This is a genomic window from Phycisphaerae bacterium (genome assembly GCA_035275405.1).
In the GTDB taxonomy this organism is placed as follows: Bacteria; Planctomycetota; Phycisphaerae; order UBA1845; family UTPLA1; genus DATEMU01.
On record DATEMU010000001.1, the window covers coordinates 230685 to 288355 of the forward strand.

A 57671-nucleotide genomic window follows, 5' to 3' on the forward strand; every position below is an offset into this window, starting at 1 on the left:
GTTACCAATCGCACAAGGGCAGCGCCGGCACGTTTGATTAAGGTCGGCGGTTAATACCATCGGTACGGTCACCGAGCGGCGCTGATCGGCGCCTGTGATGTGGCGCGCAGATCCAAAAGCGCCATCTCGACATGGTTGCGCGCCAGCAGTCGTCCGCCAACGAGCGCGAAATTGTTCCACGTCCGATCGTTAAACACCCGCATCGATCCCTTCTCGCGGTGTTCCGCAGGCGTCGCCTCGACCAGCGCAAGTCGGCCGTCGTCGCTCATCACGATCAAATGGCCCTGCGCGAGAACGACGGATCCGTACCCATATTTGCCGCCTTTCCAGGGCCGCTCGCCGGTCTCTAGTTCCACGCAGCACAGCACGCCTTCGTCGAGCCCGTAGGCGAATCCGCCACTCACGACCGACGAGTTGAACTTGTTTTTCATCCTTGTATTGGACCAGATTTCGCGCGCCTGAAGCTTGCCGTTTGCCGCCTCGATCTTGATCACCGCGCTCCCTTTGCCGTAGCCCGACGAGAGGAAAATGCGATCCCCCCCGACCTCCAGCGGTTGGGAGCAGTTGATCCCCATGCTCGTGTCCCACGGATGGCTCCAGAGAATTTCGCCCGACGCCGGGTCGAGCCCATTCAATGCCGCCGCCGCGAGATTGAGCACCTGACGCCGCCCGGCGAGGGTGACCACCGCGAGCGAGCTGTATGCCTGTAGGCCGGCCCTCGCGTTCCAGACCGGATCGCCGGTCGCTGCGTCATAAGCCAGGACCGACGGATCGGCTTTTCCGGAGTTCGTCACCAGCACTTTTCCGTCGATCACCAGCGGCGAACACGCCAGTCCCCAGGACAGATTCTCTTGCTTGAACTCCTGAAGAATGTTCCGCTTCCACACGACTCGTCCGTCCGCGGCTTCAAGGCAGTACAAATGGCCCTCCGCCCCCAGCGAATACACGCGCTCGCCCGCCAGTGTCGGCGTGGCGCGCGGGCCGTCTCCCCCAAGCGTCTCTTCAAACGACGCTTCATACTCCTGCACCCAAAGTTCCCGCCCGGTCGCCAGTTCATAACACGTGACAGCCTCCTTATCGCGGCGTTGTTCTATCGTGTAGGCCCGTCCGCCTCCCACGACAAAACTCGCATAGCCACCGCCGATCGGCTGCCGCCAGAGTTCGCGCGGGGGGCAGGCCTTCCAGTCCAATTGCAGGTCGAAGGCGTCGTAAACCCCGTCGCGCCGCGGCCCGCGAAAATCGGGCCACGAGAGTTTGGCCTCCTCGGGAGCGATTTGCAGGACGTAGGGTGCGCTACCTCTTTGCGCGCGGCGATGTTTCTCCAACGCGCTGGGACGTGTGAGCCTTCCGAAGTCCAGAGAAAAATCCCGCAGGCTGCGCATCCCGCCCTCAAAATCCCAAAGCGGTTTAAGGGCCAGCAGTGCGACAAGGCCGAAAGCGGGCGCCATGACGACGACTCCGGCAGCCTTTCGCCACCGTGCAGCTCGTGGGTGTCGAATCAGCAGAACGACGCCTAGTGGATAGAGCAGCAGCAGCAAAAGGAATATTACCCAACGCTGCTCGTGCCATGCGGCGCTGGGCGGTGTGGCGCCGTCGAAGTGGTGGTGCGGCTTTTCTTGAGGTTGATTCGCGTTCGTCATGAATTTCTACTGCGTATCAATCACCAGCCCGTCGTACGAAAGAGCCATCCCCTTGGGCAGTTCCCGATTTGTCTCTTCGTGTGGCAGTTCATGGGCGATGTGCGTGAAATACGTCTGTCGCGCAAGGATCCGCCGGGCGTGATCCACAGCCTGTTCGAGATTGAAATGCGTCGGGTGCGGTCGCTTGCGAAGCGCGTCCAGAATGAGCACGTCCAGCCCCGAAAGCAGCCCCCACGATTCCTGCGGAATCTCACTCACGTCCGTGCAATAAGCGAAACTACCCACGCGAAAACCAAGGACCGGCATTCGTCCGTGCAAAAGCGGAATCGGCGTGATCGTCTGACCGCCGATGTCCAGCGGCCCGTCGATCTCGCGTAGCTCCAACCGCGGCTTCGCCGACGGATACTCCGCATCGTCCTCGAATACATAGGCAAACATCGTCCGCAGCCGCTCAAGCGTTGCGGGTTGACCGTAACAGGGAATCGCCGCCTCCTGAAGCCAATTGAACCGCCGCAAATCATCCAATCCTGCCAGGTGATCGATGTGATGATGCGTGTAGAGCACGGCATCCACCCGCCGCACGTTGTTCGCCAGGCATTGCAGCCGCAATTCGGGCGACGTATCGACCAGCAATGTCGTCGCATCGTATTGAATTAGGATGCTGGGCCGCGTCCGCCGGTCGCGCGGGTCGGCCGACGTGCAAACCGCACAGTCGCAGGCGATCATCGGGACCCCGTGCGAGGTGCCCGAACCGAGAACCGTGATGGTGAAAGCGCCCGCCATTACCGGACGGGATTATATGGGGATTTATCGATGCGGATAACGCGAATTGTCCGAGGCGGCGAGGTCTTCTATTCCCGGAAAATCGCTTCCGTAGATGCCACCTGTTCGGGCAGCTTCGCCGCCGCCTCGTCGACCGCCGCCTGATTCAGATGCAGCGCCGACAGCATTTCGCTATCGAATTCGTCCTGCGCACCCGTCGCCGAGAATCCGATCCCTGCCCGGCAGGCGAGGGTGTCTGCTACGTGCACCAGCGTCGCCAGCTCGCGATTGACCGGGGCCAGGTCCATCGGCTTGTGGTGGTAGCCGATGGCCGTGCACAGGTTCATGGGGAAGCGCCATTTCGTCCCCAGCGCCATCCCAAACGCCTGATGGTCCGCCCCGATGATCTCCTGCTCCAGTTCGCAGAAGTTCTTGCCTTCCTTCGCATTGCGCTGGATGACTTCTTCCAGCTTCTTGCCGAAGACTTGTCGCTCGACCAAGAGACCCAGATCGTGAATCAGCCCCGCCAGGAAGCTTTCTTCCATGGGCGGCCGGCCCTGCGCGGCACTCAGCAGACGGGAACCCACACCCACGGCGATGCTGTGGCGCCACACTTCCTGCCCGCTGAAGCCGTCGATCGCCCCGCCGGCGTTGAACAAGTGGGACATCGAGGCCGCGATGGAAATATTCTTCACCGCCGACAGGCCCAGAAGCACAATCGCGCGATCGATGCTCGATATCTGCCCCGGCAATCCATAAAAAGCGGAGTTGACCACCTTCAGAAGCCGCGTCGACAGCGCCGGATCGTTGCGGATCACTTCGTGCAGGTCCCGCGCCGTCGATTTCGGGTTCTCAACGATCTGGATGATCTTGATCGTCACTTCGGGGAGCGTCGCGATCTCGCCTAGGTCGGCGATCGCCGTGGCGATCAGCTTGTCCGCCTCGCTCTTGCCCTTGGTCAGTGTCGTCATCATGTTCGTGCTCCCTGTGCGCGGCCGATGGCCGCGGGCTGTTTGTCGTGTTCAGGGAATATCGGTATCAGGGGTGAGGCGATTCAGATGTTGCGCCCGCCCAGGCCGGATTCGGCTAATGAAGCATCGCCCAGGACAGTCGCGTGTCAGCGGGAATATCGGTCTTGGCCACGCGGCCGAGAAGCGTGGTCCATTGAGCCGGCTCGATGCCGCCGGCCGGCCGGCGAATGGCGAGCACGTCGGAGGTCAATCGCTTGCCGGCGGGAATATGGGTCGCGGCCACGACGCTGCCTCGCGCGAGTTCGCGGACCTGCCGCTCCGCGCTACAGCAGCGTATGTTGCCATCGCCGAGTGACTGATACGCCTGGCGGGCTGCCGCGACATACCTGGAGAAGGGTTCGGGCTCCAGGGAGAAGAAGTGGTCGGGCCCGGCCGCACGGCGATCGAGCGTGAGGTGCTTTTCAAGCACCGCCGCGCCCACTGCGACGGCGACGGCGCCGATGTCCGGGCTGGCAGTGTGATCGCTGAAGCCGACGGGGACGGCGAAGCGGTCCGCGAGCGTCCGGATGCAGCGCAGCCGCGCGTCGGCCGGTGGCGTCGGGTAAGACGATACGCAGTGCAGGAGGACCAGCCGATCCGTCGCACCGCGTTGGAAGAGCGTCTCGACGGCGGCATCCACTTCCGCCAGCTCGCTCGCGCCGGTCGAGAGGATCATCGGCCGGCCGGTATCGGCCGCCGCCGCGAGCAGGGGCACATTGACCAGATCCGGCGAGGCGATCTTGATCGCGGGCACGCCCAGATCGCAGAGCATTCGCAACTCGTCAAGGCCGAACGGCGTCGCCAGGAATGCCACTCCCGCCGCATCCGCGTGTTTCTTGAGGGCCGCGAAATCATCGCGGCGAAGTTCAAGCCGGCGGAGCAACTCACGTTGGCTGCCAGATTGCGCCCGCGCTTGCTGATAGTCGCACAGCGGGGCATCGGCGGCGACCAGCCGGTCCGCGCAGAATGCCTGGAACTTAACAGCGTCGGCCCCAGCCTCGCGCGCCGCGTCGATGAGGCGGTGCGCGGCATCGACGCTTCCATTATGGTTGACACCCGCCTCGGCGATAATGAAAACGCCGTGCTCTTCGCCGACAAGCCGCCCTCCTATCCTCACTGTTGGCCGTTTCTCCATGTCCGAATCATCGACCTCCAAGGGGATGGTGCTTGATTGCCCCATCGGCGAGAATATGGCCCGGCATTCGGCCATGATTTACCTCGACTACAACGCCACCACGCCGATCGACCCCGCCGTCGCCGAGGCGATGCGGCCCTTCATCGAGTCGCAGTTCGGCAACCCCTCCAGCAGTCATCCGCTTGGCCGCGCGGCAAAATCCGCCGTCGAAAGCGCCCGCGCGTCCCTCGCCGCGCTCATGGGCGCGAAGCCGCACGAAATCATCTTCACCAGCGGCGGCACCGAGGCCAGCAACCTCGCGATTAAGGGCCTTGCCCGCCGACGGGGAGAGCGCGGCGGTCACTTCGTCACAACCGTCGTCGAGCACCCTGCGACGCTCGAACCGATGCGCGCCCTCGAGCGCAACGGCTTCACGCGCACCGAAGTCTCTGCTGACCCGACGGGCCTCGTCGATCCCGACGCCATCCGCCGCGCGATCCGTCCCGACACGATCCTCATCAGCGTCATGCACGCCCAGAACGAAGTCGGCACCATCGAGCCCATCGCCGAAATCGGCCAAATCGCCCGCAAACGCGGTGTCCTTTTTCACGTCGACGCCGCCCAGTCGATGGGCAAGCTGCCGGTCACTGTCGATGAAATGTCCGCCGACCTGCTCTCCATCGCCGGTCACAAGATGTACGGCCCCAAGGGCGTCGGCGCGCTTTACGTCCACGCGGGCGTCGAGCTGGAGCCGCTGATCCACGGGGCCGCGCAGGAGTCCGGCCGTCGCGGCGGCACGGAAAACGTCATCCTCATCGCCGGTCTCGGCAAGGCCGCGGAGTTGGCCCGCGAGCACCTTTCTCCCTCTCCCTCCCAGGGAGAGGGTCGGGGTGAGGGTTCGACAACGAGCAAGCACGACAGCGCAACGAGCTCGATCGACCGTATACGCCTCCTCCGAGACCACTTCTGGCAGCGCCTTTCGGAGGCCTTCGGCGACCGCATCTTGCTCAACGGCCATCCGACGCTCCGCCTGCCCAACACGCTGTCCGTCAGTTTCCCCGGCCACGTCGGCGGCGATATCCTCGCAAAAATGCCCGACGTCTGCGCCTCGACCGGCGCCGCTTGCCACGCGGGCGACGCCAAGCCCTCGCGGGTTCTCATGGCGATGGGCTATTCGCGCGAGCGGGCGGTTGGCACCATCCGATTTTCGCTGGGGCATCCGACGGGGCGGGAGGAGATTGACGCGGTCGTCAAGCAACTCGCTCAGGCAGCAGGCTAATAGTCTGTCGCCCGGGACTGCTGATTTGACCCGGGCCTTACGTAATTGACCCCGAGCTGATCGAATAAAAACGCGAACATATCAACGGTCTGCTCGATTCGCGCGTTGAGGGGCGTTCCCATGCCGTGCCCGGTGTTGCCGCTTGTGCGCAAATAGACGGGCGACGGGCCGCCCTGACCGGGGGAGACGCTCGCCTGCGCCGCCTGCATCCGCGCAGTCATCTTCCGGCTCTGCATCGGGTCTACTCGTGGGTCGTTCGCGCCCGTCATGAACAGGATTGCCGGATACTTGGTCCCATCCTTGACGCGATGATAGGGCGAGTACGCGTACAGCGCATCGAATTGGGCTTTGTCCTTGACCGTCCCGAATTCGGTGACGTTGAACGCCCCATTCGGCGAGAGTTCCACACGGAGCATGTCGTAGATTCCGACCGCCGAGACGACCGCCTTGCACAGGTCGGGCTGCTGCGTAAACGTCGCGCCCATCAGAAGCCCGCCGTTGGAGCCGCCGAAGATGGCGAGCTTGTCGCTTGTCGTGTAGCCCTTGTCGATCATGTGCCGGCACGCGGCCTGGAAGTCGTCAAAGACGTTTTGCTTTTTGGTCAGATTGCCCTCAAGGTGCCAGCGCTCGCCGTACTCCCCGCCACCGCGGATGTTGGTGACGACATAGATTCCGCCCTGCTCGCAGAAGAGCACGATCCGCCGCGAAAAGCCGGGCGTCTCGTTGACGCCGTAGCCGCCGTAGCCCCAGACCATCGTCGGTGCGGGCTTCTTGGAGTCGAGGACGTCCTTTCGCGCGATGATATTCAGCGGGACCTTAGTCCCGTCCTTGCTCGTGGCGAACTCACGCCGCACGGCCAGTTCCGGCATATACGGGGGAGCCGCCTGCTTCAGCGCCGTCGGCTCGGCCTTGGTCGCACTTCCACCGGCATTGAGTGTGTACCAAGCCGGTGGAGAGACAAAGCTGTCATTCAGGTAGACGACCGCGTCGCCCTCCAGCGGCTCCACGCGTTCTGTCGTCGAGATCGGCAGGGCATCGACCTTTCCATGGAGTTTGGCCTGACCGGCGGCGATCTCGAAGACGCGCAGCTCGTTCGGCCCGCCGATCTGATAGAGCACCAGCAGCCGGGACTTGGTCAGATAGATGCCGCCCCGGTCGGGAAAATAGGTCTCGATTGACGCGTCGCGCTGCTCTGGGACGACTTCCTTTGCGTCGACGAGTGCGGGCCGTTTGTCCTTGCTCAAGGCGAGGCGCAGCACCTTGCCCATCGACGCGTCCTTGCGGCTGACGAGATAGACTGCGTCATCGTGGCCGAACTTCGCTTCGACGATCCGGTCATCCCATTTGCTGATGCGGACCCATTCACCCGACGGCATGCGGATATCCTGTATGAACTCGCCGCCGTCGCCGTTCTGCACGTTGGTCAAAGCCCAGCGACCATCGGGGCTCACCTCAGCGGCAATCTCGGCAATCTTGGGATAGTCCTTGCCGGTCTGGAAGGTGTCGCCCTCGGTCGATGTACCGAGCTTGTGAAAGTAGAGCTGGGTATAGAAGTCCATGTCGGCGGCGGAGCGTTCGCCCTTGCGCGGGTAGCGCGTGTAATAGAAACCGCTGGAATCGGCCGCCCAGGCCAGCGCGCCGCCCGCCGTTCCGCCGTTGACGCGGGGAACCATATCGTTCGCCCGCTCCTTGCCCGTGGCGACCTCGAAGATGCGGGCGTCACCGGATTCGCTTCCGCCCGATGAGAGCGAAACGGCCAGTAGCTTGCCATCGGGCGACGGGACGAACCAGTCAAACGACGTACCGCCCTCCTTATCGAGCGTGTTGGGATCGACGATGACACGCTCGCCCTCCGTGCTCGTGAGCGACGATAGCGCGACGATCTGCGGCTGCTGCATGGCGGGCACGCTCTTGGCCGCGAAGTACGTCCCCGAGGCGAATCGAATCGCCAGGTACCGCGGCCCGACCGCGTTCTCCAGCTCCGTCACGCGCTCGCGGAGCGCGGGCACGCAGGCGATCTTGTCCAGGTAATCCCGGGCGTAGGTGCTTTGTTCGTCCGACCACTTCTTGACCGCCGGGTCCTCCCAGTTTTCCAGCCAGCGGTACTCGTCCACGACCTTTACGCCGTGATACGCGTCGGTCACGGGCTTCTTGGCGGCGTCCGGCGGCGCGGCGACGGCCAATGCGGGGACGAGTGCGGCGACAACGGTGAGAATCGGGCGGGACATAGGCGGCTCCTCAAAAGGCGTGAGATTAGACGAACCTAAGCTCGACTATCTTCGCGCGCCAGCCGCTTGACTGCAACTACTTGCCCACCTTCCCGCTCACGGGCTTCGCCTTCGCGCCGGCGAGGTTCGCCAGGCTCATCTCCGGCCACGGGGCCGGACCAGCGCCCGGTCGTAGTGAGCCGAAGGCGGCGGCGAGCACGCGGAGCGGGGCCATCGCCTTCTTGAAGAACGAGATCCGTGGGACGAGGCCGTTGTGGCGAAAGAGGAGAGCAGTCACGTCGTCGTCTTCGAGGTTGCCGGGCCGTATGGCGGCGATCGCCGCCAGCAGCCGCTTGATAAACTCGCCCGGTTCGCTCACGTCGATTCCGCGGACGATCTCTAGCAGCCCCGGCGTGCCCAGCCACTCGCCCTTCTTATCCTTGGCCTCGATCAGAGCGTCCGTGTAGCACAGGACCATGTCCCCCTCGCGGAGTCGCAGGGCGAATTGCTCGTATTGCGTCATGTCGAGTATGCCCAGCGGCATGTTCGACGGATCGCCGGAGGACGGGCTGCGCGCTTGCTCCAAAACCTGCCACGTGCCCGTCCGCGCCTCGTAGAAAAGCGGTGGCGGGTGACCGGCGTTGCAAAGCGCGAGGCTGTGTGTCGGGCCGAAGAACGTCGCGGCGACCGCGGTCGCGAAGCGCTGCTCCTGGGCCAGGGCGATGAACTCGTCGTTGAGCGCCCGGACAAACCGCGTCTGGTCGATGTAATTCACGTAGCGGCGCATCAGCGACCGTAGCTTGCCCGCCGTCTCGCTGACCGCCGCCCCGTGGCCACTGACATCGGCGACGAGCAGCCGAGTGATGCGCCCGGTCGCACAGGAGGAGACATAGTGCACGTCGCCTCCGCCGGTCGCGTCGCCGTGCGGGCGGCTGTACACCCAGGCGTCGAGACCGGGCATGATGACGCCGCTGTCGGCGGGCTGGTTTCCGCCCCAGACTTCCATGCACTGCATTGTCTGGGTGTGTGGGTCGGGCATTGGAAAGGTCCGTAGAAAGCGGTCTTCGGGATTGTACGGCAAGAAAAACATCGTCGCCTCGAGAGGTTGGATGCCGAGAGGCTGACGCGGTTACCAACTCCAGGCGGCCTAATCCGTTTTGCGACAGACGACTTCGGTTTTCTCAATTCTGACGCCCCGAACCGGCACGATATCCCGGGAGGGTCTCGGAGATAGAAGGCTGTCGCTTGATGGATGGAAAGCCCGACGGTCAGCGCCGTCGGCGCCCCCGAATCAAGAGGGCGGGAAGGGTGAATAAGGCGAGGACGGACGGCTCGGGGACCGCGATGTATTGGACGTTGTCGATGCCGATGTAGTCGGAGCGTATCCCGCCGGCGCCGGCGTTTTCGACGAAGTACCGAAAGGCGAACCGACCCAGGGTCGGATTCACCAGCCCGGTGATGGTGTACACGTACTGGGTCCACGATGTCGGATAGGAGCCGGGGCCGCTGAGCAGGTACGTTGGATTAATGTCCAGCGCCAAATCGTAAGAACCGACGTCGGTCGCCGAACTGCCGACCGAGGTGCCGTTGCCCGCGAGGCTCACACGAAGTTGCAGCCGATCCGCATAGCTCGGAAAGGTCACGGTACGAGTCCAGAAAGAAATCGTGTCGCCGTTGTTAAACACCCGCGCCGGAGCGAACATCCAGTTGCTGATCGTGTCCATCGCCCCGGGATTATCACCGGTGTTCGCGAAATTCGCGGCGATGTACGACGCGGGGGTGCCGGATTGTGATCCGAAGAATGGCGGGTCTTGAGCCACGCCCTGAAACCAGCCGGTCTGACCGGGCGCGTTGCTCAGATTGGTTGACGCGTTGAGCACCCATCCCGCGCCGGTGAGCGAGGGGCAGTTGCTGAGCGTGCCGGAGCATACGCTTTCATAGTTTTGCGAGAAGCTCTGCGCGCGTACGGTCGTTGCGTATAAACCAATCACGAGCGCGGCAGCCCACCGACCAGCGCAGGGGATCAGCCCGTGCCTTTCGCCAAGCCTAAAGGGGGCCTTGCTCAATCCGATACCCTCTCCTCGCGCGGCGCGCATTTTTTGTGCACGCCGACCACGGCGAACCGTGTTCGGATGCCGTCAAACGTCGTGAATAATTGAACAGGCAGGGCGCTTTTTCCCCCAACTGTTCGTCCTGCAATATGTTATCGCCCGCCGCCGAGGGAAGTCAATCCCCGCCTCGTCCGAAAGGCCGTGGTCACGGGTCCCGATTGACCCCGAGCGGCAGGGTGCGATAAGCTCGGCGGAAAATGAGAGCCAGTTGAACGAATTACGGAGTGCTCCACCATGATCGTGGATTGTCACACACATATCTGGGAGTCGCCGCACCAGTTGGGGCTTGAAGGGGGTCAATCGCCAGGCCGGGGGCAGCGCGGCGTGCGTACCCCTTTGGCGGGGGGGTGGCCTGATGCCTCGATGCAAAGCCACTATCTGGCGAGCGAGCCGGTGGATAAGAGCTTTGTTTTGGGATTCAAAAGCCGTTACCTGGGCGCTGAGATCCCCGCGGAGTTGATCTCGAATTACGTCCAGCAACATCCGGAAAAACTGGTGGGCGTCGCCGCGATCGACCCCACCAACCTGCCGGAGGCACTCGCGGACCTCAAGCTCGCCCATGATGAGCTGGGAATGAAGGCGATCACGGTCTCGCCGGCGGCGCAGGATTTCCACCCTGCCGACAGCCGGGCGATGCAGGTCTTCGCGGAGGCTGCGCGGCTCAGGATGCCGGTACTCATCGACCAGGGCGTCCATTTCAGTGTCCACAGCAAAATGGAGTTCGGCCGGCCGGTCCTGCTGGACGAAGTGGCGCGCGAGTTGCCGGGGCTGAAGCTGGTGATTGCCCACATGGGGTATCCCTGGGTTGAGGAATGCGTGGTGATGCTCGGCAAGCATCCTAACCTCTTTGCCGACATCAGCGCCCTGATGCACCAGCCGTGGCAGGCGTACAACGCGCTCCTGTCGGCGTATCAATACGGCGTGATCGACAAGCTGCTCTTCGGCAGCGATTTTCCCTACACCCAGGCCACGACCGCAATCGAGTCGCTTTACCGCATCAACCAACTCGTAACCGGCACCAATCTGCCGACGGTTCCGCGGCCGCATCTGGCCTCGATCGTGGAGCGCGATACGCTGGCACTGCTGGGCCTGGGACCGCCCACGGCCGCAACGGATCCCGCGGCTGGCGGGACGCTGGTCGACGCTCATGACGCGTAAATTTTTCGCCGCGATTCCGGAGAGGATCCGAGGGGCGCGAGCGGCGCTCGTTTCGCTGCTGATCGTCGGGGGCTGTCAATCGCCGGTGACGCAGTTTGAAGTGGTTTCCTTCCGCTCGACCGCGCCGGAAGTCTACCGCGAACAATTCGACGCGGGATACTACTGCGTCAACGCCGATCACAATTGGATGTTTGTATTTGAGATTGAGCCGGTGCAGGTTCCGGTGACGCCGGAGGTCGTCGGCGAATCGGCGGCGACTCAACCCAGTGACGCGTCCGCACCCGACCAGGAACTGTGGATGTCGCAGGTCCTGCAAGTCGAAGTCTTCTGGAAGGCGCAGCCGGGCACAAGCTTCGCGGAGCGCAGCCAGACCAACGCAAACATTGTCTATTGTTTGACGACCGGCGCGGGAAGCATCACCTACGAAGGGGCGGGTTTCGTCTGGTTTGCACCCTCGATGGACAAAAAGTCTATGCGCGGGAACATTGAATCCGCGACGCTCTATCCCGCGCGGACCGTCAAGGAACCGCCGGACCTGTTTGGTCCGTGCCGGCTGACCGGGGAATTCACGGCCGTCGAGGATCGCAAGCGCGTGGTCGAAAAAATGCGCGAGGTTCGCCGCAGGGTGGGGCCGCCGGTCACAAGCAACTAGCGAAACGATTGAGACTAAACTTCGACGATTCGGCGCGGGGTGAGGAACACGAGCCAGCGTTTCTTCGCGTCCGATTGCCACACCGCCTTGACCGCGGCGGCGTAGATGCCGAGCTGACCGCGATACTCCTCCACGCGCGCGGGCACCTGGGCGGCGTCGATCCCGTCGGTCTTGTAATCGAGAATCTCCCAGCCCTCGCCGCTGTCGAAGAGACCGTCGAGGATTCCGCGGACAAGCAGGACGTCGTCCGTATCGACCCTTCTTGCGCCGGGCTCGTAACGTGAGGGGTCCACGCCGATGACAAAAGGCCATTCGCGGAGGACCCGGGTCTTCTCCTGTCGCAGGCGTTGCCCGAGCGGCGTCTGAAAGAACCAGGCGATGGCGTCCAGATCAATCTGCGCAGCCTGCGCGGCGGTATTCAGGCCGGCATCACTCAGAGCGCTGAGTTGGCCCGCCAGGTCCGCCGCGTCACAGGGGCGACGGAAATCGACGCGCTGGAGGAATTCGTGCGTCCATGTCCCGCGCGCTGTCGGGTCAACCTGTGTCGCCGGATGCAAACTCGAAGGCGGGCGGAAGCGATCGCCGGAGTAAGCTGCGGCGTGCGCCGGCGCCCAGGTCGCAGTCGGCTCGTCGGGATCGACCATGGCGTCCCAGCGTCGTTTCAGGGTTGTCGCCGCCGCAACGGCCGGAACCCGCGTCAAGGCCATCGCGGGATAAGGCGTCACTAAGCGGCGTTCGATGGTCCGCACCAGTTCCGAGAAGTCAGAATCCGGCGCGGGCGTCGGGAGGTCTCCTAGCGCGGCACACTTCTCCAGCAGTTCTGTATGCCGCGTGGGCGGCGGTACCTCCAGCTTCCAGTCTTTCATGCACTGGAAATCGTATGTACATACCGCGAAGAGCGGGGCGCCGGAGACGAGATCGGCCGGCGTGAGTTGCACCATGGGCGCCGGTTGACAGGCCAGTGCAGCGAGTGTCCAGTCCATCACGCTGCCCGCCCCCAGGCGGTCGGAAAGCGGTAGCGGGCCTCTATGAGCGGCCAATCGGTCGCGAAGTTCTTGCAGACGGTCGAGCGCGTGCGAGCCGACGAGGATAATCCGCTGCTTCGCCCGGGTCAGCGCGACGTAAAAAATGCGCAGTTCCTCGGCGAGGGATTCGGTGCGAATTGCCCGGGCAACGAGTTGGTGCGGAAGCGTCGGATAGGTGATGCGGCGCTCGAGATCCACGGCCTTCAAGGCCAGTCCAAGTTTGCGGTCGAAGAGAATGCTGCCGCGCGCGTCCTGGAGATTGAAGTCCTTGCCCAGTTCGCCAAGAATGACGATGGGAAACTCCAGCCCCTTACTGCGATGGATGGACATGATGCGAACCACGTCCCCCCCCGGCGCGGCGGGGGTGCCCGGTTCGAGGTCTTCACCCGCGCCCTCCAGGCCGTCAATGAACCGGAGGAAGCGATAGAGACCCTGCCGCCGGAATCCGCCGAATTGCCGGGCATATTCATGAAGCTGCAGGAGGTTCGCGCGGCGCCGGCGGCCGTCGGCCAGGCCTTCGGCATACGCGAGGTAACCGCTTTCTTCGTAAATCTGCCAGAGCACATCCGCAAGCGGACGGCGGCGCGCGCACTGCCGCCAACGGTCGATGCGCTCGAAGATGTTCGCCAGTCGCGGGCGTAACGAAGTGTCGCTGCCGCTTCGCGCGTATTCGGCGACGGCGACGTGGAAACGAGCATCGGCGTCCGGCCCGCGCGCCGCAATCCGAATGGCGACCAGCTCGTCGTCGGTCAAGGGTTGTCCGAAGAGCGGGGAGCGAAGCACGGCTGCCAGGGGGATATCCTGCTGTGCGTTGTCGAGGAGGGTTAGCAGGGAGAGGAGGTCTCGCACCTCGCGGGTTTCAAAGAACCCGCCCGCCGTGTCCGTGTAAACGGGAATGCCCGCGCGGGAGAGCGTCCGGGCGAAGGCACCGACGCGGGCCTTCATGGAGCGGAGAAGAATAACAATGTCGCGGTACGCCGCGCCTTCGGCGACAAGTGCCTTGATCCGTTGGGCGACGACGTAGGCCTCGCGCTCAATGCGCAACCAGTCCGCCGCACCACCGTCGGTCGGTTCATTGTCCTCGTCTTCCTCTTCGACGGCGCCGGGTTTATCTTCAAGCAGGTGCAGTTCAACGGGCGTCGTTTCGTCGACGGGCTTGCCGGGGGGGCAGGGACCGGGGCGAAGCCGGGCCGCATCGTCGTAGTCGATGCCTCCCAGATCCGCGGCCATGAGCCGTTCCATGAGCGCGTTGATGGCATCGAGCAGTCGCGGTCGGCTGCGGAAATTCTCGACGAGGTCGATGGCGGCCCCCCGATCACCGCCAGGGGCGAATTGTCCTCGGCGATTCAGAAACAGCATCGGCTCGGCTAATCGGAAGCGATAAATACTCTGCTTGACATCGCCGACGGTAAAGAGATTCGCCGGTCGATCGGCCTCGGCTTCACGGCTGACGAGGCGAAGGACGTCGGCCTGGACAGGGCTGATATCCTGAAATTCGTCGACCAGCACGTGCTGAAAACGATCGCGCAGTTGGGCTGCGACGTGGTTGGACTCATCGGCCAGCAAATTCCTTGCCCGGCGTTCGAGATCGCCGAAGTCCATGACGCCCAGACCGGCCTTGGCCTTCTGATAGGCGTCGCGCACCGCACGGACCAGCGTCACCAGAATCTCAGCTTGTGGGCGGATTCTCGCCAGCCCGTCCGCCCAATCAGCGACGGTGAACGGGCCGAGGCAATCGCAGAGTCGCTTGCGAAAGAGGTCGTCGCGGATAGTGTACAAGGTTTCAATCGCACCGAGCGCGGCCCGATCCAGTTTATCGCTCCGGCGGGGGATCTTCGGGAACTTGTATTTGCCAATCCCTTCGTGGCAAACTGCGTCGAGCGTTCTGTCGTCGGTTGATCGGCGCAATTGAGAGCGCCATCCGTCCAGAGCGGCGGCGAATTCGGCCAGGCTTTTGCGACAATCCTGCACAGGCCCCGTCGCACTAGTCATCGCCGCCAAATGACTTTCGACCAGCCGCGATAGCTCGTAAAGCTCCCGGTCAATGACGTCGGCGAGGCGCTTACTCCAGACGTCCGACAATCCGCGGCCGCCCTCCGCCAGCGCATCAAGCGATTGTTGCAGCCACGCCTCGGGATCGACAATCGAATTGAGGAATTCATCGATTTGTAGGACGCATTCGATCAGTGCCTGCTCGCTCGTCGGGCCATACGCGCAGACGAAGTCCACAAACGCCTCGCCTTCCGCGTCTTCGCGCCGGCCGTACTCGTCGAAAACCTCCTGGGCGGTCTCTTTGCGCAGGAGACGGCCGTCGGCGGGGTCGAGCAGCGGCATCAGCGGATCGAGATCGGCATGAGCGAAGTATTTGCCCAGAATCTGGCGGCAGAAGGAGTGCAAGGTGGAGATGGCCGCACCGTCGAGCAGGGCGAGTTGCCGTTGCAGCCAGGGATTCGCCGGCGTCCGGGCCAGGCGCGACCGCAGGGCGACGGCAATTCGGCTGCGCATCTCGGACGCCGCCGCGTCGGTAAACGTCACAACCAGCACGCGATCGATGCCGCAACCCAGTCGCGCGTCGGCCCCCAGCGCCGCGCAGCGCTCGGCCAATACCGCCGTCTTGCCGCTTCCCGCCCCGGCGGAAACCAGCACGCTGCGATCGATCGTCGAGATCGCGCGGCGTTGAGTATCTGTCCAGAGAATCTCACTCATCGCCCCGGCCCTCCTGCGCGATCCGTTCCAAAACTTCCGCGCGGCTCATTTCGTCGAGGGCGTGGGCGCGGCGGGCGGCGTATTCGAACCGGCAGACGGACGTGAAATGGCACCGCGTGCAGGCGATCGTCTTGCCGTGCTGAGATGGACGGACGGCGATGGTGCCCGCGATCCAGTCCTCCGCCAGTTGCGTCATTTTCCGCCGAACGTGATCGAGAAGTCCGCCAAACGTTTTGTCGCCCACGGCATCGGAATGCTCCACATTCCCCAGCTTGCGATCCTTTGTCCGAAACACGTTGAAAATCCTGCTTTGACCGCAGTCCAAGTTAGGATCGAGGTGGTCGATCCAATCGAAGTCCACGACGCCGCGCGGCCGAAAACCCTTATGCGGATCGAAACCGTCCTTCTCGACTTCGCGAGGGTGCTTGACGCTCTTGAGGCCGGCGAGCAGCGGGAGGAAAAATGCGCCGCCGGGAATGATCCTGCCCTTCCCCAGCGCGCCGCCGTGATCGCGCAGGACGAGCAGGTAGGCGAGCAATTGCAGCGCCAGACCGTGGTAGACCTCGTCGAGGCTCAGCCGTTTCCCAACGGAGCGTTTGTAATCAAACACGACAGCGAGGTGATCGGACCCGGCGGGCAGGAGGTCGACGCGGTCGATGACGCCGCGCAGACGCACGACGCCGTGGGTCGTCGTCAGTTCCAGCGACGGCAGCGCACCCGGGGCGTCCGTCCCGAAGGACCGCTCGGCGAGTTTGGGGCGCAGCGGCGTTCGGGCGATGGAAGATCGCTGGCCGGCCACGGCGGCGGAGAGGTCGCGTCGACCGCGGCGAATCGTCATCCGGCCCTGGGCCTCCTCCAGGCGAAGCTCCTCGGCGTACTCTGGCACGATCTTTTTGCAGAGCCGGAGCAAACTGCCGGCAATGTCCTCCGGCAGAACGTCGGCAAGCGACTTGCCGTTATCCATGAGTTCAACCACGAAATGCTCAAGGACGCGATGATAAATGCGGCCAAGATCCATCGGCGTCAGTTCGTGCGCCGCGCGCGGCTCCAAATTAAGCCCCCGCGCGGCAAAGTGCTGGAATGGACATTGCGCGAACTGCTCCAGTCCGCTGACGCTGGTGCGATAGGGCTTGCTCCATAGCGCGTTGGCCATGGCGGGACTGAGCCGTGCTTCCGGAGGCGTTCGCAGGGCCGTCATCGCTGCGGCCAGCGGCCCGCGCATCGCGCCATGCCTGCGCGCCCACTTGTACAGGGCGAGCCACTGCCCGGCGGCCTCCGCCGCGAGCTTCTCCTCGCAAAATTGCCGTAATCCCGCAGCCAGTCCCCCGGCCAGTCCGCCGACAGTGGAGATCGAACGCGGATCGATCGCCCCATCGTCGGCCTCGCTCTCTTCCAACTTTTCAACCGAAACATCCGGCAGCGCTGCCCGGATCGCGGGCCAGTAGGGCGACGGCGGCAGCGGGGATCCCTTCTCATCCGCCCGCGGAAAGCTCACCCATAGGAACTCACTGGGCCGCGTCACCGCGACATAGGCGAGCATTCGCTCATCGAGAAGCTGCCGCGCGCGGGTCTGCCCGAGCGCCACGCCGGCCTCTGCGAGCTTGGCCCGATCGTCATCGCCGAAGATGGAATCCTCACCGACGCGGTGCGGAAACTGCCCCTCGGCCATACCCAATACGAAAGCGGCGCGGACCGGCGGATGGCGGCTGCGCTCGATCGAGCCGACGAGCACTTGATCGAGTGTCGCGGGAACGAGGCCAACCGTGAACTCAGACAGACCGGTTTCGATGATTTCCTGAAATTGCCGGCCGCTCATCGGCTCGTCGCCGAGGGCGGCGATGGTCTCATCGAACAGCTTCACAAGATCCGCCCACACCTGCTCGTGTTCCTCGGCCTCATCCAGTTCGCCGCGGGTCGCAGCGGCCTCGCACCAGCGGGCCAGGGTCATGCGTACATCGAGCCGCTCCAGCAGGGCGTAGAGTTGGGCGATCCAGTCGCGGCAGGGGGCATTCGGCGTTTTCGAACCCTCCCCCCGGCCCTCTCCCTGGGAGGGAGAGGGAGTGCTCGGCCACCAGTCGCCGATTCGGTCCATAAGGGCCCGGCGCGAATGATTGACCTCCGCCAGGGCGCGGACCGCCGCGGGCGTCGCCGAGCGCCGGCGATCACCGGGCTGGGCGGGATACGTCCAGTTTTCTTCCCAGGAGGCGGGCGTACAAAGCCCGTGGGCCAGTTGATAGTTTTCCAGTGCGTCGGCTTCAGCGTCCGGCAAACCGCACAGACCAGTCTTGAGCAACATGGCCATGGCCGCATCGAAGGGGCCGTCGGCCCGCATAGTGACCGTCGCGCGGACGAGTTGCACGAGCGGGTGATGGTAGGTCTGGCGACGCCGATCGATGAAAAACGGGATGTGGTGCGCCGCCAACTCGGCGGAGATCAAATCGTGGTAGGGCGTCAGATCGCGGACGATGATGGCGATGTCGCGGAATCGCAACGGGCGATCACCTCGCTGTACGAGATCGACGATCGCCCGCACGGCGGCGGCGACTTCCGCGCGGCGGTCGGGGGCCTCGAGGAGCCGGGCAGAATTCGGAATTCGGAATTCGGAGTGCGGAATCAGGGAAGAGCGCCCGGGCATTGGCGCGAAGAGATGACGTTCCAGGCAGGCCAGGCTGGGCGCGTTCGCGAATCGCGGGCAGTTCTTCTCGGAAAGGAGGATCGGTTCTTCGATCGTCACTCCGGCATCTCGAATGGCCCGCGCGAGGTGAAACCACGTTCGCTCGGTGCGGGCAAAGAGCGAAACGTCGTCGGGCTCGACTTCGAATTCGCCTGCGCGCCGGTGATCGGGATCCAGGAGCAGGGCCAGGTCGATATGCGCGACCCGCTGCGCCAGGGCGACGATCATTCGCATCTGCTGTTCCGTCAATCCCGCGAATCCGTCGATCCAGACCCGCGCCCCCCGCAGCCACTCAATCGCGTCGAGCCGCGCCCGCGCCAGATCGAGCACGCTCTCCGGATCGACGCGATCGTCGCCGAGATAGTCGAGATACGCCCGCAGAAGCAGGGCCATGTCGTGCAGCCGGGGGGCCGACGGATCGCCCGCCGTCTCAGCCGCTTGCGCCGCCCCGTCGAGTTGATCGACGGTCACGGCTTCCTGAAGCAACTCGACGATCCCGCTCGAGACAGCGGCAATGAATCCCGGCCGCTCGGCGACCTTGCCGAATTCGCGGAGGCGTCGACGATGCCGCTGGATCAGCCGTCGCAGCGCCATTTGCCGGCCCATCGGGGTAAGCGGCGTCGGAATCGGTCCACCGATCCTGGCCTCGCTTAGGATTCGATGGGCCAGCCGCCGAAAGCTCAACACCTCGCAGCGACCCAGCGCCCCCGACGGCGACCGCGCCAGAAGTCCGCGCTCCATTTGCAAGGCGGCCTGTTCGGGGACCAGCAGTATCAGCTGGGGGCCGTCCGTGAGACTGCGGGCCAATTCCTCGCCGATGCCCGCGAGGCATCGATGCGTCTTCCCGCTACCTGCCCGACCGGCAATCAGGCGAACCGCCATGAAGAAAACCTACCTGTGCTTGGATACCCGACGCCGTCACAACGGATGCTAGCGCAGCAGGATTGTGAGCGACGATATAGAATGAGCGTCGCCGCACTGACGGTCAAGAAAGTAACCTGGCACGAACGAGTCGGAGGCCCTTGCCCCCATGTCTGTCGCCCTGCTTGCCGCCGTGCCCGAATGGATCACCTATTTCTATCAATTCACGTCGTACTTCATCCTGTTCCTCGCTGCGGTGATCTCCACCGCAACCGCCACGCCGATTTACATCCTCCTCGCCACGCGGCTGGGCTGGGTCGACCAACCCGGCGGCCGAAAGCGTCACGAACGCGCGACTGCGACCATGGGCGGTGTCGTGATCTTCCTTGTCGTGACGGGCGGAACGCTGGTCGCCCTGAACCTGGAAAACCTCGTCGGCGAGCGGCTGCGTGAAAAGGCCGCTTACGTTTACGGCCTGCTGGCCTGCACGGGCTGCATGGTCCTCTTGGGAATGGTGGACGACCGGCATCAGATTCGGCCGAAGATCAAGCTCCTCGTGCAGACCGTCGTGGCCATCGCGGCCGTTTCGCTGGGCTTTCGCGTCCAGGCGATCACGCTGCCGGGGTTTGATTCGGTGGAATTGCCGGTCGCCGTCGGCGTACTGGCTTCCCTTCTCTGGATCGTCGGGATCACGAACGCGATCAACTTGACGGACGGCCTGGACGGACTGGCGGCCGGGATTTGTTTCCTCGCCTCGGCGGTCAACGCCATCGTCGCGATCTGGCTGGGCAATCACTACATGACGGTCATGATGGTGCTCCTGGCCGGCTCGCTGCTGGGGTTTCTGCGCTGGAACTTCCACCCGGCCCGCGTGTTCCTCGGCGATACGGGCTCTCTGTCGTTGGGAATGTTTCTCGCCCTGGCCTCGCTGCAATCCGCGCAGAAGGCGCACACAGTCGTGCTGATCCTCGTGCCGCTGTTCGCCTTGGGATATCCGATCTTCGACACACTGCTCGCCGTTGGTCGCCGGATGGTGCGGGGCCAGCCGCTCTTCGCCTCGGACCGCGACCACATCCACCATCGCCTCGTCGATCGTGGCCGCAGCCCGTCGGCGGCGGCGATCCAGATCTACGCGGCGAGCGTGATCGTTTGCGTGTTGTGCCTGGCGGCCATGACGGCGCACCATTTCGTACTGGGGCTCATCATCCTTGGTGTCATCCTCATGGCCCTGTTTTCGGCACGAGTCCTCGGCTACTTGGAATGGGGCGGATGGGCAGCCCGGTGGTCGGGTCGCCAGGAGACGAAGGTCCTCCATGCGGCGGCGAACCTGGCGCGGCTAAAGATCGCGCAGGCGTCCAACCCCCAGGAGCTGGTCCGGGCGCTGGCCATCATCGCGCCCGAAATCGGCTGCCGGGAGATCGCCGTCACAGTGGAGGGGGCGGAGACGTCGTGGATAGAACCAGGAATGCTAGACGACAAGGGCCAGGGATTCGAAGTCTCGCTATCCAAAGGGCGAAAGGTCCGGTTCACGTTATCGTCGGATGGTGAACTCGATGTTGAGCGGCGGTCCTTGGTTGAGGAACTGGCCGGATTGGTAGGCCAACGTCTATCCACTCAATGAGTGAAGCCTTAATAATAATTGTCGCTTTTGCCGCAGCGTATTGTGTGGAGGCATGGATTTGGTGGGTACGCCGGCTTGGGCACGCGTCGCGCGCAGGCAGAAATTCCATGCCTTATCTGGCGGAGCAATTCGTCTTAGACATCGGAATAAACTGGCACTACAGAGAGGGCAGGCGGGTCGCGTTTTTTGGCTGCCTCATTGCCATCTCGATTCTCCTATTGCGACACTTTCTCAGCGTCCCCGGCTGGATTTGTTCAATCATCATCTTGACCACGTGGGTCTGGCTTAGATTGCTCCTTGAAAGACTACGAATCAGGCGATTCGCATGGACAAAGAAAGTGGAAGCGATGAATTACGAAATGTGTCTCAAGTGCGGATATCCCCTAATAGGACTGCCTTCAGTACACTCTTGCCCGGAGTGTGGACGATCATACGATTTGTACGACGTCAAACTCGAATGGAGTCGTAGAATAAAAGAGGCGGAGAAGGAGAGACTAACCCTGTAGACTGTTTTCATTCCGGTATCCCCAACACCGGCCGCTTCATCCTCCGATCGATGAAGGTGACAAACGTATTCATGATCAGGATCGCCCAGTAGCACTCCCCCTCCACGACGCCGTAGAGGCGCATAAAGATTGTGATCACGCCGACGCCCGCCCCGAAAACAAGCTGCCCCAGAGCCCGCATCGGCGTCGACGTCATATCCCCCGCCAGCAGAAACGCACCGAGCATCAGTTGCCCGGCCGTCAGGTGGTAGAGCACGTAAGCCATGCCCACGGCGCGGCCCTGTTCGACGGCGAAGATTGGCAGCCAGTAGTATCCCTCGCCCTCCGTCCCGATCTTGACCGGCAGAATCGCCGCCGCGATGCCCGCCGCCGCCAGCACCGCGACCGGCACGTGCCAGCGCAGATAGCCGCGGTAAATCAGGTACAGGCCCGCGACGATGAGTGCCAGTGTGCACGTCTCGCCGATCGCGCCGGGAACGGTTCCCAGGACTGTGTCGTGCCAGGGAGGCAATGCATCTCGGAGCAACGGCTCAAAGATCATCTCGTCGTCGGGTTTGATCTTCCCGTCGGCAAAGCGGCGCAAGGCTGAGACCGGCGGCTCCAGGAGCAGCGCGTCGCCGGGGGCGGTCTTCGGCTCCAACGTCCAGCCCTGATACTCCGACATCTCAATCCGCCGGGCCGAACCCAAGTCGCCGGTGAAAAGATGGCCGCGCGTCAGTAGGGGGATGGCGACATTCTGACCGGTCATGGCCAGGCTGTTGACGAAGAGCATCTGCACGGCGACGCGGCCGACGAGCGCGGGGTGCCAGAGGTAATGACCGAGTCCCCCGAAAAGGACCTTGCCCACAACGATGGCGATCATCGAGCCCATCGCGGCGATGTACCATGCGGCGGTCGCGGGAAGCGTGAGGGCCAAAAGCAGGCCGATCAACCCGGCATGGGTCAGTCCGCCGACGACCGGCCGGCCGCGAGCGAAGGCAATGGCGAAGTCGGTGACAATGGCGGCGCTGACGGCGGAGGCGATGACAACCAGTGCGGCGGGACCGAAGAGCGCGACTCCCCAGACCGCTGCGACCGTGGCTGCAAAGGTCCAGGCGCGGAGGATATCATGGTGGGAATGACCGCTGATTCGATGCGGCGGCGCGTCGGGCGACAAGATCGCGGGCAACGTCATGATGGCTGCGCTCATGTCGTGGGCTTATCTCTTCGTGGACGCGAAGCGGCGCTGGGTACGCTCAATGGTCTGCGAGAGCGGCAGCCCGGCCGGGCAGACGTAGCTGCACAGCCCGCACCCAATGCAGGCCGAAAGCTCCGCGAACGCGTCCGCCGCGCAGCTCGGTTGTGATTCTAATTGCACGAGCGCCGGTGGATCGAGACCGATCGGGCAATCCTCGACGCACCAGCCACAGTGGATGCACGGGATCGGGCTTCGCCAGTCGGCGCCGGAGAAAAACAGGAGCGCGGTCATGTCGGCCGACACGACGGAGTCCCCTCGCGAAAATGCCGTGCCGGTCAGTGGGCCGCCGCTGATGACGCGAGCCATCTCGCCTGAATCGCCGAGCCGTTCGGCGAGGTGCGCGATGGGCGTGCCGATGGGAACTCGGTAGGTTCCGGGTCGCGTAATGGCATCGCCGGCGATCGTCAATAACGTGTGCGTCATGGGGCGGTTGTCAAAGATCGCGTCGGCCGCCGAGCGAACGAGCGCCAACGGGAGAACGACGGCGCCGACATCCAATCCGGTTCCGCCGGGCGGCACTTCCCGATCGAGCAGTGTTTTGATCAAGATTGTCGGGTGGCACTGGGGGTAACAGCTCGCCAAGGGCACGACTTCGACAAACCGGCCCATCGCCTCCGACTCGATGCGCCGCGTAACGCGCCGGTGCCGATACGGAATGGCCAGGATCACCCGGCGAACGCCCAGGGCGTCGGCAATCTCGCACGTCGCGTCCACGATGCGCCCGGGCTGTTCGACGATCGTCCGCAAGTCGGCCGTCAGATAGGGTTCCGTCTCCATCCCATTGACGATCAGATCGGTCACCCCGGCCGCCGTGGCCTGCCGGATGACGACGTGGGCCGGCCCGCGCGGCTGCGGACCAACGACACCGTGTTCGGCGAGCTGCGCAATAAACGACTCATCGCCCCAATCCCAGGCATGGTGATACGCCTCGTCCTGACCGTCGGGTTCCAGGATCGCACATGGCAGGTAGCCGTCATGGGCGGTCCAAACACGGTCGAGCCGGGTGATCGTGCCGGAGGTCGGGGCGTGAACAGGCACCGAGTCGGTCGAAGTCGGCTGCGACAAGCGCTGACCGCGAAGCACGCGCTCGCCGGGCTTTACCAGTGAAGAAGTAGCGAGGTCCTGGCGGACCTGGAGCGGGATGTGCATGGGAACCGAGACCGCCAGCGTCTCGCTCAGGCGGCGCGCGGTGATCGCCTTATGGTCCGGCAGAAAGAGGCCGCCGTCGAATCCACGGCGCGGCCCCAGCAAATTGAGCAACAACGACATCGGTGTGTAACTCAGGACTGTCGGTTAACGAGGCACGAAGCTAACCGTGATGTGCAGGATGGTCCAGTAGAGGAAGGATTCCGGGGCCAGGAGCCAGGCCAGTGAGGAAGTGCGATCCAGCCCAATGGTCCAGACCAGGCCAATAGCCATTAACACGACCACCATGCCGATATGCAGCGTCTTGAACCCGCGGACGCTGGTTCGCATCCATGTCCACCAACCTTGTGAGGGCGCTTTTGGGGGGTGCTTCGCGAATTGGTACGCCGCGAAGATGTACCAGGCGACGACGTGAAAAAGGATGAGCGAGTACGCCCGCGCCGTGAGTATGAGAGAGAGGCCTAGGACGGCGGCGACGCCGAACATGACCTTGAAGAGGACGGCGTGATTGCGAAACAGAGTCTGCACGTCGGGATACTTGAGCCGGGCGGCGAAATGCCGGAGTACGATGGCAAATCCCACCGCGGAAAGCACGAACGGTGTCACACTCAAGGCGATTCTGAGCGGCAGGGACATGGAACCGTCCAACCAGGAGGCGTTCAGCGTCGCCCAGTTCGCCAGGGCCGAAGTCGGCTCCGTCAATTTCTTGTAATAGAGCCCGAAAGGGATCGGCGCCCATACGAAGGCCCCCATGGTGAAGACGATCAGCCCGGTCATCCAGCGCACGAGCCCCTTAAACGCCGTCTTGTCGGCGATGGGCGCGGCCTCGCCGAGGACGGTGTAGAACATTGCCTCGTCGCGAAGTTCGTGGACGAGGAAATAGAGATAGACGCCGCTGTAGAGGAGTAGATTGGCCTTTCCGCCGCCTTTCCAATAGAGGGTGCACAACGCCGCCCCGGCGATGAGCAGCCCTGCGGCCCACAGCCGTTGCCGCAGGTTCTGGTTCTTCGGCGAGGAGATCATGAAGAGAAACCCGATGACGATGTGCGGGATGGTGATGTAGCGCATCGCCGCCTCGGACGCCTCGCGAATGAAGCGGATATCGGCGGGGTGGCGGTGCAGGATGCTCCGCTCGAAGTAGTAGCCGCACCAGAAGATGAACACGATCGCCGCGGTATAGAGACCGGCGCGGAGGAAATTCCGCTCGGTCACGCCGAGTCGGGCGCGTTCCGGTCGGGCGGCGTAGTCGAGTGCAATCGGTGGAGAACTCGTCCCGTTGGCCATGTGCCGGTTGACTCCCAATCCAGCGAGGGTGCAGCAGCCCGTCCGTAGGCTGCCGACGAGTGACTTATACGATAGCCGAAGTATGCGAAGAGGCAACCCGTATCGCCGCGCTATTCCTCTTCCGCCGCTTCCACGAGTTCGGCTGCTTTTCGCCCGCCGATAAAGCCCAGCTTGGACGGCGATCCGAGAAACTCGATGATCCGCTTACCCGTCCGCGTTCGCGCCTTCTCGGTAAACGCCTCAACCGCCTTGCGAAAGGGCAACTCGGAGCGAAACAGGGTACGGTAGGCCTCGCGGACTTCGTTGATTTCGTCGGGCTTGAACTCACCGGACCGGCGAAGACCGATCGCGTTGTACCCGACGCACTGCGACTCGTGCAGCGTCTTCATGTAAGGCGGCACATCCTTGGTCACGCGGGCCCCGCCGCCGACCATCACATATTCCCCGATTCGCGCGAATTGGTGGACCAGGACGTAGCCGCTGACGATGGCGTTGTCGCCAATGATGACGTGTCCGGACAGCCCGGTGCAATTATACACCTTCACGCCGTTGCCCAACTCGCAATTGTGGCCGATGTGCGCGTAGCCGAGAATAAAGCAGTTCTCCCCGACGATCGTCGACGACTCCGGCTGCGTCCCCCGATGGATGGAGGCGAACTCGCGGATGATCGTGCCCGCGCCGATGCGGCAGTACGTCCGCTCGCCGCTGAAGTGAAAATCCTGCGGCAGGTGCCCGACGACCGCACCGGGATGGATCTCGCAGCGCTCGCCGATCTCCGTCCAGCCGGACAGGTAGGCGTTCGGATAAATCTTGACGCCTGCACCGATCTTGACCGGCCCCTCGACGACGACGTGCGGGCCGATGTCAGCGGAAGGATCGATCTGCGCCTGTTTATCGATGATGGCGGTGGGGTGGATGGGCATCTGGTCGGCGTACTCCTGAGTCCAACTCGGAAATCAATAGCAACCGGATTCTAACTCAAGCCGGCCCCTATGACGAGTGCGGAAAGCGGTTGTACCGGCTATAATCGGGCCATTGCCGCACGGAGTTATCGAGAGTGACCGCACCCAACGTCTCCTTTGTTTCCCTCGGATGCCCGAAAAACCTCGTCGACTCCGAGAAGATGCTCGGCCTCCTTGCTGAGGCGGGGTGCGGGATCGTCGGCGATGGCGGGGCGGCAGACGTCGTCGTCGTCAACACCTGCGGCTTTCTTTCGGCGTCGCGCGACGAGGCCATCGAAGTGCTCAAGGAGGCCGCCGCACAGAAGAAAAGCGGCGAGGTCAAGCGGCTCGTTGTCGCGGGCTGTCTCGTGCAGCGCGACGGTCAGGGGCTGGTCGACGCCGTGCCCGAGATCGACGCGCTAGTGGGCGTCAATAATCGCAACGACATCGTTCGGGCCGTATTGGGCGAAAAATCAAAAAGTCGCAAAGTCAAATCGAAGATCCACCGTGGCGGAAAATCAAAACAAGAAAATAAGAGCACATCGGAAAACGGCCGCACCGTGTTCCTCGGCGAGTATCACTCGGCGTCATGGATCGACGCGAACAAGTCTGATCGAGCGCGCCTGCGGTTGACGCCGACGCACTACGCCTACCTGCGCATGAGCGAGGGCTGCAACCAGAAGTGCACGTTCTGCACCATTCCCTCCATCCGTGGACCGATGCACTGCAAATCCGTCGACGAGATCATGGCCGAGGCCCGCGAGCTGATCGACGACGGCGCCGTCGAACTCAACCTCATCGGACAGGACACGACCAGCTACGGCATGGACATCGGCTACGAGCCGGGGCTATCGGGACTGCTGCGCGAGATGAAAACGCTCGATGGCATCGAGTGGATTCGCCTGATGTACGCCTACCCTTCGGATTTCGCGGATGAAATGATCGACGCGATCGCCGATTGCGACAAAGTCGCCAAGTACATCGACATCCCGCTGCAACACATCAACGATCGCGTGCTCAAGGCGATGTTCCGCCGCGTTACGCGAAAAGAAACGGAGGTCCTGCTCGAGAAACTCCGCAAGCGAATTCCGGGCGTGGCGATCCGTACGACCTTCATCGCGGGTTTCCCCGGCGAGACCGACGCGGAGCACCGCGAGCTGTGCGAGTTCGTCCGCGACTTCGGTTTCGACGCGATGGGTGTATTTCCCTACTCCAGCGAACCGGGCACACCCGCGCATCGGATGAAGGGTGCTTTGCCGCAGGAAACCGTCGAGCACCGCGTCATGGAACTGATGCAGATCCAACAGGAAGTCGCGTTCGCCAGAGCCGCCTCCGCCAAAGGCCGATCGTTGCGCGTAATGATTGACGATTTCGGAAAGGACGGCGTCTATCCCGCCCGCCACCAGGGCCAGGCCCCCGATGTCGACAGCGTCACCTACGTCGAGGGCGGCGAACACGATCCCGGCGAGTTCGTCAACGTCCGCGTGACGGGTCACGGCGGCTACGATCTGCGAGCCAGGGCTGTCACAATGGGCCTGCCCATCCTTCGCTAAATACAAAACAACTCAGTCCGCCAGCACCATCCCCGCGTCAATGAGGAAGTGGATCAGAATCAATACTTCCAATCGGCGCTGTTTCATGAGTATGAATGGCACGCCGAATGCTAGGCCCGCGAAGGCGTAAACCACGCACATTTGGACGCTCCGCGGCGTACCGTGAATGAAGAGAAACGATACGACGGTAATGGGAAGCGCCCGCCACGGCGAGCCCACGATGCGAGTCAGCCGCGTAATGGCGAAGCCGCGAAACAGCACCTCCTCCGTCACGCCGGCCGTGAAGGCGACAAAGATGACAAATAGCCGCTCGGGCGTCGAAAGCGGAATCATGAATTGCGGTTTGGAGCGCCCGATCCGCGGCAGACCGTCAGGATAATGAAGGCCGGGCGCAACGAACGCCGCGGCGATAAGTGCGGCGAGGATCGTTGCGAAGACCCACCACCAGCGCCGATACCAGCGCCAGTCCACACCGATCGACGACCACGGCTCGCGGTTTTTCTTGAGCGCCAACCAGACGAAGCCGAGCGGCACCCAATGAAAGGCCAGCACGAGCAGCCAAAAATACCACCAATGCGCCCGGCTGCCTCGGAAGATTTCGTGGATCAGAGGACCCACATACCCCGCACAGTACGCTGCCGGGTAAGCAACCAACGCGAAAAACAACGCGAACCACGTCCAACTATCCAGTTTTCGCCTCCGCGCCGGTAGTCCGTTATCACCTTGAATCGCGATAACCATGTGTTTCTTCGTTTGCAGCGAGTCGTTCACAATTACAAAAAACAGTCAATTCTCGGACATTTGCACGCGACGCATCTGCGCTCAGCTTCGATGCGCGCCAGCGCTGCCCATGATAATGACCGTTTGACCTCACTGACAATTGACATTGGCCGTCATATTTGAGTAAGATGGGAGCATTCTCAAGGGGTCGTATCGGGGCCCGGGGCATTCTCAGTTCTGGTTACGAGTGCCAATGCAACGGTGGTGGAGTTAAGCCCGCACCGTTCCAAGAATCGATTTTCGGAGGGTGAATTCAATGAAGCCGTTTTCCGTCTGCAAGAAATTTCTCTGCCTTTCACTGGTTCTGGCAATCGCCGCGTGCGACCCGGTCGCCGTGCCCACGCTACCCATCGCGACTCCGTCGCCGACACCGACTGCCGAAGTGGGACCGCGGCCGCGCCTCCCCAAGAGCGTCACCGGCTTTCTGCCGAAGTCCTCCTCGGCGCACGCTCTCACGGTGCCCTGTTCATCGAGCAACGGGCCGGCCATGGTCACAGACAAGCCTGATTACGCTCCGGGCGAAATCGCAACGCTGGCAGGTTGCGGCTTCTGGGCGGACGAGCCGATCGACATCAGCGTTTCCATCGACGATCCCATTACCGGCGCGCATATCGGCGACTACGACTGGAACGTCGAATTCACCGACGCCAATGGGGCCTTTAGTACGCAATACCTGATTCCACAAGAAGCCGCCTGGATGATCCTCACCGCCACGGCGATGGGTTACGAATCTGGCCTCATTGCCACCGTTACCTTTACTGATCATCCCGGCAGTAATTTCAGCCTCGCCGGGCCACCGGCGCCGTCAATGACCAAGACCGACGGGACGGGGATCGTCTCGATCTCCGTGAATGTCGCGCAGACCGGTGGCGCCGCCATCGCGCTCAACGGCGTGAAGGCCCGCGGAACGACGGCCGATGGTGTGGACGAGGGAACGCCCTTCGACGGCGTACTGTCCAAAGCGGGCGGAGGCTACGGCACCTGGACAGGGTCTTTCACTGGTATCGCCGGACGAACCTATCGATTGAGTGACGTTGAATTAACCCTGGGCGATGGACACCTGCCGACACCCGGCATTTCCCCCAATATTCTCTTGGACATCCCCGCCTGCAATACGGCGACCGTCGCAACGTGCCCCGTCGATGTCGACGAAGGGGACACCACCGTCTCGGTTTCAGCGTCCCTGACTCGAACCGCGACGTTTGCGTACACCACACCGGCCGGCGCTGTGAATGATGGCGCGGTCACCTTTACCGTCACCCGAGACAGCGACGCGATGGTCATGGGAACCCTCTCCGGCGTGGCCGTCTCCAGTGGAACGACCGGAGCTCAACTGGTGACCGTGGCGGCTCTAACCTCCGGCGCCTATACACTGAGCGCGGTCTACACGGGCAACACGACGGCCTCCCCCGGCGGAATCCGTCACGCCAACAGCTCTAATTCCTGCGGCTTCAATGTCGCGTCCAGTTGTACAGCGCCCACCGGTGTGACCATTACTGCTCCTGCCGACGGCGCCGAAATCGAGGCCACCAACCACCCCGACTGTGACGAGGCCGACGTGACGGTCACGGCTGAGGCGATCGGTGGCACTGCTCCGGTCACCCTCACCTACAAACTCGACGCCGGCGCGTTTCAGGCCTCGTCCACTTTCCTCGCCGTCGGGCTCGGAGCGCACACGATTACCGTGAAGGCCACGAACGCCTGCGGCAGCGCGGAAAGCTCCATCAACTTTACCATCGTGCCCGAAGAGGAGCCGATCACGTTCGTCGACATCACCAGTCCGGCGGATGGCGCGGAATTCGTCTCCTGCGACCCGGTGGACATCGCGGTCTCCGCGGATCACGACGGCACGGACGTCACGTTAACTTGGTACGTAGACAATGTCGAAGTCGTGCCGGTCGCCGGGCAGATCAGCGTCGCGCCGGCCAACCCGCCCACTGGGGCGCGGACCCTTAAGGTCGTGGCCAGCAATAACTGCACGCCGGTGTCGCCGCAGGATGAAATCACCATCTACGTCCGGGGGATCCCGGTCAGCGACGTTACGATCAGTGACCCGACTGCCGACCAGGTGTTCACCGCCGCGAATTGCACGGATGCCGAAGTGATCGTGAGTGCTTCGGTCAATGCCGACGCCTGCGAGCCTGTTACGTTCACTTACAGCCTGGATGGCGGCACTGCCCAGGCGTCGAACACTTTCACCGCCGCCCTCGGCTCACACAGCGTCATCGCTACGGCGAGTAATGAGTGGAACACGACCCCGGTGGATAGTGACGCCGTGAGTTTCTCGGTAAAGGCCGAAACCGAAGTCACCATCGACCCTCTGCCCGCCGACTATGGCGCAGGGTCGTGCGAGCGAACCGTTACCGGCACGCTGAAGGATTCCTGCGGCACGGCGCTGGTAGGCGAAACCGTCACCCTGCTCGCCTCTATCAATGGCGGGTCGTTTGATTCTGTGGGTTCCGATACGACCGATGGCAGTGGCGCGTGGAGCGTCACCTGGGGCGGAAGCGAGAACCTCATGCCCGGCAGCACGGTGCAGTATCGCGCGACTTACGCCGGCAATGATTCCTACTTCCCGGATGACTCGCCCGATAGCGACTTGGTTCTCGTTCACTATGTCTGGGGCGGCGTCGGCCCACCGCTCAGCGAGACGACCGTACGAAAGGTCAAGCGCGGCAGCACTGTGCCGGTGAAGTTCAGGATCTACGACTGCGATGGCGCCGAAATCTGCACGAACATCGGCCTCGCCAACGGTGGCAAGCACACCGTCGCCCTCTACTACAACGCCAACGCGGTCCCGTACGGCGACGATACCTGGGAGGATGCCGGCAGCAGCAGCCCGAGCGGCACCGACTTCCGCTATAGCGGAACGTGCGGCGACGGCCAGTGGATCTTCAACCTGAACACCGGCACCGCGCTGCTCAACTGCACCTACAAGATCGTCATCAACCTGGACGACGGGAGTTCCCACAACGTGTTTATTTCCATCGTCCGTTGACATGGAGGTCGGCGCCGGCTCAGCGGGCAGTGTAAAGTGTCAGCGCCAATCGGCGGACGCCGATCAGAAAAGCGCCGTGGGGTCGCAGCGCGTCTCAAGTACGTGGCCCGCGGACCCGCCGTCGGCGCTGGCAGTATTCCCATTGCCTACCACGGTTCCCCCAACCCCGCCGACCCGCCGCACGCACCCCCTCCCGACTCGGCCTGCCTGGGCGACGCCGTGATGACACCAACGTCCGGCGCTCCGCCGACTCCGCCATCTACGGAATTCGCGCCGGTCAAGTTTACGGTCGGCGCGAGGAAGTGAATAATGCCGCCTCCGCCGCATCGACCGATCTTTTAAGTGCCTGGGCGGCCATCGCCGCCGTTCGCTTCTATCGTCCCCGCCTGGGTGATCGATCCCGGAGTCGCAAGTATCACAATGCCGCCGGCGCACGGGTCCCGCTCGAAACCGAACGGTTCGATCGCGATACCCACTAAACTTTACCGCGACGACCGGTGTCGTGGTCGAAAGGCCCAGCCTGTGCCTCTGCCCGATCCGGCGCAGCGGTCAATTCATCGAAATCTCCGAAATAGGCTGAAAAACATCGTTTGATCGGGTTGTTTATCGATATACCGATCAGTAAAATCGAAGGCGCGGCCGGCGTTTAGTGTGGGGGTTCGTTATTGTGTTTTCCTGAGAGGCGTAATGAAAATGCGAATTTCATGGAACGGCAGACTTTGTCCAACACGATTGGTCGTTGCTCTTATCGCGTTCGCCGCGACGCCGCTCGCGGCGCAGCCGTTCCCCTCGAACAACGTCAGCTTGCAAAGCTGGCTTCCGCTCTCCAGCTTTTCGCCGCTGCCCGAAAACGGGAATGACTGTTGGGGCTACGTCTCCGGGTCCGGCCGCGAATATGCCCTCATGGGGCTCGCGAACCAACTCGCGGTAGTCGAGATTACCAATCCCGCCTCCCCTACGATCGTCGGCAGTATCTCGCACTCCAATAGTCTGTGGGCGGACGTGAAGGTCTACGGCAACTACTGCTACGTCTCCAACGAGACCGGCGGCGGCATCGACGTCGTCGATCTTTCCAACGTGGATGCGGGAACCGTTACGCTCGTGCAGCGCTTCACGGGCGGAGGCGTGTCCAGCGCGCATAATGTCGCCCTGAATGTCGAAAGCGGTTACCTGTACCTTTGTGGGGCCAATATCAACGGCGGCGCGTTGGTAGCGGTCAGTCTCGCCGATCCGGCCAACCCCGTGATCGCGGGATCATGGACGGCCTCAGCCGCCTACACGCACGATTCTCAGATCGTCACGTACACCAGCGGTCCTTATGCCGGTCGCGAGATTGCGTTTTGTAGTGATGGCGGGACCGGTTTTGACATCGTGGACGTGACCAACAAGTCCGCTATGTTTCTGGTCGCGCGACGCACCTATCCCAGCCTCAGCTATTGCCACCAGGGGTGGTTGAGCGAAGACCGAAATCATTTCTATATCAACGACGAGACGGATGGAATTAACCGTACGACAATCTTTGATGTTTCCGATATCGACAACCCGGTGATCGTGGGAGAATACAGCGCGGGCGTCGGTGCCACGGACCACAACCAATATGTTCTTGGGAACTTCATGTACGAGGCCGACTATCACGCCGGCTTAAGGATCTTCTGTCTGGACAATCCGCTCGCGCCTCTGCAGGTGGGTTACTTCGATACGTATCCCGAGGACAATAACTCCGGGTACGAGGGCGCGTGGAGCGTGTTCCCCTACTTCCCAAGCGGCAATGTGATCATCAGCGACATCAATCGCGGGCTCTTTGTGGTCGATCCATCGCAGGCCCTCACGGCCGGCAGCGTCGCGTTTTCCTACCCCGACGGACCTCCCGCGCTGCTTTGCCCGGATGGTGGCACGCGAGTTCGTGTCAATATCGCCGCGTCGTGTGGCGCGACGTTAAACGCCGCCAGCCCACAGCTTCATTATGACGCCGGTAGCGGTTACACCTCGGTGGCGCTGGAATTGGTCGCGCCCGGCGAGTATGACGCCGTTTTTCCGGCGATCCCGTGCCAGACGCAGGTTTCCTATTACGTAAGGGCGGACAGCAATCTCCCATCATCCTTTACCGACCCGGCCGGTGCCCCGGCTTCCACCTACTCCGCCGTCGTCGCCACCGACAAGGTCATTTCCCTGACGGAAACGTTCGAGCTTGCCGGGGCCTGGACCGTTGGTGATCCCAGCTCGCCCGATACCGCCACGATCGGAATCTGGAGCCGCAACGTTCCGCAGCCGACAGCGGCCCAACCGGGGGACGATCATACGCCGGGTGCCGCAACGATGTGCTGGATAACGGACTACCGGGCTGGAACGGGCGTCGGGACATACGACGTGGACAACGGCAAGACGACCCTGCGTTCGCCAACGCTGGATTTAAGCACCATCTCCGACCCGTGGATCGGCTATTGGCGCTGGTACTCAAATACCGCCGGCTCGGCGCCGAACCAGGACGTCTTTACCGTCGATATCTCCTCGAACGACGGTTCGAGTTGGACGAATGTCGAGACCGTCGGTCCCGCGGGCCCCCAGACTTCCGGCGGCTGGTTTTATCACGAGTTCCGCGTGGCCGATATCGTCACGCCCAACAATCAAATCCGCCTGCGTTTCGTCGCGGCCGATGTCGCCCCGGGGTCCATCGTCGAGGCAGCGCTCGATGATTTCGAGATCTTTACCTACAAGTGCTGTCTCAAGGGCGATGCGAATGAAGACGGCATGGTCGATTCTTTCGATATCCAGGCCTACACCAACGCCTTTCTGGCCCAGCCGGTCTTTTGCACGACGATGTTCTGCAACCTGGATATGGACAGCGACCACGTGCTGGAGACGGGGGATGACGTAGAGGGCTTTGTGGCCTGCCTCCTCAACGGCGCGTGCCCGTAGGGTAATTCGCGAATCCACGATGAGTCTGATAAGCGCTGGTTCCAGACCGACGGTCGGAAGCAGACCTCATGCCCGCGTGCCGGGCGGCCGAAAGGAGGAGGGGCTTCTCCCCGGAGGAACGGCCGTGATCACCTTCGTCTCCCACCCCGATCAGCGACGCGAACTGCGGTGCAACTCCGACGACGTCATTCGCTGGAAGCGCCCCGGGCGCATCGAGGACCACAAGGGCTGGACGCTCGACGCCTCGCCTTCGGGGATCGGCTTTCTGACGTTGGCCGAAGCCGCCCCGCAAATCGGCGACCGCCTTCATCTACGCAAGCTGCATGGAGAGACCTGGACCACTCTCGAGCGTACCGTTCGCGTTGCCCGCGCTGATCCGACAACGAACGACGAGTTCGTCGTGGTGGGTTGTGCGATCGAGAGCCGTTAACCCCGCAAAAGCCAGTACCGCGCTTGTTAAGAGATGTGATGCATATATCCTTAGCGGCTAACTCCCGCTGGAGGATGTACCATGGCCGGTCCGCCCGTTCCAAGTCCCATCGAGCCGCTTCCCTATGCCGGACCCCCAGCGATGCAGCCGGGCGCCGGCAAGGCGACCGCGTCGCTTATCCTCGGCATCATCAGCGTGGTGTTCTGGTTGTGCCCGCCCGTCGGTCTTGTCCTCTCGGTGACAGGATTGGTGCTCGGCATCATGGCGCAGCGTGAGTACCGCCGCCGCTCGGCGAAGGCGGGCATCATCCTGTGCGTGATCGGACTGCTGTGCACGCTTGTGAACGGCGGATATGGCGCGTACATGGGAGCGACCGGGAAACATGCGTTGGTAAATCGCCTGCTGCCACAAACGACTCAGCCCGTCAGTACCAGTGTGGCGCCGTAGATCGGCTCAACCGCCTTGTCGTATGAGTTCCAGCGCCCGGATCACAATCCCCGCCGGCGGGAGTTTCTCGACATCGGGCCTGGCCCGTTCCTTCAACTCCACCACCCCCTCCGCCAGCGCCTTCCGCCCGACCGTGATCCGCAATGGGATTCCGATCAAATCGGCGTCCTTGAACTTAAAGCCCGCCCGTTCATCCCGGTCATCAAAAAGCACGTCGATGCCCGCGGCCGTCAGTTCGTTGTAGATCCGCTCAGCGGTATCCATCACCTCTTTTTCACGCGGGTCGAGCGCGACGATCAGCACGGAGAACGGTGCAATCGACGCCGGCCAAACAATCCCGGAATCGTCGCGATGCGCCTCGATCGCCGCCGCCATGATGCGATTCAGTCCGATACCGTAGCAGCCCATGATGAAGCTCTTGGGCTTGCCGTCGTTGTCGAGAAACGTAGCCTTGAGCGAGTCGCTGTATTTTGTGCCCAGCTTGAAGACGTGCCCGACCTCGATCGCCTTCTTGAGCCGAATCGGCGACGCGCTCCCCGTTGGCGACAGATCGCCATCCACGACGGTCCGCACGTCCGCGACGGTCACATTCTCGCCCGTGAGCGGGAAATCGCGTCCGGGGTTCACATTGATCGCGTGGTAGTCCGTTTTGTTCGCCCCCGTCGCGCCATTGCGCATGACGGCGACCGCCTGATCGATAATGACGCGGCACGCCCCCTTGAGCGAATGCGGTCCGGCGAAGCCGACATCCGCTCCGGTCAGTTGTCGAATCGTCCCCGGATCGGCTAGTTCGAGTCGCCCGCTGGCGATCCGGTTAAGTTTGTTCTCATTAACTTCATGATCCCCCCGCACTAGCACCACAACCGGCAACGAGGCTGGAGATTCGCGGTGTGGGCTTGCTCCTACCTTTGTGCCTTCGTGCCTTTGTGCCTCCGTGCCTACGTAAACCAACGTCTTAATCATCTGACTCGGCTTCGTCTTCAGAAAAGCGCACACCTCGTCAATCGTCCGCTGGCTCGGCGTGTGGACCTCGCTCATCGGCAGCATCTCGGCCGTATCCTGCGACAAGGGCGCCGCCACGGCCCGCTCGGTGTTCGCCGCATAGTCGCCGTTCTCCGACAGCGCGACCATGTCCTCCCCCGCATCGGTCAGCACCATGAACTCGTGCGAGGCGTCGCCGCCGATCGGCCCGCTCTCCGCCTCGACGGCGATGTACGGCAGACCGCAGCGGCTGAAGATGCGGCAATACGCGTCGTACATCTTCTGATAGCCCTCATCGAGGCTCGCCTTGTCGCGGTGGAAGCTGTACGCGTCCTTCATGAGGAACTCGCGCGTCCGCAGGACGCCGCTCTTGGGCCGCGCCTCCCCGCGGAACTTCACCTGAATCTGGTACAGGTTGATGGGCAGCATCTTGTAGCTGGACAAAAACGCCCGCGCGATCTCCGTGACCGGCTCCTCGTGCGTGGGGCCCAGCACCGTCTGCGCCCGCCAGTCCCCCTCGTCGCCGTCCTTCACCGGTCGGAGCTTGAGTAGCACCTCGCCCATCGCCGCGGTCCGACCGGTCTGCTGCCACAGCTCGATGGGGTGCAGGACGGGCATGTGCAGCTCGATGGCCCCGGCGGCGTTCATCTCCTCACGGACAATGTCCTCAATCTTGCGGAGCGCGCGATAGCCCAGCGGCAGGTAGCTGTAGATGCCCGCCGCAAGTTGGCGAATCAGCCCGGCCCGGAGCATGAGCTGATGCGATGGGACGACGGCGTCCTTGGGGACTTCCTTGGTGGTGGGGATCAGGTAACGGGACCAGCGCATGCGGGGCACCTCAAAATGTCGGACTAACTTACGAACCCAGCATTAGTGCATGAACCGGCCGATTCCGCAAGCGTAGGATGATCGAGCGATGGATCGCCAAGTGATCATGTGCCAAAGGCGGGTCTTGCGTGCGCTGACGATTTCGGGCGGCGCGGCGGCGGGCGTCCTCTTCAGCCTGGCCGCGACCAGCTACCGATTCAACTGGTCCCTCGGGGGCGACAAGGCCGATGGCTCCATGCCCACGCCATCCTGGGGCTGCGCCGCCGAACGCGGCTATTTCTACGTCAATCGCACCTCAGAAAAACTTATCTTTGACGTCGGGGATGAGGGAACCTTCATCCTATCAGTTCCACCCGATGTCGAGCGGTCGTTTCAACGCCTCTTCGGATTGAGCGCCAGCAAGGAGATTTGGGTCACGGGAAACATCTACGATCCGGACGCCCGGCACGAATACCATCATCAAACGGTTTGGGTATCCCTGTGGCTTCTGGGCGGGATGTGCGCGGTCCTGCCCCTGGTGCAATGGTCGAGGGGAATGTTCATTCGGCGAGCAGATAGACTGCGGGATCGCTGCGCGGTCTGCCGTTATTGCCTCCACGGCAATCAAAGCGGCATCTGTCCCGAGTGCGGCGCGTCGATTCCCGACGCGCAGCGTGCGCTTCTCGGCATCAACCCCTAATCCAGGACGAAGATATTTTTCCGCCGGCACATCTCCTTCAACACCTTCGGCCAGACTGTCACACTGACCTCTCCCAAATGCGCCTTGCGGAGCAGCAGCATGGTCGTCCGCGATTGCCCGATCCTGCCGCCGATGCTCAGCGGAATCTCGTCCTTGAGGATCGCCTGGTGGTAGGGCAGCTTCAGGAAATCGAGCTGTCGCGTGATCTCCAACTGCATCTTGAGAGTCTCTTTCGTGACGCGAATGCCCATCGACGTCAGCTCGTGCCGCCGCCGCGTGACCGGGTTCCACACCAGGATGTCGCCGTTCAGCCCGTGCATTGGTTGGCCCGAGACCGAGGCCGTCTCCGTGACCCAATCGTCGTAATCCGCCGCCCGCAGCTCGTGCGGATAGCCGTCGGTTAGCGTCCAGCCGATCCCGATGATGAAGACCGCCGGGTGCTTTTGCAGGATCGCCGTCTCGCGGGCCTTCCGCGGCAGGTCGGGATACATGTCGAGGATCTCCTCGGCGTGCAGAAAGACAAGCTCGTCGGGGAGATTCGGGTACCGGTTCGTCCGCAGGGCGGGGAATTGCCCCTGGATGAACCCCTCGGCCCCTTTGATGACCTTCCAAATCCTGCGGACCGTATCCTTCAGGAAATTCAGGTTCCTCTGCTCCGGTGTAATCACCTTTTCCCAATCCCACTGATCCACATAGACGCTGTGATCGTGGTCGAGGAAGTAGTCCTTGCGGACCGCCCGCATGTCCGTGACCAGCCCCTCGCCGACCTTCATGTCGAATTGCTTGAGGGCCATCCGCTTCCACTTCGTCGCCGCCTGGACGACCTGCGCATCGACGGGGTGCTTGTTGTGGTCGTTGGTGATGTGGAATTGAATCGGAGTCCGCGAACCGTCCCGATCGAGGAAATCGTTCACGCCGCTCTCCACGTCGACAATTAGCGGCACCTCGACGCGGATGAGATTCAGTTCCTTGCACAAGTGATCCTCGATGTAGCGCTTCAATGCCGTGAGCGCGAGTTGCGTCTCCTTGTTCGAAAGGAGCGATCGATAATCCGCCGGCAGGATCTTTTCGACCTCTTCGTACGTTCCAATGCCCGGTCCGGCGAGATCCGCTTTTTTGTCTGCCATGATGTGTCCTCCAAGGAGTGAAAGGGCGGCTGCACAGGACAATACCGAAGCCGAAACCGTCGGCCCCGGTCTGTTGTTGATGGAGGACCTAGCAAGAGGTGTGCCAGAAACATTCGAGGAGTCGGCGACCCCCCGCCAGACGAAAAAATCAGGCCCACGGACACGCATCCGCGGGCCTGAGTGGTAACGCCGGAAGGGCGAGCCCGATCTTCCGGCTTCCATACCTGTGGAAAAAGGGCGGCTAACCTCGAATTACTTGACCCGCGTATAAACGGTCTCGACCACGCGGAATTCCTGACCCCCGCACGAGTCGTACGCCTCAAAGACGTGCCGATCGTCGCCCTCGATGCGGATCACGAACCGCGTCGGCCGCTTGCCCATCGCGTCATCCATCTCGCAATGAAACGTCAAGGTCTTGCCGTCCGTGCCCATGTCGCCGGTCATCAGGTAGACGCCCGTGCCCATGTCGCCCAGCGCGACGCTGACGTATCTTTTTTTGTATACATCGTAGCCGATGATGGTCATCGTCCTCGTCCGCTGGCCCATGCAGGAGCCCTCGATGTCCGCGACGACAAACCGGCCGTCGAAGGCCAGCTTATTTTCGCTCCGCCCCTTCGATTCGGTCGGCGGGGCCGTCGGGTCCATCCACTGCTTGGTAGCCGTCGTCCAATGGCCCACCAGCTTCTCCAGCCCCTTGTGCTCTGGGCCGGGCATGGCGCAGCGCATCCACTCCTGCATCATCTTCTGTATTGCCGCGGGGTCAGGTTTCATCGTATCTCCTTTTGGCGGCCCCCGTCTCGGGGGCCAATGGATTCTATTTCGCCAGCGCGCGATCGAGTACGGGCATGAGGTCGCGCTCCAAGTTTTCGCACACCTCGCCGGGAAGTCCATACGTCGAGAACCACGTCCAGACCTCCTCCGTCCCCTCCGGCCCGCACGCCTCGATTCCTAACCGGAAAAACGCGTTGTTCAGATTCGTTACCGTGCCGGAGAATGCCCGCGGCGGCGTGTTCACAGCGACGATACCCTCGATGTGGTGATCTGTGCCCACGATCTCCAGTCGATAGCGATCGCCTTCCTTCAGGCCTTCGATGCTTCCGCGAAATACCTTTCCCGCGGGTCCGATGAGCCGACTCGCCGTTTGAGCGACCGACAGGCTTGTTGGCTTCTTCGACCAAACGACGCGCCGGTCTCGGCCGCGATGGTTCTCGAGATAATGCCGCAGGCCACGCAGCTCAAAGGCCCAACCGCCGGAGACCCCGTCGTATTCCTTGTCCCATTTGGCGTCCTTACCGAAGCCGGAATGCACAACGCGCAGGATCGTCCTCCCGCTACGGCCTTCAAGGTGGTAATCGACGGCGATCCTCTGGCGCTCGACATCCGGCGCGCCCGCATCCCAGGTCGGCCAGCCGGTCCGCAGGTGCTTGTTCGGCTCCCAGACCTGGATCGGCGATTCCCCTTCAAACGGCGGGCCCCACGAGGTCCAGATGCTGCCGCCCACGCCCGGCTTGACCTTGGCATTCAGCGGGAACCAGCGCGTCAGTTCCAGTGAATCCGTCAACGCCTTCCACACGGCCTCGGGAGGGGCGTTGATTCCCAGTTGCATCTCAAACGATCGGGTATCGGGTTTCGTTTCCATAGGGTTTGCTCCTTGGATTTCTTGCAGGATTGGGTTGTCGGCTCGCGCGTCAACGGGAGGGTCGGCGACGGCGTACTGCGGCGGTTCGTAAAACAAAGCGCTGAAGGCTACCGCTATTTTCATTACGATTCGGTACATAAACATACGTCTCTCTCCGGCTCGCCTCTGATTGCCTCTATGTCTCCGCGAAAAGCGTGTGGAGCAACCCGTCGAAGCGGGTTTGCAATTCCGCAACTCGTTCCTGCGGCACGGCATAGGTCCCCATGAAAAAGTTCACGTCGCGGCGATTGAAGAGCGTCAATTCTTCAATGTGCAGCCGCATCCACGCGTCGTTCAGGTTCGTAACCGTCGCGGAAAAGCCCTTGGGCGGCTTCCAGGCATGTACCACGCCTTCGAGCCGATCGCCTGCCGCCGTCGTGAACGCGTATCGCGCATCGGCCTGCGACGGGGCCGGGTGTTCGACTTGCAGCAACCCGGCGGGGCTCATCAACTTGCCCCACGCTTCCTCGATCGAAACGTGCGGAATCGCCACGCGGCAATAAATGCAGCGCCGCGGCGTGCCCCGATGGCGCTCCAGGTAGAGCTTGAGACCAGCGAGCTGAAAATCCCAGCCGCTCACCGTCCCGTCGTATTGCGAATCCCACGAAGCGTCCGCTGCAAAGCCGGAGTGAACCAGCCGCAGTACCGTTTCGCCGCCGCGCGATTCGAGCGTGTATTCGACGGCGACTTGATAGGGGATCTTGAACGGCGGCTCCGGCTCACCCGGCTTGGCGGGCGGCGTCGGTTCGACATAGATCAGCTTCAGCCGCTTGTTCGGCTCCCACGCCGCGATGGGCGTCTCGTGTTGCCAGTCGGTCTTCCACGCCATCCACATCGAGCCGCCTTCACCCGGTTTGACCCGGGCTTCGAGCGGGAACCAACGCGTCAACTCCTCCGCGTCCGTCAGTGCCTTCCACACGGCCTCAACGGGCGCGAGGACGCGAATCTCCTTTTCAATTGATCGCGGGCCTTTATCGTTGCTCATGGGGATCTCTTGTGTGGCACCGGCTAATAGCCGGTGCAAAACTGGCACTTATGCTTCTCGTTTTGACTTTTTGATAGTTTGACTTTTCGGCGTTTCTTCCTCGCCCTTCGTAATCGCCGGGTACCCCCCGACGAAAAACCGATACAGCCGCCCACCCGGCGCGGTCTCGTGGTGATACTTCGCCGTCAACCGCGCCACCTCTTGCGTAAGCTCCTCCGCGAAGCCATTACGATCTTCGGCACTGGCAAAGCGAATATCCGCCTGCAAATTGAACGTCGGCAACGGCTGTTTCGCCTTGTCCGCGCGATGTTGAAGGATAGCCAGTTCGCGAATGGTCCGCGCTGCGACCGCGACCATGTACCCAGATGAAAAGCGATCCGGGATGCGGCTGGGGTCCGATGCCAGAGACCCCAGTACCTCCGGGCTGATCAGATAGCTCCGTGCGGTCGCCTGCACGATCCGCTCCAGGCAGTTGCCCTTGCGCTGTTGCTTCACAAACCGGACAAGACCGTTTTTTTCGAGTTCACGAAGATGGTAGTTGATCTTCTGTCGCGGCAGCCCCATCTCCCGCGCCAGCCCCGTCGCCGAATTCGGCTCGGCCAGCCGGCCCACGAGCCGGAGCCGAATGGGATGCAGCAATACGGCCCCTTGGTCGGGCTGTTGCAGGACTTGAATGGCGGCGGAACTGGACATCTTCGTTTACCGACATTATTATATGTCTTGACAATATTAGTTGTCAAGCGATTTTCGGCTATTTTCTTGAAGAATCTCTCGTGGGGGAAACTCAATGCTCCGATCCACCGACGGCGCAAAGGCTTAGGGAAAACCCCACCGCTGTGGCCGTTGCCGCTGACGAATTGAACGGGTCTATCGCGGCGCTGGGGGCGCGAGGATCGACAAATACGCTTCCCACGGTCCGGTCTCGGCTTTGTATTGGTACGCCAATACCTTGCAGATTTGGGAGATGTGGTTGAGGTCGTGCACCGTCCAGGTCGCCAAAAGCTGCGCAAGCGTGACCGGCCCCAGCGCCGGATGCGTCCCGCGCTTGGCCAGGTTTTCCGGCGTCAGCGTCAGCGCCCGCAGTGCGGCAATGTTCTCCTCCCGCAGTTTGCCGAACAAATCAACCAAATCCGGGAGCTTTTTCTCGCGGCACATCACGGAATGACCGTCGCGATCAAACGGCTGAAACGGCGGCGATTCCCCGCGATCCAGGATATGCCGCGCCCGCGGCACCCAGTCCGTCCGCTCGCCGTGGATCAAGTGTCCGACCACCTCATGCGGCGACCACGTCCCCGGCCCGTAATTCGCGTACCACCACGCCTCCGGCAACTCGACCAGCAACGCACGGATGATACGCGGCATCCGGGCAAGAATCGCCATGGATTCGTCAACAGAGAATTTCATGCGTAGCCTCTTTGCTCTGAGGATGGAGCGATGGAACAGTTCGCGGTAAACGGCTTGGAGATATTACTCCCAGGAAGGGCGGGGGGGTTCGATCAAACAGCGGGCGACGCGACTCGAACGCGCAACATCTAGCTTGGAAGGCTAGTGCTCTACCATTGAGCTACACCCGCGCGATCCGGCATTTTAGCACGGTGATCATCGACCTTGCAACCGATGCGTCACGACGGGGGCGATCCCCCGGGCTGGTGAGGTTCGCAAGAACCGGTAGAATCCGGTCGCAATGAAAATCCTCGTCATCGGTAGCGGCGGGCGCGAGCACGCGATTTGTTGGAAACTCGCGGCATCACCGCGCCGGCCCCGACTGTACTGCGCCCCCGGCAACGCCGGCACGGCCCACCTCGCCGAAAACGTCAACATCCCCGCCGACAACATCGAGAAGCTCCTCGCCTTCGCCAGGAAGGAACGCATCGACCTGACCGTCGTCGGGCCGGAAGACCCGCTCTGCGGCGGAATCGTCGATCAATTCGAGTCCGCCGGCCTGAGGATCTTTGGTCCATTCGCCGCCGCCGCCCGCCTCGAGGGCGACAAGGCCTTCGCCAAGCAGCTCATGCGCGAGGCCGGCGTGCCGACCGCCGAGTGCCGCGTCTTCGGTCCCACCAATCAGGAAATCGCCCAGGCCAAGCAGGCCGGTCGCGACAAGGACGAGGCCGCATCGCCCGGCTTTCAAAGCGGCTACGACATGGCCCGCCACTACGTCTCCACCCGCGATGAGGGCATCGTCATCAAGGCCAGCGGTCTCGCCAAAGGCAAGGGCGTCTTCGTCCACCACGACCCGGCGGACGGGCTACTGACGCTCGAAGAACTTATGGTCCAGCGCAAACTCGGCGACGCCGGCCGCCGGGTCGTCATCGAGGAACTATTGCTCGGCCGCGAGGTCAGTGTCCTCGCCTTGATCGACGGCCAGACGATTTACACCCTGGAGACCGCCTCCGACCATAAGCGGCTCGGCGAGAATGAGACCGGGCCGAATACGGGCGGCATGGGGGCCTACAGCCCGTCGGACGTTTTGACCGAGGCCGACCTGGCGACGATCGAGCGCGAAGTGTACGTGCCGATCGTCGATGCCCTGCGGCGGGACGAAGTCGTTTATCGCGGCGTGCTCTACGCGGGCATCATGATGACGGCGGGGGGGCCGAAGGTCCTCGAGTTCAACTGCCGCTTCGGCGATCCGGAAACTCAGCCGATATTGATGCGCATGGAAAGCGATTTGCTCGACGCCCTGGAGGCGACGGTCAACGGCACGCTGGACCAGATCGAGCTTCGTTGGAGTTCTGACTCGGCCGTTTGTGTTGTCATGGCCTCGGCCGGTTACCCGGAGCAATACGCCAAAGGCGAATCGATCAGCGGCTTGACAGAGGCCGCGGCGCTGGACGGCGTACAGGTCTTTCACGCCGGCACGGCCGTTTCCAAAGGGGAGGTGGTGACGGCGGGGGGGCGCGTGCTCGGCGTAACGGCGCACGGTGAAAGCATCGCGCAGGCGCGGCGGCGGGCCTACGAAGCGACGCAGCAAATCTCGTTCAAGGGCGCGTACTTTCGCGGCGACATCGCCATGCGCGTGTCGGGAAGATAGAGCGGGCTGCCCAGCTTGGTCGGGTGGCACGGTCTGATCGCTTCGATCAGGCCGTGGCGATAACGCAGGGATGCGGTATGACCCACGAATTCTCCGGGAAGCGCATCGTCGTCATGGGCCTCGGCCGTTTCGGCGGCGGTATCGGCGTCACGCGCTGGCTCTGCAAGCAAGGCGCGAACGTCCACGTGACCGACTTGGCAACCCGTGACGATCTTGCCGCGAGTCTCGATGCGCTCATAGGACTTCCATTCACGCACCGCCTGGGCAGCCACGACGAATGCGACCTCGACGGCTGCAATCTCCTTGTTGTCAGTCCCGCTGTGGACAAGGTGAAATCCGATTTCTTCAAGGCCGCCATTCGCCGGGGCATCCCATGGACCAGCGAGATGAATCTCTTCCTGCAGCGCTGCCGCGGCCAAATCGTCGGCATCACCGGTACCGTCGGCAAGAGCACGACGACGGCGATGATTGGCGCGATTCTGGAATCCGCGCACCGATCCACCGGCTGGGGGCACGGCCGCGTCTGGCTCGGCGGCAACATTGGCAAGTCGCTTCTGGATGAACTGCCGTCCATCGGTAAACGCGATATTGTCGTACTGGAACTATCGAGTTTTCAACTGGAAGACGCGGCACAAATCCGTCGCAGCCCGCAAATCGCCGTGGTGACGAACCTCCGCGACAACCATCTCGATCGCCACGGAACCATGCCGGCCTACGCCGACGCCAAAGCGAACATCTACCGCTTTCAGTCGGCCGATGACTGGGTCGTCATGCCAAAAGGGGAGGGAATCGAACATCTACCGGCCGACTGGACGGATCGGCGGCAACTCGTTCGTTACGGGATCGACGCAACATCGCGCCGCATTCGAATCGAAGGCCGCGCTGAAACCGGCTTGCCAACCAGTGATACCGCCGTTCAACTCGCCGTGCCCGGTCTGCATAACCTGCAGAACGCCGCCGCCGCCCTGGCCGTTGCTCGCATCCTCGGCGTCACTGACCCTGCGTCCTGCGTCGCGCTCGCCCACTTTGCCGGTCTGGTCCATCGCCTCGAATTCGTCCGAGAGTATCAGGGCGTCAAATATTACAACGACTCCAAGGCGACCACGCCGGACGCCGCGATGACCTCGCTCCGCGCTTTCGACGGCGGCGTCGTGATGATGGTCGGCGGCTCCGACAAGGGCAGTCCTTTCGAAGAATTGGGACGCCTGATTGCCCAGCGAGCCAAAGCCGCCGTCTGCATCGGTCAAACGGCGCCCCAAATCGCGGCCGCCATCGTCTCGGCCAAGTGCGACACGCCTGGCCCAGAAATCCGCACGGCGACGACGTTTTCGGAAGCGATTGATTCTGCCCGCGAATTGGCGGAAAAAGGAGACGTGGTCCTCCTGTCGCCTGCATGCGCAAGTTACGACTGGTTCAAGAATTACGAAGAGCGAGGTGACCATTTCAAGAAAACCGTGCTGGGCTGGCCCTAAGGCACGCAAATTGCATGGCTATCTCCAATAGAGGTACACGCCATGTCCACCACCATACTGGATACTCCCCCTGTCCCCGGCCGCGCCGCGAGCCTTCCCACGCCCGCCTGGCAAGCCCGCTACCCCGAGAAAATTGCGACGGCCCGAAAGGCCGTCGCCCGCGTCCGCCACGGTCATCGCGTCTTCATCGGCTCGGGCGCCGGCGAGCCGCAATCGCTCGTCGAGGCGCTCTCCGCCCGCGAGGATCTTTCCGACACCGAGATCGTGCACATCATGACGCTCGGCGTGGCGACCTATGCCGAGCCGCGTTTGGGCGACCGCTTTCGACACAACGCCTTTTTCATCGGCCCCAATGTCCGCGAGGCCGTCGCCCAGGGCCGCGCGGATTACACGCCCATCTTCCTGTCCGAGATCGCGGCCCTCTTCAAGACCGGCCGCGTGGTCATCGATGTCGCGCTGATCGAAGTGAGCCCACCGGACGAACACGGCTATTGCAGCTTCGGCGTCTCGACGGACGTCGTCAAACCCGCCGCCGAATGCGCCGAGTTCGTGATCGCTGAAGTGAACGAACAGATGCCCCGAGCGCTGGGCGACTGTTTCATTCACGTCCGCGACATCGACCTGATCGTACCAAGTGACCGGCCGATCCTGGAGGCGGTGCAGGGCGAGCCGGACGAACTGTCTCAGCGGATCGCCCGGCACATCGCCAATCTCGTCGAGGACGGAGCGACGCTGCAATTGGGCATTGGCACCATCCCCGACGCGGTCCTTCACTACCTCACGGACTTCAAGAACCTCGGCATCCACACCGAGATGTTCAGCGACGGAATCATCCCCCTCGTGGAGCAGGGGATCATCACGAATTCCGAAAAAACGCTGCACCGCGGAAAGATCATCGCCAGCTTCGTCATGGGCTCGCGCCGGTTGTACGACTTCATCGACAACAACCCCCTGATCGAATTCCGTCCGACCCATTACGTGAACGACCCGTTCATCATTGCTCAGAATGCGAAGATGATCTCGATCAACTCGGCGATCGAGGTGGATGTGACCGGTCAGGTCTGCGCGGACTCGCTGGGGCCCATGTTCTACAGCGGCATCGGCGGACAGGTTGACTTTACGCGCGGCGCGGCGCGTTCCAAGGGCGGCAAGCCGATCATCGCCCTGCCCTCGACGGCCGAGAATGGGACGATTTCGCGCATCGTACCGTACTTGAAACAGGGCGCCGGCGTGGTGACCAGCCGCGGCGATGTGCATTACGTCGTGACCGAGTATGGTTCGGCCTATCTGCACGGTAAGACCATGCGCGAGCGGGCCATGGCCCTCATACAGATCGCCGACCCAAAGTTCCGCCCGTGGCTCATGGCCGAGGCCAAGGCGCGGCATCTCATTTATGCGGACCAGATCGAACTCGCGGTACGGACGCCGGAGTACCCGGATACACTGGAACGGACGCTGACGCTCAAGGATGGTGCACAAGCCTTCATGCGGCCGATCAAGCTCACCGACGAAACGCTGCTCCGCGAGATGTTCTACAAGCTCTCTCCGGAGTCGATCCACTATCGCTTTTTCCGAATGATCAAGGCCATGCCGCACGAGAAGCTGCAACAGTTCCTCCGCGTGGATTACGACGCGGACATGGCCCTCGTCGTGCTCACCAGCGAATCCGATGAGGATGCCGACATGATCGGAATTGCGCACTATTCCAAGAACCTGCACACCAATTTCGCCGACGCCGCCTTTCTCGTCCGCGACGACTGGCAGGGCAAGGGCGTCGGCACGGCCCTGATGAACGGACTGGTGGCCGTGGCCCGCGAGCACGGCATCGCCGGCTTCACCGCCGACGTGCTCATGGACAACTCAGGGATGCTCCGAATCTTCCACAAGTGCGGATATCCTGTCGAGAGCGAACTGAACGAAGGCGAGTATCAACTGCGGATCCCGTTTGAGAAAAAGCGCTCCCGCCGGCGCGCCGAGTCATCGGAGGATTAGGCCGCGCCCAACAGCGGGATTCGCTGCCGAACCGGGGCCCTCGCAATCCTCAGAAGATCACCCCCACCGCACGATCGATCAACTGCTCGAGTGGGATCATCGTGAGTGTCAGGGGGAGCAGTGGCAGGGCAATCAACAGCGCCAACCGGAAGACCGTTACCTTTCCAAACGGAACCAGCCGCATTTCGCGCACGACCTCGAAGCTGTTTGATAAATCGGCCAGCGACTGAATGTCCGCGCTTCCCACCAGCGACTCGCCTTCCGCCGTGCGGCCCTCGATCCACTTCCTGCGAAATTCCGCGACATAGCCGCTCGCGACGATGCCGTACTCCCGCAACCCTGTTCGTCTCGCATTGGCCAGTTGGGTCACGAAGAAGAGCAGCGGCGTTAAAACGAGCAGCAGCAGGAAGATCATCCAGGCGACAATCTCCAGCTTGAATTGGGGTAGCGTGGCGCCTTCATGCCAGATCTTTCCGCCGAATACGCCGGCGAACACGACGGAATGCGCGAGCAGGACGGGTGCAAAGGCGAAGACGCTGCCTCCCAGGAAGCCGAGCCCGGCGGCCCGATCGGGGTGAAGCGCATTCAAGTTCAACGGAATCTGTCGGGAGACCTGCCAGAGAAAACGGCACCAGATGAACAGGCGAAAGTACCATCGAATCCACAGTAAACGCCCGATCGTCAAGCTGACGCAAAAGTACCAGTAACCGGCCGCGGTGAGCTGCTGCTGGTCGCCGATCGGAGCCGAGTACCATGTTGGCACATGCGTCTCGACGTACTTATTCCCAAACCAGTAACCGCCGACGAGTGCGAATGCGAGCACCACCACTTCCGCGAGCATCGAATTCCGCAGACGCATCGCCGAGGCAATGAGGCCCTCGAATTGCGGCCGATACTCGGGCGTGACGATGCCGCGTTCCAGGAACTGCCGGACGACCCCCTTGATTCGCCGATGAACGGTCACCTCGGCGGCGATAAGAAGCGGCACACACAAGAGAAATCGCGCGTGCGCACCGATGTCATAGAGAAACGGCACCCCCAGCCCGCCGACGGCGTGACCTGATAAAAGCGTCAACACGAGCAGGGGCAGCCAGGCCACGAGCGAAATCACGACGATCCGTCGGGCGACGAGGTCCATCGAGGGCCTGACCAGCCCGGTACGCAGGAGAAGCTGGAAGAGTGGCCCGCCCTGCACGAGCGAAAAATCGGTCGGCTCATCAAAGTATGCGATCGACTTACCCACCTCAAGACACCTCCTTGCGAGATTCCTCAATTAGACTCGCCCGATGACGCCGCCGCAACGTGGGGCTGGCCGACATTGGCTTCGCAACTGCGTCTATGCAATACTCGTGCCAGAGTTTGGGCCAAGAGTGGAGGCGTTCCTGTCAGAACGCATCTCTTCCGACTGGAGCGGGTGAATGGCGGGATGGCCGACGCGTACAGGGTTTGCGGCGACTAGGGGTTGCGACGGTTGGAAACTGCGGGAGAAAAAGCTGGGCGGAGAAATTCAGGTGAAAAACGGGATCTTTCCAAGCTGCCCGCACGCTGCCATGGCTCGTTGCCCCTTCGTATTTCGACGAAATGTCAACTGCCCCAGTCGCATCAGCGTTTCCTGAAAGCGAATGACGTTTGCCTCGGCCGGTGGCTCAAACGGCAGGCCTTCGCACGGATTCCAAGGAATCAGATTGACGCACGTCCGCAGCCCCCGCAGATAATCCGCCAATTCCTCGGCATGCTCTGGTGCGTCATTAACTCCGCCCAAGAGCACGTATTCAATCAAAACGTGTCCGCCGGCCCGCACCGGGTATTCGCCGATGGCCTCGCGCAGCGCCGCCATCGAATCCGTCCGATTAATCGGCATGATCCGTGACCGGATTTCGTCGTTCGGTGCATTCAGAGAAACGGCCAGTTTCAATCGCCGCCAGCGAAGCGCCGCCAGGCGCCGAATGCCGTCACAGCGGCCGACGGTGGAAACCGTGATTCGACGGCGGGGTATCGACTCGACCCGGTCGTCATGCATCGCCCGAATGGCGGCAATGACATTGTCGAAATTGTCGAGCGGCTCGCCCATCCCCATGAATACGACATTGCGGATATTCGCCCCAAAATGACGCCGCGCCGCCGAGACTTGCCCGAGAATCTCCGCCACCGAAAGATTGCGCAGCAGTCCCATTCGCCCTGTCTGACAAAACGTGCAGCCCCGGCCACACCCGATCTGCGAAGAGACGCAGAGCGTCCGCCACGTCGTATCGCGGGCCCCCATTGGGACAATGACGGATTCAATCTCATAGCCCTCGGGCGTGCCCTGACAAAACTTGACCACGTCGCCGTCGAGGAGTGAGCGCGTCACGGGCAAGACGCCGTCCGTCTTTCCGGACTGGTCATTGGAAGCATCTCGAAGAACCAAAGCGGCGGTCATATGGAGCCAGGCCTCCAATAAAGGGATAACATAGTCCGACCGGCTTCCCGTCTCAACGTACGGCCATGAATCGCCGAGAGACTTCAGAAAAACGGCCCCGTGCTCGCCTCACCTTGACGCGGGCGGATTCGCGGACAATGATACCCTTCTCAGGGAAGTACGGCCCCAAAATAAGTCGGCCGCGTACCCAAGTGGTTCAAGGGGACGGATTGCAAATCCGTTATTCGTCGGTTCGAATCCGACCGCGGCCTTTCGACACGACCAACGATTGTAATCACTATATCCAACGCGTGTTACCATGCACGGTGTTGGCCTCTCTATGCTTTTGGCGAGACCGTACCGGCGAAGCCTACCACTGCCTCGCACTGGGGCCCATTCACTGCATCCATTCGCATTGATTGTCCCCTCCATGCCATTCCCGCTGGACAATACCGATCGGCAAAATCCCTTATTGCGGAATGGGCTATTACTGCGGTATGCTTCTATGTCGGATTCGGCTGATGTCAGCCGTTCCAGGATGTCAGGGAGTAAATGGAAATGGCAAGAAACAGTTTACGTTGTGACGCGTGCAAGCGATCGTTCTCAATGCCGGCGCATTTGGCGCGGCACATGAGTGCGATGCACGGTCGCCGCCGCAAGGCTAACGGCAAGCGCCGGGGACGTCCCATGGCGCGACGCGTCGGTCGGCCGCGAAAAGTCGGCGCTCGCCGCGGATATGCCCGGGGCGTCGGTCGGCCGCGCGGCACAACCACCAGCGTCATGAAGCTGGCCCGCATGAGCATTGAGCAACTGGGCGCCTTGATTGACGCCGCCCGCGTGGAGGCCCGGCGCCGCATTTCGCAGCTCAGCGACGCTTTCGCATAGCACTCAAGGAAGATCTGTCTTCTGAAAAGATCCAGAAGCGCGCCGCCGCGGCGCATTGAGGATAGCCGGACGGCCGGGGACTAATCGTCCACGTCGGGGGCCTTCGCCGTCTTCTTGGCTTCGGTTGCTTTTTGTCCGTCAGCCGCTGGCGTCTCCCGCGGCGAAATGGCGGGTTCAATGGGTGTCGTTGGTCGCGCCTCATCCTGCCCGATGTGCGCGCGGGGTGTCAAATCCGTCACGCTCGCCGCGACGACGATCGGCAGTCGCGCCGATGGGCTGAACGTCTGACCGGCCGAGTGAATGCCCACCAATCGTCCGACCAGGTGCTCGACATCGGGTTCGACCGAACGGGGTATGTCCACATAGGCGATCGTTTCGTTGCTGTCCTGACCGACCAGCCGGAAGCGGCGGTGGTCCGACGTGAAGACGGCGCTCTTTCGTAGTTCGCCTTCCAGGTCGAACTTCACCATGGCCGCCTCGGTCCGCCGGCGCATGAGCTTCATCCGCTCGGCGTCCATGTTGGCGCGATAATTGGCCAGCTCGACCTCGTCGGTTCGCAGGCCCTTCCGCGAATCGCGAATTGCCGCGCGATCGCGAATCTGCCGCGCGCGAATCTTGGCGATCTGCGCTGTTACGTTGTCGTCGGACTGTGCCGCGATCTCATCGTAACGCTTGCCCAGGGCGTCGAGGTTCTGCTGATCAAAGGGCTTCTGCGAAACCGCCCGCAGTTCGCTCTCCAAAATATCCAGCATCGCCCGGTAACGTCCGGCCGACGGCGCGATCTTCTCCGCGGGCTGCACCGCCGGCTTTTGCGCCTCCTCGGCCTTGGGCATCGTTGGTGGGGCGGCGATCTCGTCGACGCTCTCCGTCGTGCCGGGCGCCGTCACGAGCGGCCCATCCTCCACACTCGCAGCGGGGGTATTCGGATCGGTCGGTGTATCGGAAGCGATGGGCGGTTGCACAGGCTGCGCCTGTCCCGGGTCGCTGATCGGCGTTGTTCCAGAGCCGGAGATGTTCGCCGCCGGATCGACCGGAGTCGCCGTCTCGCCGATCCCCACGGGCGATTCGATCGCACCGCCGGCCGGGGGTGGCGCATCGCTTGTCGCCGTCTCAACGGGCGGCGGATTGGCGCTCACATGCCGCTCGACCAAGCCCGTCGATAAATCCGCCCCCACGGGCTTCACGTATTGCTTGGAGATGTAAAGCGTGGCGCCGATCGGTGGGGCGATCTTGAAAAAGCCCTCGGCCTCGCCCTGAATCTCGACCGTCGCACCCTTGTTGAGCACGACCTGCGTCGAGCTCTTCTTCGATTCCAACTGGCTGCCGGCGCGGATGTAGACCTTCTCCTGCTTGATCGTGCCGGTCTTCGCCCCTGCCTTGCGATCGACCACAGCCATATCCACGTAGCTGAAGCTGCCAGCCGGGGGGGCGATCTGGTACCACCCGAACTTCTCTCCGAGTACCAGCACCCGGTCGCCCGGGTTCAGTTTCGTCGTCGGGTACCAGTTGCTTCCCGCGCCGCTGCGGACATAGACATTGGTCGCCGAGACCTCACCCTCCCAGGGAAAGGCCCCGCCGGGGTTGGATTGGGCCAGGGAACTCGTCGCCGAGACCGCCGTCAGAATGGTAACCAACAGAGTCTTGTAAACCGCCGATCGCATTTGCGTACCTCCGTGTCTTGCGTGCGCATCCTGTTGCGCAAATCAGTGGTCAGGATGGAACATCCTGTCAAAACAATACGACTTTCCGGCCAGCCTGTCAATAATTCTCCCGTTTCGACGCCTAATCTGACACCCTCGGATCCAGAGGCTATGATCGTCGCCGACCGTCCCGGATTGGGGGCGGCCGAGGCGACGAGCCGAGGTGCGGCGTGCTGGTTTATCTCGTTCGACATGCCCACTCCCTGGCCAACGCCGGGGAGGATGAGGGTCTCAACTCTGGTCTCTCCCCGCTCGGCATGCGCCAAGTCGATGCCCTGACCCGCCGCTTCGCCGACACGCAATTCACAGCCGTCTATAGCAGCCCCTTCCGACGCTGTCTGGAGACTGCATTGCCTATCGCGGCGCTGCACCTGGAGCCGGTCCGATTGCGACAAGAAATATTCGAATTTCACGGCCTTACTTCGGTGTCCGGGATCGAAAGCGGCCTCCCCGGCGTGGAGGAGTTGGTCGGACATCATCCCGGCCGAGTCGTTGCCTGCCCGGATTGTGACGGCCCCATTTACTGGCCCGCGCTCGACGAACCCTTTGAAGCAATGGTCGCCCGGGCCCAGGCCTTTGCCGCCTACCTCAAGGGCCGTTGGCGCGGGGAGAAGGACAAGGTCCTCGTCGTCGGACACGGCAGTCCGATCGCCCGGCTGATCGAGGCGTGGCTGACCGACCGGCCCGGTCCTGCGTTCCAATTCGTCATCGACAACGCCACGGTCCACCTGCTTCGCTTCCGCGGCGGCGTCAGCAGCCTGCTACAGCTCAACGACACGTCACACCTGACCGGCCTGATTGCCCCCGAATCCCCCTTCGGCCCGACGACCGGCGCGCCCGAAATGAAGGGCGCCGAGTGGTAGTACGTGGGTGGCACGGTCTCGCAGCAGCGAGGCCGTGGCTTCAATGGCACAGCACGGCCTGACTGTTGTCAGACCGTGCCACCCTGTTTCGGTCGTTAGCCCAAGATCGCCGCCACCGTCGCCCGTTGGAACTCGTACGGGTCGAACAGGCTTCGCGCGCGGCGAGCTGCCGCCGAGCGGATTCGCGAATACAGGTCCGAGTCGGTCAATAGCCGTGCCAGGGCCTCCGCCAGCTTCCGCGCATCCTCCGGGGGCACGACCAGTCCGCTCGCCTCGTCCACCAGCATCTCCGGCAAGCCACCCACATTGGATACGATGCACGGAATCCCCCGCGCCATCGCCTCGATGACGCTGTTGGCCATCGACTCCCGGCGCGAGGCCTGCACGCAAATATCCACTTCGTCGTAGATCCGGGCGCGATCGCTCAAGTAGCCCGCGAAGCGCACCCGCTCGGCAAGGCCGCTATTTCGTGCTCGCGCTTGCAGAATCGGCACCAGCGGCCCGTCGCCGTAGTACGTTAGCCGTGCCGCGGGGTTTCGCCGCGCGACGATGGAAAATGCGTCAAAGAGCGTGTCCGCTCCCTTCGCCGCCGTGACGCGACCGACGGCCGCAATTCGCAGCGCTCTCGCGGCCGGTGTTTGCACGGCGCCCAGTGCGGTCTCACCATTGCGGATAACACAACATCGATCACGGCTGAATCCATATTGCCGGGCGTAACCCTCCGCGACGCGGCGGCTGTTGAAGATCATGGCATCCGCACACCACGCCGGGATTCGCCGCCGCCAGACCGGCCGGCGCTGCCACAGCCGCGGGGCGGGCAGCATTCCCTTCAACCGCGGCGCGGCCTCGGCCGGTGTCTCCGGCATCTGCCGGATCGACGTCACTACCCGCAGCCGCAGCGATTTGGCCGCCAGCAGCGAGTTCACGAACGCCCCGCCGCTCGCCTGCTGTACCGCGAAGACCGTGTCCGCATGGACCGCCCGCAACCACCGCCGCCGCTGAAGGAACACGCCCAAATCCAACCGGGCGTCGCCCGACAGGTTCTCATCCAGCCAGCCCGTCCGTTCGACGGTCAGTTCATTCGGCCCGTGCGCCGCAAGCAGCTCGTCATAGATCGAGTCTCCCGAATAGCCGACGTGTACCCGCGTCCCGACGCGCAGCAGCGCCTCAATCGCCTGCTGAATGTACTTTTCCGCCCCCCCCGTGAGCGTCTGACCGTCCACGCGGACATGATGCACGGCCAACAGCGCGACCCTCCGTCCCCGGCCGACCTGGGGCACGGCCCGCCCGGACCGCGACGCATCCGCCCGCCCGCCGGCCGGTCGTTCAATCTGCGGAGGAATCGGATCATGGATGCCGAGTTCGAGGAGTTGAGGCATGGTGATGTACCCGGGCCAGGCAGCGCGCCGGCGGCGCGAGGAGCCGCCCTTACGGTTATCGGCTTTTGGAGGGGCTGCGTTACTGGCCGGTGACTTCCGATGTGGTTCCCAGAGGCGGGCGGAGCGGTATGGTTACGGCCCGTGCGATCGGGGGAGCAGACTGCCTCCGGAAGATCGCGGCGGTCCAGACCAAGCCGAGGAGCACCAGCGCAGCGCCGGAGAGGTCGAGCCAGAGGGCCTGAAATCGCGGTGGACCCCCGGCTCCGCTCGGCGGGTATCCCGCGATTTCCACGCCCCCCATCGCGAGCATGGTCGGCAGGCCGTTGTTGAGCGCATGACCCCACAGACACGGCCAAAGACTGCGCGAATGGACGCGCCACCAGCCGAACAGCATGCCGAGGATCAACGCCACCGGAAATTGGATGGGATTCAGATGCATCAGGGCGAAGAGAATGGATGACGCCACAATGGCCCAGCGGACCTTGAAGCGGTTCAGGAAGCCGTTCAGAATCAAACCGCGAAAAAGGGGCTCTTCCGTGATCGGCGCCACGACGACCAGGAAAAAGAGTACCCCGTAAATGTTCTCTTCGTCACCGAGCGGCATCTCGAGCATGTCGCGCCAGAAGCCGCGCAGCGGCAGCGCCCACGACAAGAAATTGAGTAACTCGCAAATCAGCACGTTGATCCCGATCACGGTGACGCTCAGGGCGATGAGTCCGCCCACCGTTACGCCCTGAAAGGGCAGCAGGTCGCCGATTGATTCATCCGATTCGAGGCATCCCCACGCATAGACGAGGCCGAGAGCAAGGCAATTGATGAGACCAAGGTGCCAGGATTGAAACTCCAGTCCCATTCGACAGAGGAGGAACCCCCCGACGAAGCTCAGGAAAAACTGGAGCACGAGGGCCGTGAGGATCAGGAGGATCGCGCGCGGAATGGAGGGATAGGGTTTGCTGGGAGTGGCCACGGCGGGATTATACTCGCAGTCCCACTGGGGATGAATGGGCGGGAATTCGACGGCGGAATGACCGTGCGGCGAGGACCCTGCGGGTATGATGGCAGTGGCATCGGAGCGGGCCTCAAGATGACCGAGTACGATGTGGTCTTGCTGGCGATAATGGGTCCGGGCGGCGCGCTATTGCTCTGGCTCCTGCGTTTTGATTTTCTGCGCTGGCGGCGCTACCGGCGACGTCAAAACCGATGGTGTCTCGAGTGCGGCTACGACTTGCGAAGCCATGAAAGCGGCCGATGCCCGGAATGCGGATGGATAATTGAACCCGACTTTGGCCGGTCGGTGGAAATCAAGAGCGAATTGCGGGCCGCGCTTCCTATGGTGTCGGTGTTTTTCATTGCCAGCGCCGTTACTTCGCTCATTTGCCATGTGATTTCTGTCTATATGCTGTCGCAGTTCAATACTCATCTCGATCGCGCGCTGACGTTTACACTTGAAGTTGTTGGCGTGTTGTTCGGGGCACTCGGAGGTCTCGCCGTCGCCCTGGTCATCATCCGGGCTTCGCACCACACGATTAGGAAGAACGCGACCCTCGCCGCGCAGTTGGGCGCGTTACTTACGATGTTCCTCTGGTGCCCGCGCGTCATCGACGTAGCCATCACAGGAAACGGAAATGATCTGGGAGGCAATCCATCGGCATCAGGCTACGGCCAAATCACATCGATTATGGCATTTCTTGCAATGTCAGGACTAACAGCGTATTTCTTGGCGGGACCACGAAGTCAGCAATGAGGAACTTATGGCCGCGGCCGCGGATCCGGCGGGTTGGGAACATACGGCGCGATCGGGTTCATCAGGTCTTCCTCGTCGCGGGGCCAATTCACCTCGTCGCCGATGAAGGTGTCCAGCACCAGCAGAGTGCGTGATGTCACGGAATGGGAAAGATCGCCGCTGGACGAGGCGACCGGGATGACGACATAGCCGAGGAAGCGCTCATCGCGGGGGCGATTGGCGAAGGTAGATTTGGCGTCGGCGGGTTCGTTCAGGAGCGTGACGTATGCTGTCAGGGCCTCGGGTTTGACGAAGAGAAGATCGCGGGCTTTGCCGTCCTTCTGATAGGCGAGCGCCGCGCAGGCCTCACGGTCCCAGTCGAGGACGTTGTTCACGGCGACATCCTGGTCCTTGCCCGGTTGCCAGGTTGTCGAGAGGACGCGATAGGTCGCCGACGCCTTGCGGTCGGGCGCCGCGAGGGCAAAAAAGCCGCCCGCTTTTTCGATGTGAAAGTCAATGGCAAGGTTGGGAATGCCGGTGATCCGCTGCAAGTCCGTGGCGGTGAGGCGCGGCAGAAACTCCTGATAGTCCTTCTTCACGTCGCGCCACAAATAGTGCTCGCCGGCCTTCGGCGGCGTGTACTTCGGGACGAGTCCCTCGGCGGGCGGCTCGTTGAGGTACGCCAGACCGGGAAGGGCCTGGCCGTTGAAGTCGCAGAAGCGGACGGAGAAGCCCCAGCCCTTATCGCGCGGTGAGGGCCAGGCCTCGACGACCAACCGCAGTTCGTTCCAGCCCGCCTTGAGTGGGGCGTGCGCGGCGACGGTATCGACGAGATTCTTGTCCTCGTAGTTGCCCGCGGAGTAGTAGCGGCCTTCGTGGATCAGGCAGC

At 62.6% G+C, this 57671-nt stretch carries 44 protein-coding genes and 2 tRNA genes (2 of these 46 cut by a window edge); 18 read left to right on the plus strand and 28 right to left on the minus strand.

Annotated elements, in window-relative coordinates; all coding sequences use genetic code 11:
• A protein-coding gene (locus VJZ71_00895; GenBank protein HKQ46607.1) for a CxxC-x17-CxxC domain-containing protein crosses the window boundary here: on the plus strand, positions 1–41 show its final stretch. 346 nt of this gene lie to the left of the window's left edge; the window shows 41 of its 387 coding nt (coding positions 347–387); its start codon lies beyond the left edge, outside the window; the stop codon is at positions 39–41.
• Positions 42–68: 27 nt separating this feature from the next.
• Here VJZ71_00895 and VJZ71_00900 read toward each other — a convergent pair whose 3' ends face one another.
• The 4 genes from VJZ71_00900 to VJZ71_00915 form a co-directional block, all read right to left on the minus strand.
• Positions 69–1640 carry a PQQ-binding-like beta-propeller repeat protein gene (locus tag VJZ71_00900; protein ID HKQ46608.1) on the minus strand — a complete coding sequence of 524 codons (1572 nt, stop codon included), beginning with the start codon at positions 1638–1640 and terminating at the stop codon, positions 69–71.
• A gap of 6 nt (positions 1641–1646) precedes the next feature.
• A complete protein-coding gene (locus tag VJZ71_00905; GenBank protein ID HKQ46609.1) occupies positions 1647–2423 on the minus strand; it encodes an MBL fold metallo-hydrolase in 777 nt (258 codons plus the stop codon).
• Positions 2424–2491: 68 nt separating this feature from the next.
• On the minus strand, positions 2492–3376 hold the full coding sequence (locus VJZ71_00910) for an HDOD domain-containing protein (protein HKQ46610.1): 885 nt from the start codon (positions 3374–3376) through the stop codon (positions 2492–2494).
• 112 nt (positions 3377–3488) lie between these two features.
• Entirely contained in the window at positions 3489–4547 is a 1059-nt protein-coding gene (locus tag VJZ71_00915; GenBank protein ID HKQ46611.1) for an N-acetylneuraminate synthase family protein, read from the minus strand.
• Between the two features lie 73 nt (positions 4548–4620).
• On the opposite strand from VJZ71_00915, the gene VJZ71_00920 reads away from it, so the two are divergent.
• Complete coding sequence (locus VJZ71_00920) at positions 4621–5805, plus strand: cysteine desulfurase family protein (protein ID HKQ46612.1); 1185 nt, start codon at positions 4621–4623, stop codon at positions 5803–5805.
• On the opposite strand, the gene VJZ71_00925 is transcribed toward VJZ71_00920, so the two are convergent.
• The 3 genes from VJZ71_00925 to VJZ71_00935 form a co-directional block, all read right to left on the minus strand.
• Positions 5802–8033 carry a prolyl oligopeptidase family serine peptidase gene (locus tag VJZ71_00925; protein HKQ46613.1) on the minus strand — a complete coding sequence of 744 codons (2232 nt, stop codon included), beginning with the start codon at positions 8031–8033 and terminating at the stop codon, positions 5802–5804. The two genes, VJZ71_00920 and VJZ71_00925, sit on opposite strands and share 4 nt — an antisense overlap.
• Before the next feature lie 76 nt (positions 8034–8109).
• Positions 8110–9051, minus strand: a complete 942-nt coding sequence (locus VJZ71_00930; protein ID HKQ46614.1) for a PP2C family protein-serine/threonine phosphatase — start codon at positions 9049–9051, stop codon at positions 8110–8112.
• Between the two features lie 229 nt (positions 9052–9280).
• Positions 9281–10003: a choice-of-anchor J domain-containing protein gene (locus tag VJZ71_00935; protein HKQ46615.1), complete on the minus strand. Its 723-nt coding sequence runs from the start codon at positions 10001–10003 to the stop codon at positions 9281–9283.
• Between the two features lie 354 nt (positions 10004–10357).
• Between VJZ71_00935 and VJZ71_00940 the strand changes: the two genes are divergently transcribed.
• Positions 10358–11281, plus strand: coding sequence for an amidohydrolase family protein (locus tag VJZ71_00940; GenBank protein ID HKQ46616.1), 924 nt, complete (start codon positions 10358–10360; stop codon positions 11279–11281).
• Positions 11271–11933, plus strand: a complete 663-nt coding sequence (locus VJZ71_00945) for a hypothetical protein (protein HKQ46617.1) — start codon at positions 11271–11273, stop codon at positions 11931–11933. The genes VJZ71_00940 and VJZ71_00945 overlap by 11 nt, the downstream gene beginning before the upstream one ends.
• A 14-nt stretch (positions 11934–11947) precedes the next feature.
• Here the strand turns inward: VJZ71_00945 and addA are convergent, their stop codons facing one another.
• Both addA and VJZ71_00955 read right to left on the minus strand, forming a co-directional pair.
• Complete coding sequence (gene addA / locus VJZ71_00950; GenBank protein HKQ46618.1) at positions 11948–15664, minus strand: helicase-exonuclease AddAB subunit AddA; 3717 nt, start codon at positions 15662–15664, stop codon at positions 11948–11950.
• Positions 15657–19220: a PD-(D/E)XK nuclease family protein gene (locus VJZ71_00955; GenBank protein HKQ46619.1), complete on the minus strand. Its 3564-nt coding sequence runs from the start codon at positions 19218–19220 to the stop codon at positions 15657–15659. Before VJZ71_00955 ends, addA begins: the two co-directional genes overlap by 8 nt.
• A gap of 148 nt (positions 19221–19368) precedes the next feature.
• Here VJZ71_00955 and VJZ71_00960 point away from each other — a divergent pair, with 148 nt between their 5' ends.
• On the plus strand, positions 19369–20820 hold the full coding sequence (locus tag VJZ71_00960) for an MraY family glycosyltransferase (protein ID HKQ46620.1): 1452 nt from the start codon (positions 19369–19371) through the stop codon (positions 20818–20820).
• Between the two features lie 513 nt (positions 20821–21333).
• Here the strand turns inward: VJZ71_00960 and VJZ71_00965 are convergent.
• From VJZ71_00965 to lpxA, 4 genes are all read right to left on the minus strand, one after another.
• Positions 21334–22515: an RnfABCDGE type electron transport complex subunit D gene (locus VJZ71_00965; protein HKQ46621.1), complete on the minus strand. Its 1182-nt coding sequence runs from the start codon at positions 22513–22515 to the stop codon at positions 21334–21336.
• Positions 22516–22524: 9 nt separating this feature from the next.
• A complete protein-coding gene (locus VJZ71_00970) occupies positions 22525–23832 on the minus strand; it encodes an RnfABCDGE type electron transport complex subunit C (protein HKQ46622.1) in 1308 nt (435 codons plus the stop codon).
• Between the two features lie 24 nt (positions 23833–23856).
• A complete protein-coding gene (locus tag VJZ71_00975) occupies positions 23857–24993 on the minus strand; it encodes a hypothetical protein (GenBank protein ID HKQ46623.1) in 1137 nt (378 codons plus the stop codon).
• A gap of 110 nt (positions 24994–25103) precedes the next feature.
• A complete protein-coding gene (lpxA, locus tag VJZ71_00980) occupies positions 25104–25916 on the minus strand; it encodes an acyl-ACP--UDP-N-acetylglucosamine O-acyltransferase (protein HKQ46624.1) in 813 nt (270 codons plus the stop codon).
• Between the two features lie 134 nt (positions 25917–26050).
• On the opposite strand from lpxA, the gene rimO reads away from it, so the two are divergent.
• A complete protein-coding gene (gene rimO, locus VJZ71_00985; GenBank protein ID HKQ46625.1) occupies positions 26051–27487 on the plus strand; it encodes a 30S ribosomal protein S12 methylthiotransferase RimO in 1437 nt (478 codons plus the stop codon).
• A 12-nt stretch (positions 27488–27499) separates the two neighbouring features.
• Here rimO and VJZ71_00990 read toward each other — a convergent pair whose 3' ends face one another.
• On the minus strand, positions 27500–28228 hold the full coding sequence (locus VJZ71_00990) for a CPBP family intramembrane glutamic endopeptidase (GenBank protein HKQ46626.1): 729 nt from the start codon (positions 28226–28228) through the stop codon (positions 27500–27502).
• A 295-nt stretch (positions 28229–28523) separates the two neighbouring features.
• Here VJZ71_00990 and VJZ71_00995 point away from each other — a divergent pair, with 295 nt between their 5' ends.
• The 4 genes from VJZ71_00995 (at position 28524) to VJZ71_01010 (ending at position 35058) form a co-directional block, all read left to right on the plus strand.
• A complete protein-coding gene (locus VJZ71_00995; protein ID HKQ46627.1) occupies positions 28524–31265 on the plus strand; it encodes a PxKF domain-containing protein in 2742 nt (913 codons plus the stop codon).
• A gap of 687 nt (positions 31266–31952) precedes the next feature.
• Complete coding sequence (locus tag VJZ71_01000; protein ID HKQ46628.1) at positions 31953–34181, plus strand: choice-of-anchor B family protein; 2229 nt, start codon at positions 31953–31955, stop codon at positions 34179–34181.
• A 124-nt stretch (positions 34182–34305) separates the two neighbouring features.
• Positions 34306–34611: a hypothetical protein gene (locus tag VJZ71_01005; GenBank protein ID HKQ46629.1), complete on the plus strand. Its 306-nt coding sequence runs from the start codon at positions 34306–34308 to the stop codon at positions 34609–34611.
• Between the two features lie 81 nt (positions 34612–34692).
• Positions 34693–35058 (plus strand): DUF4190 domain-containing protein, encoded by a 366-nt coding sequence (locus VJZ71_01010; protein HKQ46630.1) that lies wholly within the window; start codon positions 34693–34695, stop codon positions 35056–35058.
• Between the two features lie 6 nt (positions 35059–35064).
• Here VJZ71_01010 and VJZ71_01015 read toward each other — a convergent pair whose 3' ends face one another.
• A complete protein-coding gene (locus VJZ71_01015) occupies positions 35065–36867 on the minus strand; it encodes a proline--tRNA ligase (GenBank protein ID HKQ46631.1) in 1803 nt (600 codons plus the stop codon).
• Between the two features lie 88 nt (positions 36868–36955).
• On the opposite strand from VJZ71_01015, the gene VJZ71_01020 reads away from it, so the two are divergent.
• Positions 36956–37546: a hypothetical protein gene (locus tag VJZ71_01020; GenBank protein HKQ46632.1), complete on the plus strand. Its 591-nt coding sequence runs from the start codon at positions 36956–36958 to the stop codon at positions 37544–37546.
• On the opposite strand, the gene asnA is transcribed toward VJZ71_01020, so the two are convergent.
• From asnA to VJZ71_01055, 7 genes are all read right to left on the minus strand, one after another.
• The gene (asnA, locus tag VJZ71_01025) at positions 37543–38673 is read right to left on the minus strand and encodes an aspartate--ammonia ligase (protein ID HKQ46633.1); all 1131 of its coding nucleotides are present in this window, start codon (positions 38671–38673) and stop codon (positions 37543–37545) included. The genes VJZ71_01020 and asnA overlap by 4 nt on opposite strands.
• A gap of 252 nt (positions 38674–38925) precedes the next feature.
• Positions 38926–39444 (minus strand): DUF1579 domain-containing protein, encoded by a 519-nt coding sequence (locus VJZ71_01030; GenBank protein HKQ46634.1) that lies wholly within the window; start codon positions 39442–39444, stop codon positions 38926–38928.
• A gap of 43 nt (positions 39445–39487) precedes the next feature.
• Positions 39488–40312, minus strand: a complete 825-nt coding sequence (locus VJZ71_01035; protein HKQ46635.1) for an SRPBCC domain-containing protein — start codon at positions 40310–40312, stop codon at positions 39488–39490.
• Between the two features lie 175 nt (positions 40313–40487).
• Complete coding sequence (locus VJZ71_01040; protein HKQ46636.1) at positions 40488–41336, minus strand: SRPBCC domain-containing protein; 849 nt, start codon at positions 41334–41336, stop codon at positions 40488–40490.
• A 48-nt stretch (positions 41337–41384) separates the two neighbouring features.
• Positions 41385–42029 carry a helix-turn-helix domain-containing protein gene (locus tag VJZ71_01045; protein ID HKQ46637.1) on the minus strand — a complete coding sequence of 215 codons (645 nt, stop codon included), beginning with the start codon at positions 42027–42029 and terminating at the stop codon, positions 41385–41387.
• Between the two features lie 174 nt (positions 42030–42203).
• The gene (locus tag VJZ71_01050) at positions 42204–42740 is read right to left on the minus strand and encodes a DinB family protein (protein ID HKQ46638.1); all 537 of its coding nucleotides are present in this window, start codon (positions 42738–42740) and stop codon (positions 42204–42206) included.
• 98 nt (positions 42741–42838) lie between these two features.
• A tRNA-Gly gene (locus VJZ71_01055) sits at positions 42839–42910 on the minus strand.
• Between the two features lie 110 nt (positions 42911–43020).
• On the opposite strand from VJZ71_01055, the gene purD reads away from it, so the two are divergent.
• From purD to VJZ71_01070, 3 genes are all read left to right on the plus strand, one after another.
• The gene (purD, locus tag VJZ71_01060; protein ID HKQ46639.1) at positions 43021–44370 is read left to right on the plus strand and encodes a phosphoribosylamine--glycine ligase; all 1350 of its coding nucleotides are present in this window, start codon (positions 43021–43023) and stop codon (positions 44368–44370) included.
• 77 nt (positions 44371–44447) lie between these two features.
• The gene (gene murD, locus VJZ71_01065) at positions 44448–45842 is read left to right on the plus strand and encodes a UDP-N-acetylmuramoyl-L-alanine--D-glutamate ligase (protein HKQ46640.1); all 1395 of its coding nucleotides are present in this window, start codon (positions 44448–44450) and stop codon (positions 45840–45842) included.
• A 42-nt stretch (positions 45843–45884) separates the two neighbouring features.
• The gene (locus VJZ71_01070) at positions 45885–47834 is read left to right on the plus strand and encodes a GNAT family N-acetyltransferase (GenBank protein HKQ46641.1); all 1950 of its coding nucleotides are present in this window, start codon (positions 45885–45887) and stop codon (positions 47832–47834) included.
• A gap of 49 nt (positions 47835–47883) precedes the next feature.
• Here VJZ71_01070 and VJZ71_01075 read toward each other — a convergent pair whose 3' ends face one another.
• The gene (locus VJZ71_01075; GenBank protein HKQ46642.1) at positions 47884–49077 is read right to left on the minus strand and encodes a hypothetical protein; all 1194 of its coding nucleotides are present in this window, start codon (positions 49075–49077) and stop codon (positions 47884–47886) included.
• A gap of 264 nt (positions 49078–49341) precedes the next feature.
• Positions 49342–50253 (minus strand): 23S rRNA (adenine(2503)-C(2))-methyltransferase RlmN, encoded by a 912-nt coding sequence (rlmN, locus tag VJZ71_01080; protein HKQ46643.1) that lies wholly within the window; start codon positions 50251–50253, stop codon positions 49342–49344.
• Between the two features lie 177 nt (positions 50254–50430).
• Between rlmN and VJZ71_01085 the strand changes: the two genes are divergently transcribed.
• Both VJZ71_01085 and VJZ71_01090 read left to right on the plus strand, forming a co-directional pair.
• A tRNA-Cys gene (locus tag VJZ71_01085) sits at positions 50431–50504 on the plus strand.
• A 415-nt stretch (positions 50505–50919) separates the two neighbouring features.
• The gene (locus VJZ71_01090; GenBank protein HKQ46644.1) at positions 50920–51117 is read left to right on the plus strand and encodes a hypothetical protein; all 198 of its coding nucleotides are present in this window, start codon (positions 50920–50922) and stop codon (positions 51115–51117) included.
• An 80-nt stretch (positions 51118–51197) separates the two neighbouring features.
• Here VJZ71_01090 and VJZ71_01095 read toward each other — a convergent pair whose 3' ends face one another.
• Complete coding sequence (locus VJZ71_01095) at positions 51198–52778, minus strand: hypothetical protein (GenBank protein HKQ46645.1); 1581 nt, start codon at positions 52776–52778, stop codon at positions 51198–51200.
• Positions 52779–52987: 209 nt separating this feature from the next.
• On the opposite strand from VJZ71_01095, the gene VJZ71_01100 reads away from it, so the two are divergent.
• The gene (locus VJZ71_01100; GenBank protein ID HKQ46646.1) at positions 52988–53680 is read left to right on the plus strand and encodes a histidine phosphatase family protein; all 693 of its coding nucleotides are present in this window, start codon (positions 52988–52990) and stop codon (positions 53678–53680) included.
• Positions 53681–53775: 95 nt separating this feature from the next.
• On the opposite strand, the gene VJZ71_01105 is transcribed toward VJZ71_01100, so the two are convergent.
• A complete protein-coding gene (locus VJZ71_01105; protein ID HKQ46647.1) occupies positions 53776–55059 on the minus strand; it encodes a glycosyltransferase in 1284 nt (427 codons plus the stop codon).
• A gap of 79 nt (positions 55060–55138) precedes the next feature.
• Positions 55139–56026 carry a type II CAAX endopeptidase family protein gene (locus VJZ71_01110; protein ID HKQ46648.1) on the minus strand — a complete coding sequence of 296 codons (888 nt, stop codon included), beginning with the start codon at positions 56024–56026 and terminating at the stop codon, positions 55139–55141.
• A 132-nt stretch (positions 56027–56158) separates the two neighbouring features.
• On the opposite strand from VJZ71_01110, the gene VJZ71_01115 reads away from it, so the two are divergent.
• Positions 56159–56803: a hypothetical protein gene (locus tag VJZ71_01115; GenBank protein ID HKQ46649.1), complete on the plus strand. Its 645-nt coding sequence runs from the start codon at positions 56159–56161 to the stop codon at positions 56801–56803.
• Between the two features lie 5 nt (positions 56804–56808).
• On the opposite strand, the gene VJZ71_01120 is transcribed toward VJZ71_01115, so the two are convergent.
• A protein-coding gene (locus tag VJZ71_01120) for a hypothetical protein (protein ID HKQ46650.1) crosses the window boundary here: on the minus strand, positions 56809–57671 show its final stretch. 1792 nt of this gene lie beyond the right edge of the window; only the last 863 of its 2655 coding nucleotides appear in the window; its start codon lies off the right edge, out of view — the gene reads right to left on this strand; it ends in the stop codon at positions 56809–56811.

Coding starts and splice junctions, on each gene's coding strand:
- VJZ71_00900 (HKQ46608.1), bottom strand. CDS start 1,640: ATGACGAACGCGAATCAACCTCAAGAAAAGCCGCACCACCACTTCGAC.
- VJZ71_00905 (HKQ46609.1), bottom strand. CDS start 2,423: ATGGCGGGCGCTTTCACCATCACGGTTCTCGGTTCGGGCACCTCGCAC.
- VJZ71_00910 (HKQ46610.1), bottom strand. CDS start 3,376: ATGATGACGACACTGACCAAGGGCAAGAGCGAGGCGGACAAGCTGATC.
- VJZ71_00915 (HKQ46611.1), bottom strand. CDS start 4,547: ATGGAGAAACGGCCAACAGTGAGGATAGGAGGGCGGCTTGTCGGCGAA.
- VJZ71_00920 (HKQ46612.1), top strand. CDS start 4,621: ATGATTTACCTCGACTACAACGCCACCACGCCGATCGACCCCGCCGTC.
- VJZ71_00925 (HKQ46613.1), bottom strand. CDS start 8,033: ATGTCCCGCCCGATTCTCACCGTTGTCGCCGCACTCGTCCCCGCATTG.
- VJZ71_00930 (HKQ46614.1), bottom strand. CDS start 9,051: ATGCCCGACCCACACACCCAGACAATGCAGTGCATGGAAGTCTGGGGC.
- VJZ71_00940 (HKQ46616.1), top strand. CDS start 10,358: ATGATCGTGGATTGTCACACACATATCTGGGAGTCGCCGCACCAGTTG.
- VJZ71_00945 (HKQ46617.1), top strand. CDS start 11,271: ATGACGCGTAAATTTTTCGCCGCGATTCCGGAGAGGATCCGAGGGGCG.
- addA (HKQ46618.1), bottom strand. CDS start 15,664: ATGAGTGAGATTCTCTGGACAGATACTCAACGCCGCGCGATCTCGACG.
- VJZ71_00955 (HKQ46619.1), bottom strand. CDS start 19,220: ATGGCGGTTCGCCTGATTGCCGGTCGGGCAGGTAGCGGGAAGACGCAT.
- VJZ71_00960 (HKQ46620.1), top strand. CDS start 19,369: ATGTCTGTCGCCCTGCTTGCCGCCGTGCCCGAATGGATCACCTATTTC.
- VJZ71_00965 (HKQ46621.1), bottom strand. CDS start 22,515: ATGAGCGCAGCCATCATGACGTTGCCCGCGATCTTGTCGCCCGACGCG.
- VJZ71_00970 (HKQ46622.1), bottom strand. CDS start 23,832: ATGTCGTTGTTGCTCAATTTGCTGGGGCCGCGCCGTGGATTCGACGGC.
- VJZ71_00975 (HKQ46623.1), bottom strand. CDS start 24,993: ATGGCCAACGGGACGAGTTCTCCACCGATTGCACTCGACTACGCCGCC.
- lpxA (HKQ46624.1), bottom strand. CDS start 25,916: ATGCCCATCCACCCCACCGCCATCATCGATAAACAGGCGCAGATCGAT.
- VJZ71_00990 (HKQ46626.1), bottom strand. CDS start 28,228: ATGGTTATCGCGATTCAAGGTGATAACGGACTACCGGCGCGGAGGCGA.
- VJZ71_00995 (HKQ46627.1), top strand. CDS start 28,524: ATGAAGCCGTTTTCCGTCTGCAAGAAATTTCTCTGCCTTTCACTGGTT.
- VJZ71_01000 (HKQ46628.1), top strand. CDS start 31,953: ATGAAAATGCGAATTTCATGGAACGGCAGACTTTGTCCAACACGATTG.
- VJZ71_01010 (HKQ46630.1), top strand. CDS start 34,693: ATGGCCGGTCCGCCCGTTCCAAGTCCCATCGAGCCGCTTCCCTATGCC.
- VJZ71_01015 (HKQ46631.1), bottom strand. CDS start 36,867: ATGCGCTGGTCCCGTTACCTGATCCCCACCACCAAGGAAGTCCCCAAG.
- VJZ71_01020 (HKQ46632.1), top strand. CDS start 36,956: ATGGATCGCCAAGTGATCATGTGCCAAAGGCGGGTCTTGCGTGCGCTG.
- asnA (HKQ46633.1), bottom strand. CDS start 38,673: ATGGCAGACAAAAAAGCGGATCTCGCCGGACCGGGCATTGGAACGTAC.
- VJZ71_01030 (HKQ46634.1), bottom strand. CDS start 39,444: ATGAAACCTGACCCCGCGGCAATACAGAAGATGATGCAGGAGTGGATG.
- VJZ71_01035 (HKQ46635.1), bottom strand. CDS start 40,312: ATGGAAACGAAACCCGATACCCGATCGTTTGAGATGCAACTGGGAATC.
- VJZ71_01040 (HKQ46636.1), bottom strand. CDS start 41,336: ATGAGCAACGATAAAGGCCCGCGATCAATTGAAAAGGAGATTCGCGTC.
- VJZ71_01045 (HKQ46637.1), bottom strand. CDS start 42,029: ATGTCCAGTTCCGCCGCCATTCAAGTCCTGCAACAGCCCGACCAAGGG.
- VJZ71_01050 (HKQ46638.1), bottom strand. CDS start 42,740: ATGAAATTCTCTGTTGACGAATCCATGGCGATTCTTGCCCGGATGCCG.
- purD (HKQ46639.1), top strand. CDS start 43,021: ATGAAAATCCTCGTCATCGGTAGCGGCGGGCGCGAGCACGCGATTTGT.
- murD (HKQ46640.1), top strand. CDS start 44,448: ATGACCCACGAATTCTCCGGGAAGCGCATCGTCGTCATGGGCCTCGGC.
- VJZ71_01070 (HKQ46641.1), top strand. CDS start 45,885: ATGTCCACCACCATACTGGATACTCCCCCTGTCCCCGGCCGCGCCGCG.
- rlmN (HKQ46643.1), bottom strand. CDS start 50,253: ATGACCGCCGCTTTGGTTCTTCGAGATGCTTCCAATGACCAGTCCGGA.
- VJZ71_01090 (HKQ46644.1), top strand. CDS start 50,920: ATGGCGCGACGCGTCGGTCGGCCGCGAAAAGTCGGCGCTCGCCGCGGA.
- VJZ71_01095 (HKQ46645.1), bottom strand. CDS start 52,778: ATGCGATCGGCGGTTTACAAGACTCTGTTGGTTACCATTCTGACGGCG.
- VJZ71_01105 (HKQ46647.1), bottom strand. CDS start 55,059: ATGCCTCAACTCCTCGAACTCGGCATCCATGATCCGATTCCTCCGCAG.